The organism is Aeromonas sp. 604282 (assembly GCF_049170575.1).
Taxonomy (GTDB): domain Bacteria; phylum Pseudomonadota; class Gammaproteobacteria; order Enterobacterales; family Aeromonadaceae; genus Aeromonas; species Aeromonas veronii_A.
On record NZ_JAAKMV010000011.1, the window covers coordinates 57,672 to 114,427 of the forward strand.

Genomic DNA, 56,756 nt, shown 5'->3' on the forward strand with positions numbered 1-56,756 from the left:
AGGCAGGTGCTCGATGATGGCCGCTGCCAGCTCACGGGGATTCTTGCGGGCCGGTTTGGCCAGCAGCATGGCCAGGTTGGTAGCCAGGTCGCCGTGAGCTTTTTCCTTGCATCGGTCTACTTGCACGCGGGCTTCCAGGTCTGCCGGCAGGACGCCTGCTGACTTGAGATTGGTTACCGTTTGTTCAAGTAGATGATGAATATGCTCTTTCATAACTGACCACCAAGGTTGCGCGTCGAAAAATGACTGATATATAAGGGCGTGAATTTTACCCGCATCGGCCCGAGAAAACTATAGGGATGACCCGCCGCTCGCTGTCGGACGGATATTTCACTGCGTTTGGCGCCATATTCCAGAATATTGGGCGGAAATTACGGTGCTTATCCATTTCTACTGCATATCGAAGCGGCTTGTCCAGGCTATTTTCCCCTGATTGTTAAGGGTTTTTCCTTTCCCGATGACGGGAATGATCTCCTCCCTCTGGCCCGGCGTATCAACAGAGGTTCCCAACCGAGGAGTTTGCGATGCGACTGGCGCTGTTTCCCCTATCTGCCCACCTGCTGCCCGGCGGTGTCATGCCGCTGCGGATCTTCGAACCGAGATACCAGCGGATGATCGCCGAGGCGGGGGAGTCCGGCTTTGCCCTCTGCATGGTGGACCCTCGCCAGCCCGACGCCCTGCGCAACATGCTGCCCATCGCCACCCGGGTCACCATCATCGATTTCGACCGGCTGCCGGACGGCATGCTGGGGATCACGGTGCAGGGGGTGGAGCGGGTGCAGATAGAGGATCTGTGGCAGGAGCAGGATGGCCTGCGTATCGGCGAGGTGACGCCGCTGACGGCCTGGCCGCCCCGCCGGCTCCATCCTGATCAGCAACCACTGGTTGATGCGCTGCGGGAGGTGTTTGCCGATTATCCCGACTATGCCGCCCTCTATCCCGCGCCCCGCTGGGATGATGGCAACTGGGTGGCCCAGCGCTGGCTGGAGGTGCTGCCTATCCCCCCTGAACAGAAACAACTGCTGCTGGCCGCCGCCGACAATCAGCCCGCCATCGCCCTGCTCAAGGGGGTGCTGGTGGCCAGCCACTGATTTTTTCCTGACCCGCTGATCCGCCACTGCCGCAGCGCCGTATAAGTCATCACCACAGCATGTTCGACAGCACACCAAAGGGATGGCGCAATGGCATATACTGGCCAACCACACTCGACCATACGCAGGACCTCGCCCGTGATGGATAACCCGGATGGCGACCTCAAATCTCTGCTGATCAGGGTGGCTGAGCAGGCCGACAAGGCTGCTTTTGCCCGCCTGTTCAAACACTTTGCGCCGCGCATTCGCAGCTATGGCCTGCGCCACCTCGGCAACGAGGCCAACGCCATGGAGCTGGTGCAGGAGACCATGCTGCTGGTGTGGCAGAAAGCGCGCCTCTATCACCCCGAGAAGGGGGCGCCGACCACCTGGATCTACACAGTGATGCGCAACCAGTGCTTCGATCTGCTGCGCCGACGCCGTGCCAGCAAGGAGGATCTCTGCGCCGAGGAGCTGTGGCCGGTGCTGGAGTTTCAAGCCGAAGAGGAGCATCTGAGCGGAGGCGAGGATGCCGTGCTGACCCGCCAGATGGCCCACTATCTGGGCACCCTGCCGGAGCCGCAACAGCAGGTGGTGCGTGGCATCTATCTGCAGGAGTTCTCCCAGCAGGAGCTGGCGGAGCGCCTTGGCGTGCCGCTCGGTACTATCAAGTCCCGCCTCAGACTGGCGCTACAGAAACTGAAAGAGCAAGTGGAGCAAGGCCATGATTAAAGCCCATCCAACCGACCCTATGCTGCGCGCCTTCGCCGCCGACGAGCTCCCTCTGCCGCTGGCAGTCGGGCTATCCGCCCACTGCGAACTCTGCCCCGAGTGTGCTGCCCGACTGAAGACATTCGAAGAGGAGCTGGCGCAGCAATATCTTGCCTCGCCAGCAGAGCCCGAGCTGGCCTCCCGCGATGACGTGGCGCTGGACGCAGGGTTTGATGCCATGCTGGCGGATATTCTGGCCCAGCCGCTGGCAGAGCCCCTCTCCGAGCCAACACATGACCAACCCCGAGCACAGCCCGGCGAGCTGGAGGTGGCCGGTCAGGCCTACCGTTTGCCACGGGTGCTGGCCCGCTACCGTTCGCCCAAGTGGCGCCATATCGGGGTCATTCGTCAGCAGAGTCTGCCGCTGGACGAGATGGGGGCGCGCGCCAGCCTGCTCCATATCGAAGCGGGCGGTCGCATCCCCGAGCACACCCATCAGGGCTATGAGCTGACTTTGCTGCTGGCTGGCAACATTCAGGATGGCGATACTCTTTACAAGGCGGGAGATTTCATCTGGCGCGATGCCAGCCACTCTCACAGCCCGCATACGCCGGACGGTTGCCTCTGCTACACGGTGCAGGATGCGCCGGTGCAGTTCACCAAGGGGTTGTCGCGGCTGCTGAATGGCATCAGCCAGCACCTCTACTGAGCACTATGACGCCATAGAAAAAGGGACCAGATTGGTCCCTTTTTTCATTTGATTGCTGGTTGCCGGTCAGGCGACAAACACCAGATAGACGGCGAATGCCACGATAAAGCGGTAGATGGCGAACGGGATAAAGTCGATGCGGCGGATCAATGTCAGGAAGGTCTTGATCGCAAACATCGCTACCACGAAGGCGGTGATAAAGCCCACTGCAAACATCGGGAAGTCGGCCATCGAGAGGAAATCGCGGCTCTTGTAGAGATCAAGCCCGCTGGCCGCCACCATCATGGGCACCGCCATGATGAAGGAGAACTCGGCGGCTGCGTGACGACTGATCCCCATCAGCATGCCACCACTGATGGTGGCGCCGGAGCGGGAGAAGCCGGGCCACAGGGCCAGACACTGGAACAGACCGATGCCGAACGCCTGCTTGTAGCTGATGTCATCCAGGGTTTCTGCTGTGACGGCCGGGCGGAACTTCTCGGCGATGATCAGCAGGATGCCCCCCGCGACCAGCGCGTACATGACGGTCTGCGGACCAAACAGGTTGGCCTTGATCCAGCTGTGGATGGCCAGACCGACCACGATGGCGGGCATCATGCCGAGGATGACGTGGATCAGCGACAGGGTGGCGTGATCCCGGGACTGCTTCTGGCCGAAGTGGATGCCAATCAGGCCAAACAGGCGGCGCCAGAAGACGGCGACCACGGCGAGGATGGAGCCAAGCTGGATCACCACTTCGAAAGTGGCAGCTTTGGGCCCTTCAAAGCCCAGCAGATGGCCGACGATAATCATGTGGCCGGTGGAGGAGACGGGGAGGAACTCGGTCAGCCCCTCGACGACGCCCAGAATAAAGGCGACCAGCAGGCTATAGGTGTCAGTCATCGAACAAACAATCCTTAACTTCGTTGATGTAAAAACGCCCCGGGAGGGTCTCGGGGCGGCTTATCTTGCTCGAATGTTGCTGGCGCTGCTACGGAAAAATTGTGAAACCTTTAAGTCAGTCGCGGATAAAACGGTAGCGGGTCTGATGGTGATAGCGCTCGCCCGGCAGCAGCCAGGGGTTGCCCAGCTCGGGGCGATTGGGGCTGTCCGGCAGCTGTTGTGCCTCAAGACAGAAGCCGTCGTGATCCCGGTGCGCCAAACCCTGGCGATTCGGGGTATTGGCCAGCCAGTTGCCGGTATAGAGCTGCAGCGAGGGCTGGTTGGTGTAGACCTCCATTGCCAGCTGTCTGTCATCCGATACCACGCGAGCAGCCCACTCCTGCGCCGGGCCGTTTAGCACAAAGGCGTGGTCGTATCCCTTGGCCTGTTGCTGCTGGGGATGGCTCAGCCAATCCAGCCCGACAAGGCGCTCTTGGCGCAGATCGAATGGCCCCTCCACCGGGGTGATGGCGATCGGCAAACCGCTCGGGTCGGTCGGCAGGAAGTGGTCGGCATTGATGCTGATGAGGTGGTCACGCACATCGCCGCCGTCGGGGTTGTCATCGAGATTGAAGTAGGCGTGGCTGGTGAGGCTGACCGGCGTAGCGGCATCCGTGCTGGCGATGAAATCCACCACCAGATCGCTCTGCTCCAGCCGGTACTCCAGGGTTACCCGCAGATTGCCGGGAAAGCCCTGATCCCCCGCCCGGGAGAGCAGCACCAGCTTGACCCGATCCGCTTCCAGCTCTTTGATTTGCCACCGCTGGCGATGAAAGCCCGCCTGCCCGCCATGCAGGCAGTTGGGTGCCTGATTGGCATCCAGCGGCCAGCGCTGGCCATCGCGTAGCAGTTCGGCGCCGCCGATGCGGTTGGCAAAACGTCCCGCCACCGCGCCCAGCCACACCTGTTGGGCTGGATAGGCGTTGTCGGCACAACCCAGCAGCACTTCGCGCCGTTTGCCCGCCACCGGCAGGGTGAGGGATGTGAGGGTGGCGCCGAAGTCGAGGCCGCGCAGGCGCAGCCCCTCCTCGTTTTCCAGTTCGAATGGTGTCATGGCGCTGCTCATAGCTTGCCTGCACCGGCGTTGGCAGAGCAGACGTAGCAGTCAGCCTTGAGGCCGAAGCGGGTCGGATACTCGGCCTCAACCGCGGCGATCACCTCGGCCACCTTCTCCGGGCGCAGCAGGGCGACCACGCAGCCGCCGAAGCCGCCGCCGGTCATCCGCACGCCGCCATTTGTGCCGATCTTGGCCTTGATGATCTCCACCAGACCGTCGATGGCGGGCACTGTGATCTCGAAGTCATCGCGCATGGCGGCGTGCGACTGGGCCATCAGCTCGCCGAGGCGGGTCAGATCGTGGCTCGCCAGTGCATCGGCGGCGGCCAGGGTGCGGGCATTTTCACCGACGATATGGCGGGCACGGCGATAGCAAGCATCATCCAGCCCGGCCTTGCCCGCTTCCAGTCCGGCCAGATCGAGGTCGCGCAGCGCCTTGACCCCGTAGTGACGGGCGGCGGCCTCGCACTGCTGGCGACGGGTGTTGTATTCGCTGTCTACCAGACCGCGGCGCACGTTGGAGTTGACGATCAGCACCGCCAGATCGCTGGGCATTGGGATGAGACGGGTCTCCAGCGAGCGGCAGTCGAGCAGCAGGGCGTGGTCAGTTTTGCCGCTGGCGGAGATCATCTGATCCATGATGCCGCAGTTGCAGCCGACGAACTTGTTCTCCGCCTGCTGGCCGTTGAGGGCGATCTCGGCCTGAGTGATGGCGAGCCCCAGTGCCTCCTTGAAGGCCTGACCGATGGCCACTTCCAGTGAGGCGGAGGAGGAGAGCCCCGCCCCCTGCGGCACGTTGCCGGAGACCACCAGATCGAGGCCGCGCAGGGCATAGCCGCGCTCCTGCAGATATTTCACCACGCCGCGGATGTAGTCGCTCCAGCGCTGGCTGGGGTGGTGCTCGATGGGCTGGTCGAGGTCGAACTGGTCGCGCTGGTTGTCGTAGTCGGCGGCGATCACCTGTACTTGCCGGTCATCGCGCAGGCCGATGGCGACGCAGGTCTCGTAGTCGATGGCGCAGGGCAGCACGAAGCCGTCGTTGTAGTCGGTATGTTCACCGATGAGGTTGACGCGGCCGGGGGCGCGCACCAGCAGATCGGGCGCTTTGGCAAATTGCTCGGCAAAAACGGTGCTGACGCGTTGGCTCGGGGTCATAGGGCCTCCTCATTGGTTTGATTGGTCTGGTTGTAGTGAATGGGGCTCAGCGCTCGCAGCCGCTCGGCGGCCTGCTCGGGGGTAAGGTCGCGCTGGGTTTCGGCCAGCATCTCGAAGCCGACCATGAATTTGCGCACGGTGGCGGAGCGCAGCAGGGGCGGATAGAAGTGGGCATGTAGTTGCCACGCCTCGGGGCAATCCGACTTGGGCGGTGCAAAGTGCCAACCCATGGAGTAGGGGAAGCTGCACTCGAACAGGTTGTCGTAGCGGCTGGTGAGCTCCTTGAGCGCCACCGCCAGATCCTGTTGCTGGGCCTGGGTCAGGTTGAGCATGGAGGGGACGTGCGCCTTGGGCAGCAGCAGGGTTTCGAACGGCCAGGCGGCCCAGAAGGGGACGACGGCGAGCCAGTGCTCGGTCTCCACCACGATGCGCGAGCGATCCGCCAGCTCCCGCTCCACATACTCCAGCAGCATGGGGCGGCCATGCTCGGCCAGCCAGTCGCGCTGGTGCTGCTCTTCGCGGGCGATCTCGTTGGGCAGGAAGTCGCTGCCCCAGATCTGGCCGTGGGGGTGCGGGTTGGAGCAGCCCATGACGGCCCCTTTGTTTTCAAATACCTGCACCCACTCCCACTGGGCTGACAGCTCGGCGACCTGATCCATCCAGGTGGTGATCACCCCTTCGATGGCGGGCAGCGGCAGCTCGGGCAGGGTCTTGCCGTGATCCGGCGAGAAGCAGATCACCCGGCTGGTGCCGCGGGCGGCCTCCAGTTTCAGCAGGGGATCGCTGGCGCTATCGGCGGCCGGGGTATCCTGCATCAGAGCGGCGAAGTCGTTGGTAAAGACGAAGGTGCCTTTGTAGTCGGGGTTGATGTCGCCGGTGACCCGGGTGTTGCCCGCGCAGAGGAAACAGTCGGGATCGTGGGCCTGTTTGGGGGCCTGACTCACCTTCTCCACCTGTCCCTGCCAGGGGCGTTTGGCCCGGTGGGGGGAGACCAGCACATACTGGCCGGTCAGCGGGTTGAAGCGGCGATGGGGATGATCGACGGGGTTGAACATCATCTCTCCTGAATAAGGTATTGAAAAATAGAGTCGTTTATTACCGGGGAGCAGGCAGACCTACTCCTCGTAACCGTTCGGATTGGCGAATTGCCAGCGCCAGCTGTCGGCGCACATGGCGTCGATGTTGCGGGTCGTCTGCCAGCTCAGCTCACGCTGCGCCTTGGCCGGATCGGCCCAGCAGGCGGCGATGTCGCCCGGGCGGCGCGGTTCGATGCGAAATGGCAGCGGCTTGCCACAGGCGGCAGAGAAAGCGGCGACCAGCTGCAACACGCTCTGGCCCTGACCTGTGCCCAGGTTGTAGGTGTGCACGCCACCCTTGCCTACGCAGTGTTGCAGCGCCTTGACGTGTCCTTCGGCAAGATCCATTACATGGATGTAGTCGCGCACGCCGGTGCCGTCCGGGGTGGGGTAATCGTTTCCAAAGACAGACAAGCAGTCGCGACGGCCGATGGCCACCTGGGTGATATAGGGCATCAGATTGTTGGGGATCCCTTGCGGGTCTTCACCCATAGTGCCCGATTCGTGGGCGCCGACCGGGTTGAAGTAGCGCAGCAGGGTCATGCTCCAGTGGGGTTCGGCCAGTTGCAGATCTTCGAGGATCTCCTCGATGATCAGCTTGGAGCGCCCGTAGGGGTTGGTGGCGCTGCGGGGGAAATCCTCGCGGATCGGCAGGCTGGCGGGATCGCCGTAGACGGTGGCCGAGGAGCTGAACACCAGATTGTGCACCCCGGCCCGTTTCATCGCCTGCAGCAGGGTGAGGGTGCCGCCGAGGTTGTTCTCGTAGTAATCCAGTGGAATGCGGGTCGACTCGCCGACCGCCTTGAGGGCGGCAAAGTGGATCACCGCATCGATCTGCTGTTCGGCGAAGATCCGGTCCAGCAGGGCGGCATCGCGAATATCTCCTTGATAGAACATGGGTTGCTGGCCGCTGATAGCCGCGACTCGAGTCAATACGCTGCGCTTGCTGTTGCAGAGGTTGTCGACCACCACGGGATTCATACCTGCCGCTTGCAGGGCCAGACAGGTGTGGCTGCCGATATATCCGCAACCGCCGGTGACCAGAACGTTCATCTTGCTCTCCACTGAAAAGTGTCTGGAAGCAGTCTAGCCGAGGGTGTGGCGACCAAACTGTGAGCTTGCTTGCAAAATAGTGTAAACGATTACACTGTTTTTGTGATCATCCTGATGGCAGATATGCGTTTCACCTCTGTTTTCAAAGGGTTTGCTGGGTATAATGGCGCTCTATTGCACAGTGAAAGAAGTGAAAACAGCATGAGCACCATCAAGGATGTCGCCCGTTTGGCCAATGTGTCGGTGGCAACGGTTTCACGGGTGATGAACAACTCCCCCAAGGCCAGCGCTGCGTCTCGTGAAGTGGTGCAGAAGGCAATGGTCGAACTGGGCTACACCCCCAACGCCAACGCGCGGGCCCTGGTCAGCCAGACTTGCGACACCATGGGGGTAGTGGTGGGTGACGTGGCCGATCCCTTCTTCGGTGCACTGGTGAAGGGTGTCTCCGGCATCGCCGTCGAGCAGAATCTCCACCTGTTGATGGGTAACGGTTTTCACAAGGCGCGTCAGGAGCGTGAAGCGATCGAGCTGCTGATCGGCAAGCGTTGCGAGGCGCTGGTGGTGCACAGCAAGGCGCTGAGCGACGAGGAACTTTACGATTACGCCATGCGAGTGCCCGGCATGGTGCTGATCAACCGCGATATTCCGGCCCTCAAGGGACGCTGCATCGCCCTCAACAACCGGCTGGGGGCCGCTACGGCGACTCGCCACCTGATCGAACTGGGCCACCGCCATATCGCCTTTATCAGCTCGGATCACGCCATCGAGGATGCCACCTTGCGTCTGCAGGGCTATCAGGATGGACTGATGGAAGCCGGTCTGGCAGCCGATCCCGAGCTTATCGAGAGCGGCACGCCGAACGAGGAGGGGGGGGAGCGTGCCATGCTCAACCTGCTGGCCAAGGGGCTCAAGGTGACCGCCGTGGTGGCCTATAACGATGCCATGGCGGCGGGCGCCATCTCCGTGCTGGCCGACAACGGCCTGCGAGTGCCGGAGGAGGTTTCGGTAGTGGGCTTCGATGACATCATCTATGCCAGATACCTGAGGCCCAAGCTCTCCACCATGCGCTATCCCATCGAGTTGATGGCGGCCCAGGCGGCCAAGCTTGCCATTCAGCTGGCGGCGGGGGAGAGTGACGCGACCCAGAGCCGGATCTATACCCCCACCCTGATCAATCGCCACTCGGTGGCACCGGTTCGGGCCGGATAGCCCCCTTTTACGGCCCTGTTCGGGGCCGTTTCTTGCACAGTTATTGTTTTACCTGTTTTTAATCATTTTTACTCCGCTTTACTTAACAAAATCAGTGTAATCGTTTACATCTGTGTGAGCGAGATCGCCGTTCCCTGCGTCATACTTCTCTAGACTAAATACGTTTTCCAATCAGCAGGGAGAGAGTGAATGCTCAGGGAGATAGTGGCGCGTCAGGATTGGCAGACTCAGGCCATTACGTCGGTAAACCGTCTGGCTGCCCATACCCCCATGTTCAGCTGGCGCAGCGAAACGGATGCCAGGGGGGATCTGGCCTCTTCCTCCCGTCTCTTGCTCGATGGCGAGTGGCGCTTCTCCTTCTTTGCCGCTCCCGAATTGGTGCCCGAGAGCTGGCTGGCGCAGGATCTGGTTGATGCTTGCCCCATTACAGTGCCGGGCAACTGGCAGCTGGATGCCGCCTATCCGGTTGCGCGGCCGCTCACCGATGGCCCCATCTACACCAATATCAAGTACCCCTTTCCCTGCGATCCACCGCGAGTACCGGCAGATAACCCCACCGGTTGCTACTCCCGCGAGTTCGAACTCTCGGCTGAGTGGCTGGCCAGCGGCCAGAGCCGGATCATCTTTGACGGGGTGAGCAGCGCCTTCTATCTCTTCTGCAACGGCCGCTGGGTCGGTTACTCCCAGGACAGCCGCCTGCCCGCCGAGTTCGATCTGACCTCGTACCTGCAGGCCGGTCGCAACCGGCTGGCGGTGCTGGTGTTGCGCTGGTCCGATGGCTCCTATCTGGAAGATCAGGATATGTGGTGGCTGTCTGGGATCTTCCGCTCCGTCAGCCTGTTGCACAAACCGGCCCGTCATCTGATGGATATCCGGGTCACCCCCGAGCTGGACGCCTGTTATCGGGATGGCCGCCTCAAGATTGCACTGCAGGCGGCCAATGCGGCCGGTCTGTCGGTGGAGGCCAATCTCTATGACGGTGGCGAGCGGGTTGCGACCCTGTGCCAGCCGATCGGCACCCAAGCCATTGATGAAAAAGGGGCGTATGACGATCGCGCCGAGTTCTGGCTCGACGTGGCTGCGCCGCGCAAGTGGAGCGCCGAGACGCCCCATCTCTATCGCCTGACCCTGACCCTGCTGGACGAGCTGGGCCAGGCTATCGAGAGCGAGGCGTGCGATGTAGGCTTTCGGGTGGTGGAGATCCGTGGCGGCCTGCTGCGGGTCAACGGTCAGCCGCTGCTTGTTCGCGGTGCCAACCGTCACGAGCATCACCCCGCCAAAGGCTATGCCATTGATCGCGCCACCATGGAGCGGGATCTGCTGCTGATGAAGCGCCACAACTTCAATGCGGTGCGCTGCTCCCACTATCCCAACCACCCCGACTTCTATCGCCTCTGCGATCGGCTCGGTCTCTATGTGGTGGACGAGGCGAATCTGGAGACCCACGGCATGACTCCGATGGGGCGGCTGGCGCGGGATCCCGCCTGGAGCAATGCCTTTCTGGAGCGGGCGACCCGCATGGTGGCGCGGGATTTCAACCACCCCTCCATCATCATCTGGTCGCTGGGCAACGAGTCGGGTTACGGCCCGGCCCACGATGCCATGTATGGCTGGATCAAGCGCAGCGATCCGAGCCGTCCGGTGCAGTACGAGGGGGGCGGGGCCGATACCCCGGCCACCGACATCATCTGCCCCATGTATGCCAGAACCCATCAGGATCAGCCCTTCCCGGCGGTGCCCAAGTGGGCGCTGGCCAAGTGGATCGGCCTGCCCGGCGAGCACCGGCCGCTGATCCTCTGCGAATATGCCCACGCCATGGGCAACAGTCTCGGGGGCTACGCCCACTACTGGCAGGCGTTTCGCGATCATCCACGTCTGCAAGGCGGGTTTGTCTGGGATTGGGTCGATCAGGGGCTCGACAAATACACCATCGATGGTCGCCACTACTGGGGCTATGGCGGCGACTTTGGTGATGTGCAAAATGATCGCCAGTTCTGCTGCAACGGCCTGCTGTTCCCGGATCGCACCCCCCATCCCGCCCTGTGCGAGGCTAAGCGCGCCCAACAGCCGTTCCGTTTTGCCCTGCTCGAGCACACCCCGCTGCGGGTGCGGATCGAGAGCGAATACCTGTTTCGGGAAACCGACAACGAGCGGCTTTGCTGGCAGTTGTGTGAGAACGGCCATGTGCAGCAGCAGGGGGAGTTCTCCCTTGAGCTGGCGCCACAGGGGGTGGTCGAGTTGACCCTGAGCGAGACACTGCCCGCCTTTGCGGCAGGCTCACTGGCCTGGCTCGATCTGGCCATCGTTCAGCCGCAGGCCACCCCCTGGTCGCAGGCGGATCACAAGGTCGCCCGTCAGCAGTTCACCCTGCCGACCCCCCTTGCTCTGCCTGCTCCCGCCGCTGCCGCCACCCTGAGCGAGCAGCCGGATGGCTGGCGGATCACCGCCGCAAACAGCCAGTGGTGGCTCGACAAGCAGAGCGGCCGTATCACCAGTTGGCAAAAATCGGGGCAGGAGCAGCTGCTGGCGCCGATCATGGATCACTTCTATCGGGCGCCGCTCGACAACGACATCGGCACCAGCGAAGCGGATCACGCCGACCCCAACTCCTGGATTGCTCGCTGGCAGGGCTGTGGCCTCGGTCAGTGGCAGCACCGCTGTCTGGGGATCGCGGTCGTCGGAGGGGATATCCGGGTCAGCCATGGTTACTTCCACCACGATGAGCTGCTGCTGGTGAGTCACTGGCATCATCGCTTTACCGACGATGGCGCCATGAGCCTTGAGATAGAGACCGAGCTGGCGCAGGTGCTGCCTTCGCTGCCGCGGATCGGTCTGCTGCTTCATCTGGCCGAGTTACCGGCGCGAGCAGAATGGCTGGGGCGTGGGCCGCACGAGAACTATCCGGATCGCCTGCTGGGCGCCGATCTCGGTCGCTGGAGCCTGCCGCTGGAGGCCATGCATACCCCTTACATCTTCCCGAGCGACAACGGCTTGCGCTGCGATACCCGCCAGTTGCAGTTGGGCAGCACGACGGTGAGCGGCAGCTTCCATTTCAGTGCCAGCCGCTTCAGTCAGCAACAGCTGGCCGCTGCTCGTCACCAGAGCGATCTGGTGGCAGAGGAGGGGCTGTGGGTCTGTCTCGATGGTGCTCACATGGGAGTGGGCGGAGATGACTCCTGGAGCCAGAGCGTGCGTCCCGAGTATCAACTGCTCGAGCATCGTTACCGTTGGGGCTGCACCCTTCGTTGAGCCATTTTGACAACAGGCCAGTAACGACTAGCCTCAATGCTGTGGAAATGATTGAGTCTCAAAACTGATTTTTATTCATATGCATTTGAAAAATAAAAACAAAGTTTCAATGTAACAGAGTGTAATCGTTTTCATTTTGTCGTCATGATCACAGAAGAAATGACAACAAACTGATTACATTGATTGGCGCTTGCTCAATTGCTCGCCACCCTACAACACAGATAGACACATCGGAGCACACATAATGAAAAAACTGACGACCGTTGCTGCCCTGCTGATGGGCATGATGGCTGGAGCCAATGCCCAGGCTGATACCCGTATCGGGGTGACCGTTTACAAATATGACGACAACTTCATGGCGGTCGTGCGCAAGGCCATCGAAAAGGAGGCTGCAGCCACTCCGGGGGTGGAGCTGCTGATGAACGACTCCCAGAACGACCAGTCCAAGCAGAACGACCAGATCGATGTGCTGCTGGCCAAAGGGGTGAAGGCGCTGGCCATCAACCTGGTTGACCCGGCGGCGGCGCCGGTGGTGATTGAGAAAGCCCGTGGTGAAGATATCCCGGTTGTCTTCTACAACAAGGAGCCGAGCGCTACCGATCTGGCCAGCTACGACAAGGCCTACTACGTGGGCACCGACTCCAAGGAGTCAGGGATCATCCAGGGTCAACTGATTGCCAAACACTGGAAAGCCCATCCGGAGTGGGATCTGAACAAGGATGGCGTGATCCAGTTTGTGTTGCTGAAAGGGGAGCCGGGCCATCCAGATGCCGAAGCACGTACCTCCTACGTGATCAAGACCCTGAACGACGGTGGCGTCAAGACTGAGCAGCTGCACATGGATACCGGTATGTGGGATACCGCCATGGCGAAAGACAAGATGGACGCCTGGATCTCCGGCCCCAACGCCAACAAGATCGAAGTGGTCATCGCCAACAACGACGGTATGGCAATGGGCGCAGTCGAATCACTGAAAGCCCAGGGCAAGACCGCCATTCCGGTGTTCGGCGTCGATGCGCTGCCGGAAGCGCTGGCCATGGTCAAGAGTGGTGCCATGGCGGGTACCGTGCTGAACGATGCGGCCAACCAGGCCAAAGCTACCTTCGAGCTGACCAAGAACCTGGCTGAAGGCAAACCGGCCGGTGAAGGCACCAAGTGGAATATCGTCGACAAGGTCGTACGTGTTGCCTACGTCGGTGTGGATAAAGACAACCTGTCCCAATTCGAGTAATTCCCCCCTCCAGGGCAAGGGAGATCCCCTTGCCCTTTTTTCAACCAGATGTGATGGCTGATATGACAACACAGCAACAATCAGAATGGCTGTTGGAGATGATTGACGTCAGTAAGAGCTTTCCCGGCGTCAAGGCACTCGATAATGTCAATTTACGGGTCCGTCCTCATTCTGTGCATGCGTTGATGGGCGAGAACGGAGCGGGAAAATCCACACTGCTCAAGTGCCTGTTCGGCATTTACGAGAAGGATCAGGGCAAGATCTTCTTCAAGGGGCAGGAGATCAACTTCACCTCCTCCAAAGAGGCGCTGGAGAATGGCGTCTCCATGGTGCATCAGGAGCTCAACCTGGTGCTGCAGCGTACCGTGATGGACAACATGTGGCTCGGCCGCTACCCCACCAAGGGGTGGTTTATCGACCACGGCAAGATGTATGACGACACCAAGCGCATCTTCGATGAGCTGGATATCGACATCGACCCCAAGGTCAAGGTCGCGACCCTGTCGGTCTCCCAGATGCAGATGATCGAGATCGCCAAGGCGTTCTCCTACGATGCCAAGATCGTCATCATGGACGAACCCACCTCCTCGCTGACCGAGAAAGAGGTGAATCACCTCTTCAAGATCATCAACAAGTTGAAGGATAAGGGGTGCGGCATCGTCTACATCTCTCACAAGATGGAGGAGATCTTCCAGCTCTGTGACGAGATCACCATATTGCGGGATGGCCAGTGGGTGGCAACCCAGCCGCTCAAGGGCATGACCATGGATCAGATCATCGGCATGATGGTCGGCCGTGAACTGACCCAGCGCTTCCCTGAAAAAACCAACCAGCCGAAAGAGGTGATCCTCGAGATCGAACACCTGACGGCGAAGAACCAGCCCTCCATTCAGGATGTGACCTTCAACCTGCACAAGGGAGAGATCCTCGGCATTGCCGGACTGGTGGGGGCCAAGCGCACCGACATCGTCGAGACCCTGTTCGGTATTCGCGATCGCAGTCAGGGCAGCATCAAGCTGCACGGCAAAGAGGTAGCCAATCACAACGCCCACGAAGCGATCCGCAACGGCTTTGCGCTGGTGACGGAAGAGCGCCGCTCCACCGGTATCTACTCCCGGCTCGATATCGCCTTCAACTCCCTGATCGCCAACATGGACAGCTACAAGGGCTCCATGGGGCTGCTCAGCGACAACAAGATGAAGAGCGATACCCAGTGGGTGATCGACTCCATGCGGGTCAAGACGCCGACCCAGCAGACCCAGATCGGTTCCCTCTCCGGGGGCAACCAGCAGAAGGTGATTATCGGCCGCTGGCTGCTGACCCAGCCGGAGATCCTGATGCTCGACGAGCCCACCCGCGGCATCGACGTCGGGGCCAAGTTCGAGATCTATCAGCTCATTCTGGAGCTGGCGAAGAAGGACAAGGGGATCATCATCATCTCGTCAGAGATGCCGGAATTGCTGGGGATCACCGACCGCATCATGGTGATGAGCAACGGCCGGGTCGCCGGGATCGTCAATACCAAAGAAACTGACCAGAGCGAGATACTGCGCCTGGCATCTCTGTACCTCTAGAGACAGGAAGACATTTATGGAGTCGGCTAAAAATTTCAATCTGATGCAGGCGCTCAAGGAAAACGCCATCTATCTGGTGCTGCTGGTGCTGCTCATGGTCATCGTGATCCAGGAGCCCTCCTTCCTGAGCCTCACCAACTTCAGCAACATCCTGACCCAGTCCTCGGTGCGGGTCATCATCGCGCTGGGGGTGGCGGGCATCATCATCACCCAGGGGACGGATCTCTCGGCCGGTCGTCAGGTCGGTCTGGCGGCACTCATAGCAGCAACCATGTTGCAGGCGCTGACCAACGTCAACAAGGTGTTCCCGACGCTGGGGGAGGTGCCCATTCCTGTGGTGATCCTGCTGGTGTGTGTGGTGGGGGCGCTGATCGGTCTGGTCAACGGTCTGATCGTGGCCTACCTGAACGTCACTCCGTTCATTACTACCCTGGGCACCATGATCATCGTCTACGGTATCAACTCCCTCTACTTTGACTCGGTAGGAGCGTCGCCGGTGGCCGGGTTTGATCCCCGCTTCTCCAGTTTCGCGCAGGGGTTTATCCGGATAGGAGGCTTCAAGCTCTCGTATCTCACCTTCTATGCGGCCATCGCCAGCGTGTTCGTCTGGGTGCTGTGGAACAAGACCCGCTTTGGCAAGAACATCTTCGCCATCGGCGGCAACCCGGAAGCGGCCAAGGTCTCCGGCGTCAATGTGGCGGTCAATCTGGTAATGATCTATGCGCTGGCAGGGGTCTTCTACGCCTTCGGCGGTATGCTGGAAGCGGGCCGGATCGGTAGCGCCACCAACAACCTCGGCTTCATGTACGAGCTGGATGCCATCGCGGCGTGCGTGGTGGGCGGGGTGTCGTTTGCTGGCGGGGTGGGAACGGTCGCGGGTGTGATTACCGGCGTACTTATCTTCACCCTGATCAACTATGGTTTGACCTATATCGGGGTCAGCCCTTACTGGCAGTTCATCATCAAGGGCGGCATCATCATTCTGGCGGTGGCATTGGATTCCATGAAGTACGCCAAGAAGAAATAACGATTGGCAGAGAGGGTTGGCGTTGCCAGCCCTCTCTTCTGGAGGGAACCCATGCCATTCAAGGTCAAGATTTACCTCTTGCTGCTACTGGCCATTCTGGTCACCATCGGCACTGCCGGGCTTAGCGTCAACCACTTCATCAGTGGCTATATTCGCACTCAGGCCATCCACAACATCAACGAGCAGATCACTCTGGTCAAAGAGAAGCTGGCCAGCGACATCAATCAGAAGATTCTGTTGGCCGCCAACCTCAACTTCGGGGTGACCAACGTCAAGAAGACCCTGCAAGAGACCGGCTTTCACAACATCGTCAAGGTGATCGGCGACATGGCCTTCGACGTGAGCGGTGTCATCAACGACAGCGCCAAAGTGGATGCCCTGCGCAAGTTGATCCCCGCCGCCAACAACCAGATCACCGTCAGCCCGCTGCAACAGGTGGATGGCAAGCCGGTCATCACCATTCTGGTGCCACGCGGTGCCGATTCCGCCTATCTCTACTACCTCGACATGAGCGAGTTCAAAAGCCTGCTGGAGAAGATGAGTGGCGATGGCCGCTACTTCTCGCTGGCCGACAGTCAGGGCAACAGCCTCTATGACAGCAAGCCGCAGGGGGAGAGCGAAGCGCGCCCCAACCAGCTGGATATTCGCGGCAGCAGCTGGACGCTGACCGGCTACATCGATCTTGACTACATCAGGGCCATGACCCGGGCTCTCAACGGCCAGATCATCATGGCGCTGTGCGGCGTGGCGATCGTGGTGATGGTGCTGGCGATGTTGGCGCTCAATGTGGCATATCGCCCCATCCTCTCGCTGCGGGATCTTGTGCTGGAGCTCTCTCGCGGCAGTGGCGATCTCACCCGCCGACTGGCGGTGACCAGCAAGGATGACCTTGGCCAGATCTCGGCCGGGATCAACCGCTTTATCGAGCGGTTGCAGGAGATGATGGGGGAGGTGCGGCAGGCGAGCGGCCAGCTCAACAGCGGCATCGAGGGGTTGGCCAACCAGACCGGCGCCGCCCAGTCCCTGCTGGCGGACCACGTGCGCGAGACCGAGCAGGTGGTGACCGCCATCAACGAGATGAGCCGCACCGCGGTCTCCGTCTCCGAGAGTGCGGCCAGCACCGCCCAGCTCACCGGCCAGAGTCAGCAGCTGGCGAGCCAGTCCCGTCAGGTGGTGGATCAGGCGATGGCCAGCGTGATGGCGCTGGTAGACGAAGTGGAAGCCACTGCCCGCTCCATCGAGGTGATGCAGCAGGATGTGCAGCAGATTGGCTCAGTGCTCGGGGTGATCGGCAGCATTGCCGAACAGACCAACCTGCTGGCGCTCAATGCCGCCATCGAGGCGGCCCGCGCCGGTGAACAGGGGCGCGGTTTTGCGGTGGTGGCAGACGAGGTGCGCTCCCTCGCTGCCCGCACCCAGCAGAGCACAGCCGAGATCCAGACCATGCTGGCCAGTCTGCAGCGGGGCACCCGAACTGTGGTGGAGGCCATGGGCAACACCAAGCAGAGCTGTCAGGGCGCTGCCGAGAACACCACCAGGGTCAACGAGTCGCTGGATCTAATGGCGGGGGAAGTAGTGGAGATCAACGATCTCATCAGCCATATCGCCACGGCGGCGGAACAGCAGAGCGCGGTGGCCGAAGAGATCAATCGCAACATGAGCGCCATTGCCGAAGTGATCCGCCAGCTGACCCACAATGGCGAAGCGACGGTCGCCAGCTCTGCGGCGATGCAGCAGACCTACGACCGGCTGCGGGAGATCGTGGGCCACTTCCGGTTGGAGTGAGGCCGGTGTTCAGTCAATAACAAAACAGGGCCATCCGGCCCTGTTGTTGTTTTCCTGTCTGCCTGAATCAACCGGCCTTGCGGCGCAGATAGACCCCGGCTTCCATATGATGGGTCCAGGGGAACTGGTCGAACAGGGCGAAACGGGCGATTTCGTGGGTTTCCCCCAGCACGGCCATGTTGGCCTGCAGTGTCTCGGGGTTGCAGGAGATGTAGAGGATGTTGTCGTACTCCTGCACCAGCTTGACGGTGGCATCGTCGAGACCGGCGCGGGGCGGGTCGACGAAGATGGTGTTGCACTGGTAGCTCTTGAGGTCGACCCCCTTGAGGCGGTTGAACTCCCGTTCACCACGCATCGCCATGGTGAACTCCTCGGCCGACATACGCAGGATGATCAGGTTGTCGACGCCGTTGGCGGCGATGTTGAACTGGGCGGAGTCGACGCTCGGCTTGGCGATTTCGGTGGCCAGCACCTTGCGGAAGTTCTGCGCCAGCGCGATGGAGAAGTTGCCATTGCCGCAATAGAGCTCCAGCAGATCCCCTTCGCTCCCCTTGGTCACATCCAGCGCCCAGGCCAGCATCTGCTCGTTGATGGCGGCGTTGGGCTGGGTGAAGCTGTTCTCCACCTGCTTGTAGATGAGCTGGCGACCCGCCACGTTGAGCTGTTCGATGACGAAGTCATCCCCCAGACAGATCTTCTGCTTGTGGGCGCGGCCAATCAGCTGTAGCTCGAACCCCTTGGCGCGCAGATCTGCCTGCAGCGCTTCGGCGGCTTGTCGCCATTCGGCCTCCAGCTTGCGGTGATAGAGCAGGCTGACAATGATCTGGCCGGACTGGGTGGAGAGGTAGTCAATCTGGAACAGTTTGCGGCGCAGCACCGGATGTGGGCGCAGCCCCTCCAGCAGCAGCGGCATCAACTGGTTGATGAGGCGGCTGGCGGTGGGGAAGTGGTCTATCTTGATGATCTCTTTAGTCGCCGGGGCATACATGCAGTGGAAGAGGTCATCCCCTTCGTGCCAGATGCGAAATTCGGCGCGCATCCGGTAGTACTCCGCCGGTGAGCTGTGCACTTCCAGCGCCGGGAGGGTGAAGCCGGCAAACAGCTCGGTGAGGCGAGCGCGCTTTTCGTCGAGTTGGGCCTGATAGTCGGCCGCGGTTCTAGGCGCCGGAGCGTTCGCGGAAGGCTGTTGGGATTGGGTCATAAATACCTCACATGCACACCGGCCGGGCCGGGTCGAAATCGGGGGAAGGCAACAGGCCACCCAAAGGGGCCCGATTTTAAAAGCCAGCCGCAGATTGTCCAGCATTTTGTGGTTAAGAAGTGTTCAGTCAGGCCGATAGCTGATCTACAGGCATGGTGGGAGGACACATTATGCAGATCGAAGGCGTGGGCGCAGCCCAACCCAAGGGAGTGGGTGTTTCTCCCAAATCGCCCCAACAGGCGGAGCCGAAACAGGTCAAGAGCGAGGAAGAGGTCTCCTTGCACAAGCCGCCCAAGTGGGCGCAGGTGCTGATCCAGCAGGCGCTGCAGTTTTCGCTGGAGATTAACGGCCAGGGCTATCAGGCTCCCAAAATGAAGGAGCCCGAAGAGATCACTCCGGAGACCCTGTTCGACTTCCAGTCGGTGGCGGACAACGTGTTGCAGTTCGTGACCGGGCGGCTTGGTGCCGCGCGGGCCGATGGTAAATCCGATGACGACCTGACCGGGATGATGGAACAGGCCCGCAAGGGGATCGAAAATGGTTTTGGCGAGGCAAAAAAACAGCTCGGCAAGTGGGCGACCGACAACGAGGATATCAAGACCGGTATCGATCAGAGCTACAAGCTGATCCAGAAGGGGCTCGAGGAGTTCGAGAAGGAGTTCTTCGGCAAGGTCTCCCCGACCGACATGGGGCAGGCCGAGATGGCCAGCCGCCAGCAGGGCTATCTGGAAATCCAGACCAAGGATGGCGACAAGGTGGTGCTGCGCTTCAACGACAGCTGGCAGACCAAGTCCCAGAAGGATGAGAGCGGCAGTCAGTTCAGCCTCAAATCGAGTCAGAGCTTCAGCTTCTCACTGGAGGGGGATCTCAACAGCGACGAGATGGAGTCCATCGGCAAGCTGGTCAAGGGGATCGACGAGCTGGCGGGGAACTTCTTCTCCGGCAACTTCGAGGATCTGCTGGATAAGGCGAATGAACTGAAGCTGGACGACAGTCAGCTGGCCTCCTATTCCCTCAAACTCAAGCAGAGCGTCAAGTTGAGCCAGACCTATCAGGGGGCCAGCTCCCTGCAGGATCTGCTCAAGCCGTTTGCCGACTATCTGCCCAAGCTGGATCAGGTACAGAAGCAGGCAGATACCCTGCTGCCGGAGTCCCAGCAACAGGCGCTGACCCCGGCAGTGCTGGCCGCTCGCGGTCAGAGCGATCCGGCACAGATCAGCAGCTTCACCAACTTCAACCAGCGCATGCTGGAGGCGCTGCGGATGATCGGCCAGTTCCAGCCGTCCACCGAGCCCGCCAGTAAGAACGCCTGAGCCACAGCGCGTAACGCAAGTAATGAGCTGCCGTTTGCCAGCCCTTCCCGGGGCTGGCAAACTGGCCTTTTCTCCAATCCGGTTGCCCCATGAACCCCAAGAAGCCAAGAGACAAGCGCGAGCTCTGCTACCCCTTTATCTTTGAAAGCTCGCTCAAATGTGATTTTGAAATCGCCACCGACGAGCTCTGTTGTCAGGTTGGGGCCGTGCTGTCACACCTTGCGCCGGATGCGGATACCCGGCCCGTGATGGCGGATCTCGCGGCGTTGCAGCGGCTTATCTACAACCTCAACGGCTCGGTACGCGGCAAGCTGGGGATCTTCGACGCAGATCTTGAGTGGCTCAAGGCCCGTTACGACCACTACAACGAGGCAAGTCGCGGTAGCGTCACCGGTTTTGTGCTGCCACAGGGGCCGCAGCCCATTCCAACCCTCCATCTTTGCCGCTGTGGCAGCAAGAAGGTGGTGCGGCTGCTGGTGCGGCTGGAAGAGAGCGAGGTGGCCTTCGATCCCATTCTCTATCGCTTCGCTAACCTGCTGGCCAACTTCTTCTTCGTGCTCACCGTCTACCTCAAGCAGCGCTGGCAGGTGCCGGAAGTACCCTACGTCAGCATCAATTACTGATGTCGGCAGGCAAAGAGCCGAACGCCATGGTGGATTGAACGGAATAAAAAACCGGAGCCTTGGACTCCGGTTTTGTTTTTCAGCGCGTAAGTTGTTCGCTCAGCTGGAGATCAGTACCCGGGCCGAGTTGGCCGGGATGGTGAGCTGCAATTCGCCTTGTACTACTTCGAACTTTTCGCCGTTGAAGACGTCTGTGAAGCGGCTGGCCGGGCTCGCGGTCTGCCACAGGGGCAGGCTGATGGTGCGCGGCTCGCTCGGGTGACGGTTGCAGGCCACCACCACCTGATCGCTTTGCAGGGTACGGGCGAACACATAGCTGTGGGGCCCGGCGTAGAGGGTCTGGATATCGCCACGGCGCAGGGAGGGGCGCTGGCGGCGGATCTGGATCAGCCGACGATAGTGGTCGTGCAGCACGTGATCCCAATCAGTGGTATCCCACGGGAAGCAGCGGCGGCAGTCCGGATCGTTGCCGCCGGAGAGCCCTACTTCATCGCCGTAGTAGATGGAGGGCACACCGATATAGGTGAGCAGCAGGGTGGCGGCCAGCTGCATCCGCTGCTTGTCTTCACCCAGCAGGTGGAGGAAGCGGGCGGTATCGTGGCTGTCCAGCAGGTTGAACTGGGCCAGCTGGTTCTTGAACGGGATATGGGCCCGCGCCAGCTTGAGCCAGCGATCCAGCTCTTCGGCGCTGATCTTGATGGGATGGTAGGCGATATCCTGCCCCGCAAGGAAGGCGCGGATCGGGTGAGCGAAGCCGTAGTAGTTCATGGCGCCGTCCTCCTGATCCCCTTGCAGCCACTGGCTCGCCTCGAAGAAGTGTTCGCCGAGCACATAGGCATCCGGGTTCTCCTGCTTCACTGCCCCGCGAATGGCGCGCACGTGACTGCGGTTACCCTCGGCGGTGCCGCGCTCCCCCAGCATGTGGATGACGTCAAAGCGCCAGCCGTCGATCTGGTAGGGGGCGCGCATCCAGTAACGGAGGATGGCGTCGTCGGCCCGATAGACGGCGTCCTGTACCTTCTCGCAGGAGAAGTCGAGCTTGGGCAGGCTGCGAATGCCCTTCCAGCTGACGTAATCCCCTTCTTTGTCAAAGGTGTAGAAGCTGCGCCACGGGGAGTCCGGGTTGCTCTGGGCTCCCAGTGGCGGGCAGAACCAGGGGTGTTCGGTAGAGGTGTGGTTGACCACCGCATCGAGGATGATCTTCATGCCGCGCTGGTGCAGGTTGCGGGTCAGCTCGGCGAACTGCTCGTTGCTGCCGAGATGGGCATCCACCTTGAAGTAGTTCTGGGTGTCGTACTTGTGGTTGCTCGGTGAATCGAAGATTGGGTTGAGGTAGAGCGCCGTCACCCCGAGGGATTGCAGGTAGTGCAGCTTGGCATCGATCCCCGCCAGATCCCCACCATAGAATTCGCAGGCGCCGTGGCCCTCTTCGTGACGGCTGACCGGCTCGCCCCACGCCTTGCTGATCACAGCCTTGCCACGGTACTCGTACTCGTGATGCTTGACGCTGAGGGACGGATCACCGTTGCAGAAGCGGTCGGGAAAGATCTGGTAGAACACCTGATCCTGCACCCAGGCCGGTGGCTGGTGCAGGCTGTTGAAGCGAAAATGCTGCTCCCGTGGCGGCATGGACGCGCTGACACCCGCCCCGTGCAGCCACCACTGTTCCTCGTCGGTGAGGCACTTGAAGCTGTAGAGGTGGATATCCTGTCCTTTGCTGAGCGGCAGTGTCCCTTGCCACACCTGTAGCCGGTCGCGAGTCGAGATCGCCGTCATCGGGATCAGGTACTCCTCGTTATCCGGCTCGTGGCGCAGCCACACCTCGCGGATTGGCGAATCCAGCTCGCTAAAGAGGGTCAATTGCAGTGCGTCGGCGCTCTCTTTGAACCAGGGCGCCACCTGGGGATGAAACAGAAACGGATGGGTCATGATGCTTATTGAGTCAGAAGATCGGCAAGGGCATTACCCTGTTCATGCAGTGTTTCGAGCTGGCCTGCCAGCGACTTGGGATCCAGTCCCAACTGGTCGGCGAGCGGTTTCGGGAAGCGGGCGATGATGGCCTGGGCAGGCACGCCCGCGTTCCAGGCGAAGGAGATAAAGACCGCCAGACGGATCAGCACCGCCTCCTTGCTGACCGGATCGTGGGAGAGCGGGTCAAGCTGCTGGGAGATGGCATCGACGAAGGCCTCGGAGAGGTTCCAGCGCCGCGCCAGCTCGGCACCAAGCTGGGCATAGTCATAGCCCAGCATCTCGCGCTGGGCCTCGACCCGGCTGCTACCGTTCTGGATCGCCATGTTGATGAGCTCGGCCTCTTCCGGCAATGTGCTCTGGATAAGCAGCTCGCCGATGTTGTGGATCAACGCGCAGGTGAAGGCGGTCTCGGGGTCGAGCACCTTGGCCTCTTGGGCCAGGGTTCGGGCTATGGTGGCGACCTGGAAGGTCTCGGTCCAGAACTTGTTCTTGTCGAAGCTGGGCGGGGCCTTGAAGGTGCCGATGATGCCGGAGGCGACCACCACGGAGCGAAGCCGGTTGAAGCCGAGCCGGATCACCGCCTGTTCGATGGAGGTCACTTCGTTGCCCCGGCGCAGGGCAGCCGAGTTGGCCATCCGCAGCACCTTGACGCTGATCACCTGATCCATGGCGATCTTGGCCGCAATCTCGTCGATGCGGGCATTTTCGTCGTTGAAGCTCTGCATCAACTCGTGCAGCAGCTTGGGAATAGTGGGAAGTTGTTTGATCTTGTCAAACAGGCGATCCATCGACATGGCTGAGGCAGCCTCCATTGCGAACTCTGCCTCATATTGTGCCACAGCCGGACAACATGTTCCTGTTTGTGATGCGGCTTTGTGAGCGTTAGAACACCCAGTCGCGCAAGGTGTATTCCAAACGGTGCTGTTTGCCTTGCAGGATCAGGCTCTGGCTGGTGCCGCTCAAGGTCGCCCCCTCGGTAAGGGTGGTCAGTACGGCCTGTTCTATGGTGTCCAGCGGCGGCATACAGGCCATTTCAGTACTGCCCAGACTGGTGACCCACAGCTTGTCATCTTCCAGATGGCCCTGACCGAAATAGCGGTTGCAGCCAGCGATGCCGTTGACGGTGAAGTGTTCGCCGATCTCGAAATCGGGGGGATTATCGCGGGGGGCCTCGATCGGTTCGCCATCCAGTTTGCTCAGAACCCAGTGGTGGTGTTGCAGATCTTGCTGAACAAAGGCGGTCGAGCTGCAGCCAGCGAGTAGTAACAGGGGGATCAGCAACAAAAAGGGCAATCTGGGCATGAGGGGGGCTCCGGTTGGGGGAGCGTCAAGAATACCCTTTTTGGGCAGTCGGGAGCAGGGCGGGAGAGGGGGCGACCGACCGCTTTTGTCGTCCCTTGTCCCGCACGACTGTCGCTTAATGGCAACACACGGGTGATGTTGCCATCAATTTACGCTATCTCAGGGATCAGTTGGTGAATAGGCGCTCGGCATAACGGGCGAGACCGGCGGCCACCGAGCCGAAGTCATCGCCACCCTCAAGCGGGATGGACGGGAGCTTCTGGCGGATAAAGCTGGCGATCAGCGGCGAGCGGGCGCTACCACCGGTGACGAAGATGCGATCCGGCTGCACACTGGCGGCGGCAATTGCTTCGTCCATCAGCTCGCCAATCTTCTCCAGCAGCAGGGCCGAGGCGTTGGCCAGCTGTTCGCGGGTCAGTTCCGCTTCCAGCCCTTTTTCCAGCTCGGCCAGCGACTGGCGATTGAGTTCCTGCTCCGAGAGGGCGATCTTGCCCTGCTCGGCACGCCATACCAGCTGGTGGCTCAGCTTGTGGGCCCGCAGGCTGGCCAGACGCCCCAGCTTGCTGCCGGGCTGGCTGTCGAGCTGCAGATCCTGCAGCTGGCGGGCGGTGTCGAGGCTGTAGAAGCGGCTCTGGGCGCTGACGTCGTTGATGGCGGCCGCATCCCAGAACAGCGGGTGGGGCAGCGGCTTGCCGGTCTTGAGGGTCTCGTGCATGCCGAGCAGCGGCATCATCCCCTCCACCGTCAGGCGGATATCGAAGTCGTTGCCGCCGATCCGCTGGCCGCTGTGGCCGAGCAGATCGCCGCTGCGATCCAGCTGATCGCGGTAACTCGGGCCCATCCGCAGCATGGAGCAGTCGGTGGTACCGCCGCCGATATCCACCACCAGTACCACGGCGTCTTCTGTGAGGCGCGCCTCGAATTCAAACCCGGCGGCCACCGGCTCATAGAGGAACTCCACCTGCTCGAAACCGGCCAGACGGGCCGCCTCGGTCAGGATGGCGATAGCTTGCTGGTTGCTCTCTTCCCCCGCCAGACCCTGGAAGTTGACCGGTCGGCCGATCACCGCCTGGCGGATCGGGGCGCCGAGCTGCTGCTCCGCCTGCTGGCGAACGTGGAGCATCATGGCGCAGACGATATCTTCGAACAGGGCGATCTGGGGGGCTTTGAGACCATAGGCGCCGAGGAAGGATTTTGGCGACTTGATGTAGTAGCCGTCGTCCGGCTCTTCCAGATAGCGCTCCAGCGCGGCAGCACCAAAGCTCAGCTCGTCGATCAGTCCCTCTTCGCGCATCTGGCGGCGAACCATCTGGGCGCGGGTGACCACGGGGCCACGCAGCTTGAGGTACTCCGCCTGCTGGGCGGGGGCCAGCCCTTCGGCCAACAGACCGGCGATAGCATCCCGGTGGGGCGCATGCAGGGTGGAGGGGAGATAGCGGGATGCGCCAAGATTCAGCAGCCTGGGGCTACCTTGTTCCATCACGGCCACGGCACAGTTGGAGGTGCCGTAATCAAATCCGATAAACATGGGCGCCAGACTCCTGAATAAAAAGGGGGGCTAGCCTACCCGAAGGCGCCGGGTCTCACAACCCGGCGCGTGACGAAGAGAGGGCGAGCCCTTATTCCACTTCGTTGTCGCAGCGGCCCTGGCTCTCGATGGCGCGGATATTGCCGAGGGTGGTATCGGCGATGGCGTGCAGCGCCTCGCGGGTCAGGAACGCCTGATGGCCGGTGAACAGCACGTTGTGGCAGGCAGACAGGCGGCGGAACACGTCATCGGTGATCACCTCGTTGGACTTGTCGGAAAAGAAGAGATCCTCTTCCTCCTCGTAGACGTCCAGCCCCAGTGCGCCGATACGGGAGGTCTTGAGTGCCTCGATGGCCGCGTTGGAGTCGAGCAGGCCGCCACGACTGGTGTTTATGATCATCACCCCGTCCTTCATCTTGGCGAACGCCTCCTTGTTCAACAGGTGGTAGTTCTCTTTGAACAGCGGGCAGTGCAGGCTGATGATATCGGATTGGCGGAACAGGGTATCGAGATCCACATACTCGGCTCCCAGCTCGATGGCTGCCGGATTCTGGTAAGGATCGTTGACCAGCAGGCGAACCCCGAACCCCTTGAGGATGCGCAGGGCGGCCAGACCGATCTTGCCGGTGCCGATGACGCCGACCGTCTTGCCATGCATGTTGAAGCCGACCAGCCCTTCCAGCGAGAAGTTGGCGTCGCGGGTGCGCTGATAAGCCTTATGGATGCGGCGGTTGAGGCACATCATCATGCCGACAGCATGCTCGGCGGTCGCCTCGGGGGAGTAGGCGGGCACTCGTACCACTTTCAGCCCCAGCTCTTTGGCGGCGGCCAGATCCACGTTGTTGTAACCGGCGCAGCGCAGGGCGATCACCTCGGTGCCGTTGGCAGCCAGTTCGGTCAATACCTCGCGGTCGGCATCGTCATTGACGAACAGACACACCACTGGGAAGCCGTGAGCCAGTCGGGCAGTTTTGGCCTCCAGCCGCACATCGAAAAACTCCAGGTCGAAGCCGTACTGGCTGTTGGCCTGGTTGAAATGCTCTTTGTCATAGCTCTTGGTACTGAATACGGCGACTTTCATGGTATGTGCTCCGCAGCGTGTGTGTCGTCAAATTACAACAAAATGGGTCAGCTATCACCGGACAAACCGGCTGGTTATTGTCCCCACGGCATAATGGGAACGGCGCTGACTGCACTCTTGTACGAACCATCCACCAGTTTGGTGCTGTAGGTCAGGTAAACCAGTGCATTACGTTTCTTGTCGTAAAAACGCACCACTTTCTGCTCCTTGAACACCAGCGAGGTGCTGACATCGAACACCTCTTCTCCCGCCTTCAGCTTTTCGGGCAGGGTGATGGGGCCGATCTGGTGGCACGACAGGGAGGCGTGGGAGGGATCTTCCGCCAGTCCCAGCCCGCCTTTTACACCACCTGTCTTGGGGCGCGCCAGATAGCAGGCGACGCCGTCGATGCGCGGGTCGTCGAACGCCTCCACCAGGATCTTGTGGTTGGGGCCAAACAGCTTGAAGGCGGTGCTCACTTCACCGACTGGGTCGGCCTTGTCGGCCAGTGCCGGGCCGGCAAACAGGGCCCCCAGCAGCAGGGGCAGGGCGCGGCGAAGGGCATTATGTCGCGTGTGGTTATGTGTCATGGTCTCTCCTGTTGGCCCGGCACTCCTCAATAGGGAATGCCCAGGCGACGATAGAGGCTGGCAAGCACCCAGGCGGGGCCTATCAGCAGAAATTGCAGGTCGGCGAGGAAGGAGGGGCGCTTGCCCTCGATCTTGTGGCCGACAAACTGGGCTATCCAGAGAATTACGAACGCCGCTACCGCGGGCCACAGCAGCGGCCCCTGCCATTGGTGGCAGATCCACAATCCCAGCGCGGTCAGCCCGGCCATCCCCGCGAACAGCGAAAACGACAGTTGCAGATAGAACAGCTGCACCGGAATGGCTGCCACTGCCGCCCAGTTGAGGGGCTCTGGCAAGGGCCCGTGTGGCAGACACCAGAGCAGCGCCAGCGAGCAGAGATAGGTGCCCGGCACTGCCAGCTTGTGGATGGCGACGTTTATCGGATGGCGATGGCTCTGGCCGTACTCCGCAAACCACTCCTGGATTCCCTTCATGGCACCTCCCTGGCGCACTGTGTTCTCGCTGCCTGACCTTCGTGGTCAGGCGCTCGGGATGCTTATCCCTGCGGTGGATACTCCCAATATTGGGCCGGAATGGATTTTAGCAACGGGGTCATATCCGGATTGGGCAGGGCGATGGTGACCCGTTGATCGAGGTTGGCGCTGGCAAGCGCTTCACGGATCTTGGGGTTTTCATGGAAGAACTTCATAAAGCTACCATCGGCATAGGCCCGCTCCAGCCCGGTCTGAATCGCTTTGGCCAGCTTGGGGTATTCGGGGCTGACGAAGAAGAACTGGGCGAAGGGGTAGCGGATCAGCAGGTGCTGCTCGATGGCGAGGTTGGGATACTGCGCCACCAGCTCGCTGCGCTCCGCGAAGATCTCCACCATGGCGCGCGGGAAAAAGTCCAGCTTGTCGCCGTCGTTGATGAGGCGAAACAGATTGCTGTAGCGACCGGAGTAGGTCGGGATGCCAGCATTTTCGAGCACCTTGTTGTCGGCCCAGCCGACCCCTTGCGCCGCTTTCATTTGTTTCAGGTCAGCCAGGGTATTGATTTGGTTGAATTTCTCCTGAGCATCGGCGTGGATGAACGACAGCCGCAATCCTTCCAGCCCGCGAAACAGCGGAATGGGGATGGCAATCAGGGAGGATTCGAGTGCGCTGGAGGTGCCCATCCAGAAGACGTTGATGGTCTTGCCCTTGCTCAGCTGTTGCTGGAGGGTGAACTGGTTGAGGTCGAGTTCGACAGGCTGGATGCGAAAGGGTTGTCCGGAGCGGGTCAGCGCCAGTTCCAGCAGTTTGAGCTGGTACTCCTGATCAAGATTGTTGACGGGACGACTGGGAACCTTGACCGTCAGAACCTGTGCTTGTGCCAGCAGTGGCAGGCACAAACACAGTTTGATGAGCCATTTCACTCTCTATTCTCCTGTAGATTCCGGAAGGTGTCCGGAGTCTAACAGAACTTGTCACCATCTTGCTGCGAGGCGTTGTGCAAGGTTTGAGCGCAGGCCCTGCCTTGGTGGCGTCTGTTGCACCAGAATGGTGACGGTTCTTCGAAGAATCAGGCGACGCGGCGGAACACGTGGGTATCGTTAAATTCCTTGGTGCTCTGGCATTCGACGCAGAAACGGGACTCGGGACGAGCTTGCAGCCGCTTGAGAGAGATCTCGTCACCGCAAGATTCACAGTAACCGAAATCTCCATCGTTCATTCGCTTCAATGCACCCCTCAGCTTGCGCAGGTGCAGCTTGTCGTGCTCGATGCGGTTCAGCTCCAGACGGCGGGCTTCCTCGATACTGGCACGGTCAATTTCATCGGCCATCTCGTTGGTGTCGGTGGCGATGGCCTGGCTGGCCTGGGAGTTCAGGCGCTCTTCGAGCTCGGCGATCTGCCGCTCGATCTGCCCCTTGTAAAAGGCCAGTTGGTCTTCAGTCATGAAATCACACATACGATTTACTACCAGTCAGTTTACTAACCCAATTATCCCTGTTTATGGGGGCTGTCTGCCTGCAGACCAAGCCCTTCTCGTCTGATTTGCACCGTTTTCATGCAAGAGAGTGCAAATCAGGGCGGGCCTTGTACCAAAAAAAAGCAGCCAAGCAAAGCAAATAGGACAGGGATTGTGCGCCTTTGCAAAAAAATGGCCCCTTTAGCGGCTGATCTGACGGGATCTGACATCTGGTTTTGGCCGGTTGGCACCGGCTTTGCACTGGGGAGAGGCGAGGCCACGAGTGTTTAGTATTTGGTGCCGACTTGGTCATTATATGCGCCGTTATTTATAGTTTTTTAAACACCACTGCTTGACATTACCCCTGATAGCGGGCTTTTATGGTGGTGTTGATTACAATTTGATAACAAGGGTGTTCCATATATTAGACACCCTTGCCAATGGCAACCGTAGAGTCGGGGTTTAACATGGACAGTATCAAGGGCTGGATGGAGAGCAATCGCATCACGGAAGTGGAGTGTCTCTTCCCTGATTTCACCGGCAACGCCCGGGGCAAGATCATCCCAGCCAACAAGTTTTTGCGAGAAGGGGGCATGCGTCTGCCCGAGGTGATCTTCACCCAGACAGTGACCGGCGAATATCCGGATGACGACAGCATGATCGATCCGCTGGAGCGGGACATGCAGCTCTATCCTGACCCCAACACCATCCGTTTCGTCCCTTGGGCGCTGGAACCTACCGCTCAGGTTATCCATGACTGTTACGACGTCAACGGCAAGCTGATCGACATCGCGCCGCGCTCCGTGCTGCGTCGGGTTCTGTCATTTTACGAGGCGCAGGGCTGGAAGCCGGTGGTGGCGCCCGAGCTGGAGTTTTATCTGGTTACCCGCAACGAAGACCCCGACTATCCGCTGATGCCGCCGGTAGGGCGCAACGGCCGTCCCGAGACAGCTCGCCAGTCCTTCAGTATCGATGCGGTCAACGAGTTCGATCCCATCTTCGAAGACATGTATGACTACTGCGAAGCGCAGGAGCTGGAGGTGGATACCCTGATCCACGAGTCCGGTGCCGCCCAGATGGAGATCAACTTCCTGCACGGGGATGCCATCGATCTGGCGGATCAGGTGTTCCTTTTCAAGCGCACCATGCGTGAGGCGGCCCATCGCCACGGCATCTACGCCACCTTTATGGCCAAGCCGATGAGCAACGAGCCGGGCTCCGCCATGCACATCCACCAGAGTCTGGAGGATATGAACGGTCGAAATCTGTTCGGTACCCCGGATGGCGGCAACTCCGAACTCTTCATGCATTTCATCGCAGGTCTGCAGAAGTACACCCCGGCGGTGACAGCCCTGCTGGCTCCCAATGTCAACTCCTACCGCCGCCTCACCTTCGGTGAGAGCGCGCCACGCAACGTCCAGTGGGGTGTCGAGAACCGCACCTGTGGTCTGCGGGTACCCTTCTCCGACCCGAGTGCCCGCCGGGTGGAGAACCGCTTCGCCGGTGCCGATGCCAACCCCTATCTGGCGCTGGCCGCCACCCTGGCGTGCGGCTATCTCGGCATGATGGAGAAGCTGGAGCCCATGCAGGAGATGAAATCCAGCGCCTACGACCTGCCCTACAGTCTGCCCCGCTCGCTGGAGGAGGCGCTCAGCCATCTCGAACAGTGCGATCCCATCAAGGAGATGTTGGGGGAGCGCTTTACACGCGCCTTTGTCGCGGTCAAACGCAAAGAGTACGAGACCTACTTCGGGGTGATCAGCCGCTGGGAGCGAGAGTTCCTGCTGCTGAACGTCTGACCCGGATGCGTGCCGGCCACGCATCGTCCGAATCGGGGAGGCAGGCTGCCTCCCCTGCCTGTAACCGGTAATACGGGATGGAGGAGTGCCTCCGCCTGCGGATGGTTGTGAGCGGAAGTTGGCTCGCCACCGCTCTGGTTGCATGGTTGATAACAGTTTTTGGCTCGAATTGAAGGATGTGAGGAGCAGGCCATGCCGCAGTCCACGCGAAAGTGGCGGTGATTGCGGGAGTGGCAGCCTTCCTGATGATTGACGAACAGAACCAGCTAAATCGAAGGAACCGAGGAGCTAACAATGCAACAGACTACCCGTGAGTGGCAGCAGCAGGATGCCAGCCACCACCTGCACCCCTTTACCGACTTTCAGGCTCTGAACAAGAAGGGCAGCCGTATCATCACCAAAGCCAGTGGCGTCTATCTGGAAGACTCCGAAGGCAAGCGCATTCTGGACGGCATGGCGGGGCTCTGGTGCGTCAATATGGGCTATGGTCGGCAGGAGCTGGTGGATGCCGCCACCCGTCAGATGCAGCAGTTGCCCTACTACAACCTCTTCTTCCAGACCACGCACCCGCCGGTGATCGAGCTGGCCACCTTGCTGGCCGAAGTGACGCCATCCCATCTCAACCATGTATTCTTTACCGGCTCCGGCTCCGAGTGCAACGACACCGTGCTGCGGATGGTGCGCCACTACTGGGCCAGCAAGGGGCAACCGGAAAAACAGGTGATCATCAGCCGCCACAACGCCTATCACGGCTCCACAGTGGCGGGGGCGAGTCTGGGTGGCATGAAAGGGATGCATGCCCAGGGTGGTCTGCCCATTCCCGGCATAGTGCACATCGACCAGCCTTATCACTTCGGTGAGGGGCAGGGGATGAGTGCCCACGAGTTCGGGCTGGAGCGGGCCCGTCAACTGGAGCAGAAGATTCTGGAGCTGGGGGTGGAGAAGGTGGCCGCCTTTATCGGCGAGCCGATCCAGGGGGCGGGCGGTGTCATCATTCCGCCTGACAGCTACTGGCCGGAGATCCAGCGCATCTGCGATCACTACGGCATTTTGCTGATAGCCGACGAGGTGATCTGCGGCTTTGGCCGTACCGGCCACTGGTTTGCCAGCGAAGGGTTTGGCATCAAGCCGGATCTGATGTGTCTGGCCAAGGGGATTACCTCCGGTTATATGCCGCTCGGCGCTGTGATGGTGAGTGACCGGGTTGCCAAGGGGCTGGTGGAAGAGGGGGGCGAGTTCAACCACGGCTTCACCTACTCTGGCCATCCGGTCTCTTGCGCGGTGGCGGTGGCCAATATCCAGCTTATGCAAAAGGAGAGCATAGTTAAGCGAGTGCATGATACCATCGGCCCCTATTTGCAGCGCCGCTGGGCAGAGCTGGCTGACCACCCGCTGGTGGGTGAAACCCGTGGCCGCGGGCTGGTCGCCGCCCTGGAAATCGTCCAGGACAAGCAGACCAACCGGCGTTTCCCGGCCCATGCCAATGCCGGGATGACTTGCCGGGAATTCTGTTTTAACAATGGCTTGGTGATGAGGGCGGTAGGCGATACCATGATCATATCGCCCCCCTTGGTGATCACCGAGGAACAGGTTGATGAATTGGTCAAGCTAGCCAGGCTCAGTCTGGATCTGACGGCTGCAAAGCTGAAGGGATAGCTGCCGCCAGGCAGGTTGGCATGCGCATACAATTTGCTTAGGAGACAAGGATGATGTCTTTCAAAACGGGAGTGATCGCTGCCTCTGTGGCTCTGGTCATGGCAAGTGCCGGAGCAATGGCTGAAGAGAAGGTGTTGCACGTCTACAACTGGAGCGACTATATCGCCCCGGATACCCTGGAAAACTTCCAGAAGGAGACGGGCATCAAGGTGGTTTATGACGTGTTTGACAGCAACGAGGTACTGGAAGCCAAGTTGCTGGCTGGTAAATCCGGCTACGACATCGTGGTGCCGTCCAACCCCTTCCTGGCCAAACAGATCAGGGCTGGCGTGTTCCAGAAGCTGGACAAGTCCAAGCTCTCCAACTGGCAAAATATGGATACCGACCTGCTCAAGGCGCTCGACCCGAGCGATCCGGGCAACCAGTACTCCATCCCCTATCTGTGGGGCACCATCGGTTATGCCTACAATGCCGAGAAGGTGAAGGCCGTACTGGGGGCCGATGCGCCGCTCAACTCCTGGGATCTGGTGTTCAAGCCGGAGAACATGGCCAAGCTGAAGGAGTGCGGCGTCTCCTTCCTCGACTCGCCGACCGAAATGTTACCGGCCGCCCTGCAATATCTGGGCTTCAAACCGGATAGCCAGAAGCCGGACGAGCTGAAGAAGGCCGAGGAGCTGTTCCTCTCCATCCGTCCCTATACCGCCTATTTCCACTCCTCCAAGTACATCTCGGATCTGGCCAACGGCAACTTGTGTGTTGCTGTCGGTTACTCCATGGATTTGCAGCAGTCCAAGGCGCGGGCGGCGGAAGCCAAAAATGGCGTGGCACTGACCTACACCATTCCGAAAGAGGGGGCTGGCAGCTTCTTTGACATGATCGCCATCCCGGCGGATGCCAAGAACGTCGAGGCGGCCCACACCTTCATCAACTATCTGATGAAGCCCGACGTGATCGCCAACATTACCAATCAGGTGCAGGCGCCTAACGGCAACAAGGCGGCGACCCCGCTGGTTGACGAGGCGATCCGTACCGATCCGGGGGTTTATCCGGACTCTGCAACCTTGCAGAAGATCTACACCTTCCCGGATCTGCCGGCCAAGGTGCAGCGTCTGATGACCCGCAGCTGGACCAAGATCAAGTCCGGTAAGTAAGTAACGAATACCCCTCCCGGTCCGCAGTTCGGCCGGGAGGGTAGTGATGCCATCCATCCGGATGGGCCGCGCGAATGGATGCGCAGACGGTCAACCACTGAACAGGAGAACTGACACCGTGAATACAACCAGATTGCTAACCATAGCGCTGACCATGGGATTGGCGAATGCAGTCCAGGCAGCCCCTGTGCTCCATTTCTACAACTGGTCTGACTATATCGGCGAGACCACCCTCAGCGATTTCCAGCAGGAGACCGGGATCAAGACCGTCTATGACGTGTTTGACTCCAACGAGACCCTGGAAGGCAAGTTGCTGACGGGGCGGACTGGTTACGATTTGGTGGTGCCCTCCAATAATTTCCTGGCCAAGCAGATCAAGGCGGGAGCCTTCCAGAAACTGGATAAATCCCTGCTGCCCAATCTGGCCAACCTGGATCCCGTGCTGCTCAAGCAGCTCGACAAGGTGGATCCGGGTCATCAGTACGCGGTGCCCTATCTGTGGGGGACCAACGGCATCGGCTACAACGTCGACAAAATCAAGGCGGTGCTGGGAGTCGACAAGATTGACTCCTGGGCCACCATCTTCGAACCGGAAAATATGGAGAAGCTCTCCCGTTGCGGCGTCGCCTTCCTCGACTCTGCCGATGAGATGATCCCTGCAGCCCTCAACTACCTCGGGCTCGATCCCAACAGTCATGCGACGGGGGATATCAAGCAGGCCGAGGCGCTGCTGCTCAAGGTGCGCCCCTATGTGGCCTACTTCCACTCCTCCAAATACATCGGCGATCTCGCCAATGGCGACATCTGCGTGGCGGCCGGTTTTTCCGGCGACATCCTGCAAGCCGCTGCCCGCGCCGATGAAGCTGGCAAGGGGGTGAAAATTGCCTACAGCATTCCGAAAGAGGGGGGAAATCTCTGGTTCGACATGATGGCGATTCCGTCCGATGCCACCAATGTCAAAGAGGCGCACGCTCTCATCAACTATGTCCTGCAGCCCGAAGTGATCGCCAAGGTCAGCGACTATGTGGGCTACGCGAATCCCAACTCAAGGGCGGGCGAGTTTATGGATGAGGCGGTGCGCAACAATGAGGAGGTTTATCCCCCTCAGGCCGTGCTGGAGCGACTCTATGTGCAGGAAGCACATCCCCGCTCGGTACAGCGTCTAATCACCCGGAGTTGGACCAAGATCAAGTCCGGTACCTAACCTTGGTGCCCGTTCGGGGGCGCCAAATCGCTTTTATGGATCGGCCGCAAGGCTGGTATCACGTTGGGGAGTTTGGTAATGGCGATAGCCTCCAGTGCCTACAAGAAAGCCCTCGAGGGCAGTCAGCAGCGCAAAGAAGTGCTGGTGAAAATTGATCGGGTAAGCAAGCAGTTCGACGAAACGCTGGCGGTCGATAACGTATCTCTCAATATTCACAAGGGGGAGATCTTCGCCCTGCTCGGCGGGTCCGGTTCCGGCAAATCGACCCTGCTGCGGATGCTGGCCGGTTTCGAGCGCCCGACCGAGGGGCGGCTGTTCCTCGACGGGGTCGATATCACCGACATGCCTCCCTATGAACGCCCCATCAACATGATGTTCCAGTCCTACGCCCTGTTCCCCCATATGACGGTGGCCCAGAACATCGCCTTTGGCCTCAAGCAGGATGGCCTGCCCAAGGCCGAGATCGATGCCCGGGTGGAGGAGATGCTCAAGCTTGTGCAGATGACCCAGTATGCCCGTCGCAAACCGCATCAACTCTCCGGTGGCCAGCGCCAGCGGGTGGCGTTGGCTCGCTCGCTAGCCAAGCGTCCCAAGTTGCTGCTGCTGGATGAACCCATGGGGGCGCTCGACAAGAAGCTGCGTTCCAAGATGCAGCTGGAGCTGGTAGAGATCATCGAGCGGGTCGGGGTTACCTGCGTCATGGTGACCCACGATCAGGAAGAGGCCATGACCATGGCGGAGCGGATCGCCATCATGCACCTCGGCTGCATCGAGCAGATCGGCAGCCCGATGGATATCTACGAGACCCCAGCCAGTCGGCTGGTGTGCGAGTTCATCGGTAACGTCAACCTGTTTGACGGCCTGCTGGTGGAGGATGAGCAGGACCACGCCACCATCGCCTGCGCCGACTTGGAACAGCCCATCTATGTGGGCCACGGCATCAGCTCCCGCGCCGAGAACAAGAAGGTGACCTATGCCCTGCGGCCGGAAAAACTGCTGATGAGTCTGCAAAAACCGGAGGAGATCGAGCACCCGGACTTCAACTGGACCAAGGGTGAGGTCTATGACATCGCCTATCTGGGCGGTCACTCGGTTTATCACATCCAGCTGCCCTCGGGCAAAATCGTTCAGGCTTTCATCGCCAATGCCGAACGCCACGGCAAGCGGCCAACCTGGGATGACCAGGTATTCCTCTACTGGGAAGATGACAGCGGCGTGGTGCTGCAATCATGAAGTTCTTGCAACGACTGAAGCGGGTCGGGGGGCGCCGACTGGTGATTGGCATCCCCTTCTTCTGGCTGTTCCTCTTCTTCCTGCTGCCCTTCGTCATCGTGGTGAAGATCAGTTTTGCGGAAGCGGATGTGGCGATCCCGCCCTACACCGACGTGGTGAGCTGGGCCGACAATCAGCTCACCATCCTGCTCAATATGGGCAACTACCTGCTGCTGCAGGAGGATGAGCTCTATATCGCGGCCTATCTGGGCTCCCTCAAGATGGCCTTCGTCAGCACTTTGCTCTGCCTGCTGATTGGCTATCCGATGGCCTACTCCATCGCCCGGGCCAACAAGGAGACCCAGACCGTTCTGCTGCTGCTGATCATGATGCCGACCTGGACCGCCATTCTGATCCGGGTCTATGCGTGGATGGGGATCCTCAGCAACAACGGCCTGCTCAACAGCGTCTTGCTGGGGATCGGGGTGATCGACGAGCCGCTGCAGATCCTCAACACCAACCTGGCGGTCTATATCGGCATCGTTTACTCCTATCTGCCCTTCATGGTGCTGCCGCTCTACGCCAATCTGGTCAAACACGATCAGAGCCTGCTGGAGGCGGCCTCCGACCTGGGGGCCCGCAACCTGACCCGTTTCTGGCAGATCACGGTGCCGCTCTCCAAAAACGGCATTATCGCCGGCTGCATGCTGGTGTTCATTCCGGTGGTGGGGGAGTTCGTTATCCCGGAAATGCTGGGCGGCCCGGAGACCCTGATGATCGGCAAGGTGCTGTGGCAGGAGTTCTTCAACAACCGCGACTGGCCGGTTGCCTCTGCGTTGGCGGTAGTGATGCTGGCGGTGCTGATTATTCCGATCATCCTCTTCAACCGTAACCAGGCCAAAGAGCTGGAGGGCAAGGCATGATGAGACGTTTCGGTTTTGCCAAGCTGATGCTCTGGCTTGGGCTGCTGTTTATCTACCTGCCCATGATCATCATGGTGATCTACTCCTTCAACGCCTCCAAGCTGGTGACGGTGTGGGGCGGGTGGTCGCTCAAGTGGTATTTCGGCCTGCTTGATAACAAGCAGCTGATCGGGTCTGTGTTCCGCTCGCTGGAGATCGCCTTCTACACCGCGATCGCCGCGGTGGCGCTGGGGACGGTGGCGGCCTTCGTGCTGACCCGAATTCCCCACTTCCGTGGTCGCACCCTGTTCGGCGGCATGGTGACGGCGCCGCTGGTGATGCCCGAGGTGATCACCGGTTTGTCGCTGCTGCTGCTGTTCGTGGCGATGGCCCAGCTGGTGGGCTGGCCCGCCGAGCGGGGCATGTTGACCATCTGGATCGCCCACACTACCTTCTGTACCGCCTACGTGGCGATCGTGGTGTCGGCGCGGTTGCGGGAGCTGGATCTCTCCATCGAGGAGGCGGCGATGGATCTTGGCGCCAAGCCGTGGAAGGTGTTCTTCCTGATCACCATCCCGATGATTGCCCCCTCGCTGGCGGCAGGCGGCATGATGTCGTTTGCCCTGTCGCTGGATGATCTGGTGCTGGCGAGCTTCGTCTCCGGCCCGGGCTCCACTACCTTGCCGATGGAGGTCTTCTCGGCGGTACGGCTCGGGGTGAAACCCGAGATCAACGCTGTAGCCAGCCTGATCCTGCTGTCGGTATCGCTCTTTACCTTCGGCAGCTGGTATCTGATGGCCAGGGCGGAGAAGCGCCGTCGCGCCGAGATAGCCATGACCACCCAGATGCAGGCCGTCGTCTGACGCCATGATAAGATCCGCCTACTCTCGTCAACCTGGAGGATGAGTATGCGGATCTCCCTTTTTAGCGGTCGTGGCACCGAGCTGGTGCCCGGCCTCACCAGTGCCATTCACAAGCAACCGATCTCTGCACCAGTTCGCTGTACCTTTGCCGGTCTGGAAGGGGATGAGCAGTGTGACCTGCGCCACCACGGTGGCCCGGATCGGGCGCTCCACTACTATCCGGTCGATCACTATCTCTGGTGGCAGACCTGGCAAACCGCGCTGAGCTTGCCTGCGCCACGTACAGCCTGGCAACCTGCCGCCTTTGGCGAGAACCTCTCCGGTCTCGGGCTGACCGAGGCGCAAGCCTGCATTGGCGATGTCTATCGACTCGGCGACGCGCTGATCCAGATAAGTCAGCCAAGATCCCCCTGCTTCAAGCTCAACCAGCGCTTTGGCTATGGCCAGATGTCCCAGGTGATGCAGCTAAATGGCCGTTGTGGCTGGCTGCTGCGGGTGCTGGAGGAGGGCATGATCGCGCCTGACAGGGCCATGGAGCTGGTAGACAGACCCTATCCCGAACTGACGGTGAAGCGCACGGCGGATATCCTGTTCAATCAGGTGCGCAATGAAGCTGATCTGCTGATGTTGCTGGAGAATCCGGCCCTCTCCCCCAACTGGCGCCAGCATGCAGCCGACTGGCTGGAGCATGGCACTGTGGCTGACTGGCAGCGCCGTCTGCTGGGGCCGGCATCCCTGCGCCTGGCCTGACGGCCGGTTGCCGGAATGTCACCAGCTGGCTGCAGTCCGGTAAACGGGTGAAAAGAGTGCTGAATAGTTGAGCGAACAGCACTTTTTTTCCTGCAAAATGCAAAAAAGGCTTGTGTCAGGTCTGGGCTTTCGGTAAATTCCCGTCCCGCAGACATCGGTGTGTAGCGCAGCTTGGTAGCGCACTTCGTTCGGGACGAAGGGGTCGGAGGTTCGAATCCTCTCACACCGACCAAATTTGAAAAGGCCGCTCAATAGAGCGGCCTTTTTGCATTTTCCTTCCAGTTACTCGGTTTTTCATTAGCTGCTGACCTGTTACCTGGCCAAGTGATCTGACTTGATGTATGCAGGGTCGAAGCAAGCCCACAGACATTAAAAGGGCCACCGCTCGGTGGCCCATCGGTGGAGTCTGATCCTGACTCCGGCACTCTAGATTGTGGCAATCTCGCTATGGGTCTTGTCTATGGTGCCCTCCTTGCGCGCCAGGCGCTTACTCAGATATGCCAGTGCTGATGCCGCAAAGCCTTGAAACTGTGTTGAGGCAGCAAGGCCGCGTGCTTGGGGTACTCACTAATGAAATGTTCTATTCCCTCCATCAGTTGTGCACGTAATGAAATAACGGGCTCATGCCAGGCTTGCAGGCATAGATGGCCGGGGATCAACTGCTCCTGATAATCTTCCAGCAGCTGTTCTGGCCAGGGTTCAATACCGGAATTGCGTTGCAGCAAATAGTGGGCGGCGGGTTCACGGGCATAAATGAACTGAATTTGGGCCAGATCGCGTTGGCATAGCGTTTGACTGTTGATATGACAGGTCAAATATTTTCCCGTTTTCAGATCCAGAAAGTGACCGCGTTGCCGACAGGGAACGATGCGATACCAAGGCAGGGGTGAGGAGAGAGAATACCCCTCAAGCTCCTGTTCCAACCAGTGGCGACACTCGGGTGTCTGCACCTCGTCGAGCATGGACTCGAGCTGTGTCAACAAGGCTCTGGATGGTTTGATGGCCAGTTTCGCACTCATCGCCTGCAATCCTCCCTCTGCACACAATCCCGACTATCAGTATGGACCTTGTTCGGCCAGAGGGGGTAAGGAATCTAATGATTAAAAGTAGATTAGCCGCGTGGTTTTTATGCACTAACTTGGTTCAACCCACCAGATAGGTACCAGTGCCGAAGGCGATGTGGGTGCCCTCTTCGTTGTGCAGCTCCATCCGGGCGACGGCCACCTTGCTGCCAGCCCGGATGATGTGGGCGGTGGCGATAAACTCGTTGCCGCGTCCCGGGCGCAGGTAATCCACCCGCAGATCGATAGTGCCTAGGCGGGCGAAGCGCTCCTTGAGATAGCTGGGGGAGAACTCCTCCAGCTCGTCGATGCAGGAGGCGGCGACGATCATGCCACCCGCCACATCCAGCAGCGTGGCGGTGACGCCGCCGTGCAGGATGTTGTGGAAAGGGTTGCCGATCAGCTTCTCATCCATCTTGATGCGCAGCTCCACCTTGTCGAAGTCGTAGTGGGTCACCTGCATGCCGATCAGCTTGTTGAAGGGCATCTTCTCGGCAAACAGGTTGGCAATGCCACTGAGCGCCATCTTCTTGAGCATCTGTTTCATTCTCTGATCCCAATCCTTGTCATCAAAGCCGAGTAAAAACTCCAGCCAGTCTGCAACAGTTCCTTAACAGTCGCAATGGCAGGTTTATTGTGGGCGGCGGCTGCTTTAGAATGTCGACCCCAAAGGAGAGCCCATGACTGCGATTGCCGAAACCCTGCCAGATCCTCAGCCAGAGAGTCCGCTTGCCCTGCTGCAGGCGGTCTTCGGCTATCAGCAGTTTCGGCCGGGTCAGCTCGAAATCATCGAGCAGATCGTCGCGGGGCGCGATGCGCTGGTGCTCAAGCCCACTGGCGGCGGCAAGTCGCTCTGCTACCAGATCCCGGCACTGCTGCGGCCCGGGCTCGGCGTGGTGGTCTCTCCCCTTATTTCGCTGATGAAGGATCAGGTCGACAGTCTGCGCGCCAACGGCGTGGCGGCGGTCTACATCAACTCGGCCCTGAGCCGGGAGGAGATGATCCAGAACTTCGCCGCCATGCGCCGTGGCGAGATCAAGCTGGTCTATGTCTCCCCCGAGCGCTTGCTGCAGCACGAGTTTATGGACCGGCTGGCCGAGCTGCCGCTCGGGCTGTTCGCCATCGACGAGGCGCACTGCGTTTCCCAGTGGGGCCACGACTTCCGGCCTGAGTATGCGGCGCTGGGGCGGCTAAAACAGTGGTTCCCGCAGGTGCCTGTGGTGGCGCTCACCGCCACCGCCGATGAGGCGACCCGCAGCGACATGCTGCACCGTTTGGAGCTCAACGATCCCTTCATCCACACCGCCAGCTTCGATCGCCCCAATATCCGCTACAGCCTGGTGGAGAAGTTCAAGGCGGCCGAGCAGCTGCTGCGTTACGTGCAGAGCCAGAAGGGCAACTGCGGCATCGTCTACTGCTCCAGTCGCAACCGTGTGGAGGAGGTGGCCGAGCGGTTATCCCGCCACGGCTGCAAGGCCGCGCCCTATCATGCGGGGCTACCGCTCGAGCAGCGTCAGCAGACCCAGGATGCCTTCCTCAAGGACGACATCGAGATAGTGGTGGCGACGGTGGCGTTCGGTATGGGCATCGACAAACCCAATGTGCGCTTCGTGGTGCACTACGACATCCCGAAGAACATCGAATCCTATTATCAGGAGACCGGCCGGGCCGGTCGCGATGGCACTCCCGCCGAGGCGCTGCTGCTCTACGATCCTGCCGATATCGGCCGGGTGCGCCGCTTGCTCGATAACATCGAGAATCCGCAGCAGTTGCAGGTGGAGCAGTACAAGCTCAACGTGATGGCGGCCTTTGCCGAGGCGCAAACCTGCCGCCGTCAGGTGCTGCTCAACTATTTCGGCGAGTACAACGACAAGCCCTGTGGCAACTGCGATATCTGTCTCGATCCGCCCAAGAGCTATGACGGCACCGAAGATGCCCAGAAGGCGCTCTCCTGCGTCTGGCGGGTGGGGCAGAATTTCGGGGTGGGTTATGTAGTGGAAGTGCTGCGCGGGTCGCTGAACCAGCGCATCAAGGATCACGGCCACGACAAGCTCTCGACCTACGGCATCGGCAAGGATCAGAGCCACGAATACTGGATGAGCGTGATCCGCCAGCTGATCCACAAGGGACTGCTGACCCAGAACATCACCCGCAATCTGGTGCTGCAGCTGACCGAAGCGGCCCGCCCCGTGCTGCGTGGAGAGGTGAAGCTGGAGCTGGCGGTGCCCCGCCTGCAGCCTATCTCCAGCCGCAAGGAGAAGCGCAATGGCCTGCTCGACAACGCCAACTACGACAAACGGTTGTTCAAGGAGCTGCGCGGCCTGCGCAAGCAGATTGCCGAGGATGAAGAGGTGCCGCCCTACGTGGTGTTCAACGATGCGACCCTGGTTGAGATGGCTCAGCTGATGCCGATGACCGAAGACGAGATGCTGGCTATCAACGGTGTCGGGCACCGCAAGCTGGAGCGCTTTGGCGAAGCCTTTATGGACCTGATCATCGATTACTGCCGCCGGTAGGGTCGATTAGGCAGCCTAATCGACCACGGCAAGCACGGCTCGGAAGAACCTGGGTCAGACGCGAGGTTATTTCAGGCTGGCGTAGAAGGCCGCCAGATTGTCGATATCCGCATCGGTCAGCGGCGCCATGAAGGGGTCCATCAAGGGCTCTTTGCGAGTGCCATCCTTGAACGCTTTCAACTGTTTCACCAGATAGGCGGCATTCTGACCCGCCAGATGGGGATAGTTGGGGATCATCGCCTTGCCTTCCACGCCGTGACAGGCGGCACAGACCGCCGCCTTGGCTTTGCCGGCTTCAATATCGGCAGCCTTGGCCTGATGACCCCACGCCAGTGCCAGCAAGGGCAGGGCATATACCCATTTTTGCATCTTCTTCTCCTTGAATTGAAAAATGATGGTTGCCAGTGAGCACAAGCATGGCTGACGGCAGTATAAAGAGTGACACGAGCATACGCAGGGACGAATGGTACAACCATGAAGTTGATCAACACTTTTGCGACCGAGTTGCCCTGGGCCTGTGAACCCGTGGTCCCTCAGCCTCTGCAGCAGCCCCGGTTGCTTCATCTCAACCGGGCTTTGCTGGATGAGCTGGGATTGGGAGGCATCAGCGAGGCTGACTGGATCGCCTGTTGTGGCGAGGGAAAAGTACTGCCCGGTATGCAGCCGGTAGCTCAGGTCTATGCGGGCCATCAGTTCGGGGGTTATAGCCCCCGGCTTGGGGATGGTCGCGCGCTGCTGCTGGGTGAGCAGCTGGCGCCGGATGGGCAGCGCTGGGATTTGCACCTGAAGGGGGCGGGTAAAACCCCGTTCTCCCGTTTTGGTGACGGCCGCGCCGTGCTGCGCTCCAGCATCCGCGAATATCTCGCCTCAGAAGCGCTCCATGCTCTCGGCATCCCGACCACGCGAGCACTGGTGCTGGTGGGCAGTCAGGAGCCTGTTTATCGCGAGCAGGTGGAGACCGGGGCGACCGTGCTGCGTACCGCCCCCAGCCATCTGCGCTTCGGCCATATCGAGTATTTCGCCTGGAGCGGGCAGGGAGAGAAGATCCCGCCACTCATCGACTATCTGCTGCGCCACCACTTCCCCGAACTGGAGAGTGGTGCCGAACTGTTTGCCGAGGTAGTGCGCCGCACCGCGCGGTTGATTGCCAAATGGCAGGCGGCGGGCTTCTGTCACGGGGTAATGAATACCGACAACATGTCGCTGTTCGGCCTGACGCTGGATTACGGCCCCTACGGCTTTATCGATGCCTACGTGCCGGACTTTGTCTGCAACCACTCGGATCCGGCGGGTCGTTACGCGCTGGATCAGCAGCCCGCGGTCGGTTACTGGAATCTGCAAAAGCTGGCGCAGGCGCTGGCTGGCCATGTAGACGGTGATGCATTGACTGCGGCGTTGGCCCAGTACGAGCAGCAGCTGATGCTGCACTACTCCGAGCTGATGCGGGCCAAACTCGGGCTGGCGGTGTGGGAGGAGGATGACCCAGCGCTGTTCCGCGAGTTGTTCCGGTTGCTGGCGGCTAACAAAGTGGATTACCACCTGTTCCTGCGCCGTCTCGGTGAGGTGACGCAAGAGGGGGCGTGGCCTGCGTCTCTGCTGGCCCTGTTGTCTGGACCAGGTGTTTGGCTGGCGTGGCTGGAGCGCTATCGGGCGCGGCTGATGCGCGAAGGCAGCGAGGATGCCGTGCGCAAGGCGCAGATGGATGCCATCAATCCCAAGTATGTGCTGCGTAATGCGCTGGCCCAGCAGGTGATCGACGCCGCCGACGCAGGGGATATGCAGCCGTTCGAGCGGCTGTTCGCCGCCTTGCAGCACCCCTATGATGAACAACCGGAATATGAGGATCTCGCCACCCCGACTCCGGCATGGTATTGCGGTGGTGAGCTCTCCTGCAGCAGCTGAGAGACAGGGAATGAGTTGGCAAATCAAACAGGTAGATAGCGAAGCTGGCGTGGTGACGCTGGATTGTCCGGCGCTCGAGTGGGACTCGTTTCCGCTGTTGGCGCAGGCCTTGCTGCGAGAGTGGGAGCTTCAGCCGCTCGAGCAGGATGCGGGGGCCGACCGCCATAGCTGGTTGCTGGAGTTTGAAGGGAGCCAGTTTCGGCTGGAGTATGAACACTACAGCGGCTGCTGGCTGGAGACGGTGCGCCCGGCGGATCGGGAGGCACTGCTCTGGCTCGCCAGACAGCACAAGGCGTGACTATCGCCCACAAGGCCAGCTCTGCCGCTGGCCAACCTGGACAAGCGTAATCGCATAAAGATTGAACTATCGGTTTGGGGGCGTATAATCTCGCCCCTCGATTATCGCCAATGGTGGCGATATGGGTTCCCTAACCCCATTAACCAAAAAGGTCACAAGATGAATCTGACCCCTGCGCAGTACCAAACGGCGCTCTTTCGCCTGTCGTTGTTCCACATCCTGATCATTGCCAGCAGCAACTATCTGGTGCAGCTGCCGATCACCGTGTTTGGCTTCCACACCACTTGGGGTGCGTTCAGCTTCCCGTTTATCTTCCTCGCCACTGACCTGACGGTGCGGATCTTCGGTGCCGGTCTGGCACGCAAGATTATCCAGACCGTGATGCTTCCTGCGCTGGCGGTCTCCTATGTGCTCTCCGTGCTCTTCTTCGAAGGGAGTTTCCAGGGCGTTGGTCATCTGGCCGAGTTCAACCTGTTCGTAGCGCGTATCGCGCTGGCCAGCTTTATGGCCTATCTGGTAGGGCAGTTCATGGATGTGGTGGTGTTCAACCGCCTGCGTCTGCTCAAGCAGTGGTGGATTGCACCTGCGGCCTCCACCCTGTTCGGTAATCTGGTTGATACCATCGCTTTCTTCAGTGTGGCCTTCTGGCGCACCACAGATCCTTTCATGGCAGAGCACTGGGTCGAGATCGCAACCGTCGATTACGTATTCAAGTTGCTGATAAGCCTTGGTTTGTTCGTGCCGCTCTACGGTGTCTTGTTGCGCTACCTCAGCCGCAAGCTGGTGGGCGAGGCCGGATTATCCAGCCTGCAAACGGCCACCCGGCAAGCCTGACCAGATTGACCACCCTTCGCGGTGGTCAATTTTTTTGCACTTTCTGCAAATAGCGCTTGCTTAGTTAAATGAGAATGATTATTGTTAACTTGTTTTCCGGGAAAGACTTCATTCGTTCCAACGTGATGGACTTCTTGTGAAGGCACGACATTGCTCACATTGCTTCCAGTTAAGGGCCAGTTTATCTGGCCCTCTTTTTTTGTCATTTTTCAGCAAGTTGCAGGCATAAAAAACGGGAGCCAAGGCTCCCGTCGTCACTCTGCCTGCGGCTTACTCGATATCGAGTGCCTCGGGGGAGAGGATCACCCCTGTGGTATCGGCGTAGAGGTGGTCGTCAGGCAGGAAGGTCACGCCACCGAAGTTGACCGGCAGATCGGTCTCCCCTACATCCTTGCTGTCGGCACCGACCGGAATGGCTGCCAGTGCCTGAATGCCGATATCCAGATCTTCCAGAATATCGACTTCGCGGACGCAGCCGTAGCAGACAATCCCTTCCCAATCGTTCTCTGCTGCTGTTGTGGCGATGTCGCTGTCGATCAGAGCTCGGCGCATGGAGCCACCGCCATCGATCAGCAAGACGCGTCCCAGTCCGTTCTCTTTGACGAGTTCACGTATAAGACCATTCGATTCGAAGCATTTGACGGTGGTGATGACGCCGCCGAAAGAGGCGCGGCCGCCGAAGGAGCAGAGCATGGGTTCAAGCACATCCACCATGTCCTGATAGATGTCGCACAGTTCAGAAGTATTGTATTCCATAGTGTCAAATCCACGGCTGGAAACAGGTGCAACCAGTATAAGGAGTGGGTGTGGCATTTCAATGAATATTCCTTGCACAGATCACCTGTCGCCGCTTTTCTGCATAAGCTCAATGCAGTTCACTGCCTGTTTGCGAGAGGTCCATCGTGCTTATCCGTCATAAGTTGATCCTGAATACCGTGCTGGTTGCCGTTGCCATGCTGGTACTGAGCGGCCTGTTTATCTACTCCAGCCAGGTGCACCGTCACCTGACCGAAGCCCAGCGCAATATCGACCAGCTGGAGATCGCCATGCTCAACCTGCGGCGGGCCGAGAAGGATTTTCTGATCCGTAAGGATGTGACCTTCGTCGAGCGCTTCAATCAGGGGCTGTCAGATTTTCACCAGCACAATCGGGAGCTGGTGACCGATGACAATCTGGCGGCTGTCGAGGGGGAGCTGACCAGACTGGATCAGCAGATCAGCGGTTATGGCAAAGCCTTCAACGATCTGGTGGCCCAGCAGCAGAAGATTGGTCTGGGGCCGGAGGAGGGGCTCTATGGCAAGCTGAGGGCGGCGGTGCATGAGGTGGAGAATGGACTCAAGCAGCTGGATCAGCAGGGGCTGCTCATCACCATGTTGCAGCTGAGACGAGCGGAGAAAGACTTCATGCTGCGCTCCGATATCCAGTATCTGGAGCGTTTCGAGACCTTGCACAAGAGTTTTCAGGATAGCCTTGCCACTTTGCCGGAGGCGGATCGCGGCAAGCTGGAGCAGGCCAGCAAGCAGTACCGGCAGGACTTTGTGGCGCTGGTGCAGGGGATGCAGGTACTGGGGCTGAAAGAGGATGAAGGGCTGCGTAACCAGATGCGGGATCTGGTGCATCAGACCGAACAGGGGTTTGCCGCCGTCGATCAGCACATTGTCGCTGAGCTGGAGCGGCAGAGCGCTCGCCTCAACAGCCTGATGCTGGTCTGTGGCGGGGTGATTGTTGTGCTGATCGGCATCATGAGCGTGTTGCTGGGGCGCAGCATCGACCGTCCCATTACTCAGGTGAATGACACCGTCAACCGCATTCGTCAGGATAATGACCTGCGCTTGAAGATAGAACTGCGCGGGGCAGATGAAATGGCCCAGCTGGCAGGCAATCTCGACGTGATGCTGGGCGGGTTTCGCGATCTGATCGGCGATGTGAAGCAGAGCGTGCACACCCTGACCGAAGCGGCGGATCACCTTTCGGCCAACGTCAAGCGCACCAGTGAAGGGGCGGCGCGTCAGCTGCAGGAGACCGATATGGTGGCGACCGCGTCCACCGAGATGGGCTCCACCATCGAAGAGATCGCCCGCAACACAGAGCAGGCGGCCAACAATGCGCAGGCGACCAACAACAAGGCGATGGAGGGGCGGGCTGCGGTCGAGAATACTGTCGAGCAGATCCGCTCGCTGGCGGGTAATCTGGAGAGTTCATCCCGCGAGGTGAGCCAGCTGCAAAAAGAGAGCGAGACCATCGGCTCCGTGCTCGACGTGATCCGCGGCATTGCCGAGCAGACCAACCTGCTGGCCCTCAACGCAGCCATCGAAGCAGCTCGGGCAGGGGATCAGGGGCGCGGCTTTGCGGTAGTGGCCGATGAGGTGCGCAATCTGGCCATCCGTACCCAGAAATCGACCCAGGAGATTGCCGGCATCATCAGCTCGCTGCAGAAACAGACCGGCAGCATCGTCGAGGTGATGGCAACCTGCCGCGAGCAGGGCAACCGCAGCTCGGATCAGGCCAGTACCGCAGGGGAGTTGCTGGGGCAGATCACTCAGGATGTTACCCACATCATGGACATGAGCACCCAGATTGCGGCAGCCATCGAGCAACAGAGTCTGGTGGCCAACGAGGTGAACCGCAACGTCAACAACATCCGCGACATCGCCCAGGAGTCGAGCATCATGGCAGAGGAAAATGCGAGATCCAGCGAGGGCCTCAACGAGCAGGCCCAGCTGCTCAACAAGGCGGTGGCAAAATATCGGGTTTAGTGAGCGGACTGGCATCCTTGTGAGGTTTTTACACCAGAGTGGCAATGATTTGATCGTAATGGCTGTTATTGGGGAAATTCGCTCATATAATCGCCGCCACTATGATGATTCGGAAGGATTCGATGGCAAAGTTGCTGGTGGCCGCATTCGGGCTGCTCTGTTCCTGTCTGGTGTTGGCAGGGCCGGCGCCTCAGGCTACCCCACTCAAGCCCGGTATGGAGCCGCTACTCAGCTGGTTCAACGGGGCCTTTACGAGCCGGGAGCAGGCCAGTTACGACAGCCGCTTTACCAGTGCCGAGCTGCGCCTGATGGAGATCTGGCCCGGCTATCAGGGCTATCGCTGGGTCTATGCCGAGCAGTACCTGAGTCTGCGCTCCGTCCGTCCCTTCCGCCAGCGCATCTATCGCTTCTCCCCCGCCCCTGACGGGCGGATCCTGATGGCAGAGCTGACCATGCCCCGTGCCACCGATTTTGCCGGTGCCTGGCATGATCCCGCCCTGCTCGACAGTCTGACCCCGCAGCAGCTCTCCTTGCGCCACGGTTGCGAGATCTGGCTGACACGCACTCCCTCCGGCGAATATGCCGGTCACACCCGGGTGGGCCATTGCTCCACCGATTTTGGCGGTGCCACGACGCTGGTGCAGCATATCTGGATTGGCCCCGATAGCGTCAGATTGCTGGATCGAGCCTATGACAACGCAGGGAGCCCGCGCTGGGGCAGCCCTGGTGAGGGGTATGTCTATTTGCGTCGTTCCAAAGGATTTGGCCAGTAGGGGAGAGTGCGTCTGGCTGCGGGAACATGAAGGATGAAAAATAGGGATCGTAAAAAAGGCGCCCGATGGGCGCCTTTTTCAGAATTCTTCAGAAGTAAAATTACTTCTTGGTGGTCATCGCACCGAAACGCTTGTTGAACTTGTCTACGCGGCCGCCGCTAGAAACTTCTTTCTGCTTGCCGGTGTAGAACGGGTGGCACTCGGAGCACACGTCCAGGTTCAGATCTTTACCGATGGTAGAGAAAGTGTTGATGACGTTACCGCAAGAGCACTTGGCGGTGATGGCTACGTAGTCAGGATGGATACCAGCTTTCATGGACAACCTCAATTAATAGGCCGTGTCGCCATCCGATCTCTTGTCGGACACCACACGATTGTTGAACACAGTTTCAAAGGCTGCGAATAATATAGGAAATGCCTGAGATCAGGCAAGTGGCTTCGCAGAAAAAATAGGCAACCCCTGGTGAATTCTTCCCAAACGCTGGATCTGGTTCGTGTCGCTGTCCCGGTACCGTTACGCCGTCACTTCGACTATCTCTCTCCCCTGCCGTTACCTGCCCCTGGTTGCCGGGTCGAGATCCCTTTCGGTCCCCAGACCCTGGTCGGGCTGGTGGTGGATCATCCGGTTGACAGCCAGGTGCCCCGCAACAAGCTCAAGCCCATCAAACGGGTATTGGACACGGCTCCGGTGCTGGGGCCGGATATTCTGGCGCTGATGAACTGGAGCGCCAGCTACTACCAGCATCCGCTGGGGGAAGTGCTGCCCCACGCCCTGCCGGTGCTGGTGCGCAAGGGGGAGCCTGCCGCTTATCGTGAACTGGAGTTCTGGTTTGCCACCGAGGCGGGCATGGCCATCGACCTTAACGAGCTCAAGCGGGCGGCCAAGCAGCAGCAAGTGCTCGCCCTGCTGCGCAAAGGGCCGCAGACCCCCTCTGCCCTCAAGCAGGAGGAGATCCAGAGCTCCGCTCTCACTGCGCTGGAGAAGAAGGGATTGCTGGAGAAGCGTTCGCTGGAGCCGAGCCACGATGGCGACTGGGCTGCCCGCTTTGAGCCGGGGGAGGGGCTGCGCCTCAACGGCGAACAGGCGCTGGCCGTCTCTGCCGTTACCAGCCAGAGCGACAAGTTCGGTGCCTTCCTGCTGGATGGCATCACAGGTTCCGGCAAGACCGAGGTCTACCTGAGCATCCTCGAGCCGTTGCTCAAGGCGGGCAAGCAGGCACTGGTGATGGTGCCGGAGATCGGCCTCACCCCGCAGACCATCAACCGCTTCCGGCGCCGCTTCAACGTGCCGGTGGTGGCGATGAACTCCGCCATGAACGATCGGGAACGGCTCGACGCCTGGCTCGCCTGCCGCGACGGCGCCGCCGCCATCCTGATCGGCACCCGCTCGGCGGTGTTCACCCCGTTTCACAACCTCGGCATCATCATCATCGACGAAGAGCACGACGGCTCCTTCAAGCAGCAGGACGGTTTTCGCTACCACGCGCGGGATCTGGCGGTGATGCGGGCCCATCGTGCCGGTATTCCGATCCTGCTTGGCTCGGCTACCCCATCGCTGGAGACATTGCACAACGCCCGCACCGGCAAGTATCACCATCTCACCCTGACTCGCCGTGCCGGTAACGCCCAGACCGCCCGTCAGGTGATCCTGGATATCAAGAGCGTGCGGCTGCAGGCCGGGCTCTCCCCCCAGTTGGAGCAGCTGATGGCAGAGCATCTAGCGGCGGGCAATCAGGTGATGCTGTTCCTCAACCGCCGTGGCTATGCCCCGGCTCTGATCTGCCACCAGTGCGGCTGGAGCGCTGCTTGTGAGCGGTGTGATGCCTGGTACACCTGGCATCAGGCCGGGCGACGACTGCATTGTCACCACTGCGACAGCGTACGCCCGCTGCCCCACAACTGCCCCGAGTGTGGCAGCAACGAGCTGATCGGATCGGGAGTGGGCACCGAGCAGCTGGAGCAGTTGCTCACGACGGTTTTCCCGCAATATCCCGTAGTGCGCATCGATCGGGACAACACCCGCCGCAAGGGGGAGCTGGAGACCCATCTCGGCGACATCAAGGCGGGCAAGTACAAGATCCTCATCGGCACCCAGATGCTGGCCAAGGGCCACCACTTCCCGGATGTGACCTTGGTGGGGCTGCTGGATGTGGATGGCGCCCTGTTCAGCGCTGATTTTCGCGCCGCCGAGAAGCTGGCCCAGCTCTACACCCAGGTGGCGGGCCGTGCCGGTCGCGCCAGCAAACCCGGGTTGGTGGTGCTGCAGAGCCATCATCCGGAGCACGCCCTGCTGCAGGATCTGACCCAGAATGGTTACGGCCACTTCGCCGATACGGCGCTGAAAGAGCGCCGCCTGCTGGGGCTGCCGCCCTTCAGCTATCAGGGGCTGTTTAGGGCCGAGGCCAACGGCCGCGACGAGGTGCAGCTGTTCCTCGCCCGCCTCGCCGATACCCTGCGCAGCGCCCGCTATCCCAACGTTCAGGTGCTGGGGCCCATCAGCGGCTTTATGGAGCGCAAGGCGGGCAAATTTCGCATGCAGTTGCTGCTGCAGGGGCCGAACCGAGCACCGCTGGCCCAACTGCTGGACTGGGTGGTGAAGGAGCTGGAAGGCTGGCCCGAGACCAAAAAGGTGCGCTGGAGTCTGGATATCGACCCCACCGAGCTGAGTTGATGGTGGCACCGGAGCCGGTCGCTGGCAGTTATCGTCAGCGACCGATGGGTGATTTCATTTCAAAGCTCAGACCCGCAGATCGATCTGCTGCACCCAGCCTCCTTTACCCTGTTCGGTGAGATAGAGGCCGGATTGGCGCAGCACCCCCTGATTGCCGCTCTCCCCCAGATGGTTGAAGGGGGTGTCGAGGGGGCGCAGCAGGATGGCGCCGATCCCCAGCTCCACCAGAGCGATGGGGGCGTGATCCGGATGCCAGAACTGCAGGGCTGAAAACTGGCTATCCCCCTCATCCAGCACCCCGTTGCCATCCTCATCCAGGGTGGCCAGCTCGCCGAAGCCATTGCCGGAGCGAGCACCAAACAGCTCGCCCCCATCGTCTATGGTGCCGTTGCCATTGCGATCCAGCGCCACAAAGCCGCTGCCTTCACTCAAGCCCGGCAGGCTATCCTCCTTGCCATCCTGATCGATATCGAAAGTGACCCGTGCCTCGGTCAGATCGGCAATCTTGCCATCCAGACTCAGCACCAGCGGATCTTTGAGGGCATTGAGGGTGGTGCGCCGCTGGCTTACCTCCAGCTGGCGCCAGTCGAGCACAAAGCCGAGATCGAGCTGAATAGTCTGACCATCCCGAGTCGCTACGCTGGCCGATGCCACCACGTTGAGCTGCTCCTGTTGCAGCAGGGTGTCAGTCACCTCCACCAGTTGATCCGGCTCGGCGGCTTGAGCAGCGGCATCTCCTTGGGTCACTCCATCGCCTCCCTCTTCGGAGGGGGTGATCGGCTTGGGCAGCTCGATTTCGTGGCCCAGCATCGCCTCGATCATCAGCTTGATCAGCCGCTGGCGGTTATCCAGTCCATCGTCGGGAATACCATCCTGCTCTTTGCCGACGTCCGCTGCGGGCGGGGCGGGAGGTGTTGTCGCTTGCTGGCTGGCGGCCGATTGCCTCGCGGTTTGCAGCGTCAGGGCGCTGGTGAGGGTCAGGGTGCTGCTGCGTTCGCCGGCCACTGCCGCGTTGTTGCCTTCCGGTGGATTGACGACGGGTGGCACGGGCCCGAGGTTGCGCACCTTGCGGCTCTGGGCCTGCTGTTGCCGGTATTGCACCTCCCCCTGGAGGTCGTAGTGATCGATGCGCATACATTCGCCCTCGGCGCTATACATCTGGTCAGTTATCGACCTGTTAGTGAGCAGGGCTTAACACCAAATAGGACTAATCAGGGAGGTGGTTAGTACTAGGTTGCAAGGTGGTGGCGTGGCAGGATGGCAAGAGACTGGATGGTGGCGCTCTAGTTGAACATTTTCAGGTAACGCGGCGCACTCTGGCTGACAAGCGGCATCGGTGAGGATAGGGAGAATTACATGGGAAATTGTCTGGTGATGGACGTGGCGGGCTATGGTGGATTCCTGTCTGGCGCCCCTTGCATCAATGATGTTGAGGGCTTCACTCATGCGTAACTGTCTGGTGATGGGAGCGGCAGGATACATCGGTTCCTATCTGGTGCCCCACCTGCAAACGCTGGGCTACAGGGTGATTGCCGGGGCGCGCCGTCCCTGCCGCTTGCCTGAGGGGGTCGAGTTTCGCCTCGCCGATAGCCTCAAGCCGATCACCTTGCTGCCTGCGCTGGCGGGCATCGATACCGTCTTCTATCTGGTGCATGCCATGGGGGCGGGGGCCGATTTTCACCGGCTGGAGCAGCAGGGGGTAAAGAACTTCGCTGCCGCCGCTCGTGCTGCCGGGGTGCGCCGCATCATCTATCTCGGGGCGATCCAGCCGGAGCAGTGCAACAGCCGTCATCTCAACTCCCGCCGCCACTGTGGCGAGTTGTTTCGTGACTCCGGCGTGCCGACGGTGGAGCTGCGCGCCGGTATCATTGTCGGGCCCGGTTCGGCGGCGTTCGAGGTGATGCGGGATCTGGTGTTCAACCTGCCGATGATGGTGACGCCCAAATGGGTGCGCTCGCGCACGCCGCCGATTGCGCTGTCCAACCTGCTTCACTATCTGGGCGGGCTGGTGGAGGCCGACGAGGTGGATGGCCGCATTTTCAATGCGGTCGGCCCAGAACTGCTCAGCTATCAGCAGCAGTTGCAGAAGTTCGCCGCCCATATCGGCAAGCGCTGCCCCATCATTCCCATCCCGTTTCTGAGCCCGCGCCTCTCTGCCTGGTGGCTGCAGTTTGTCACCTCGGTGCCGCAGCCGGTGGCCAAGGCGCTGGTGGGGGGTCTCAAGCACGATATCCCGGCCGATGACGGCCCGCTGCGCACCTTGCTGCCGCAGACCCTGCTCAGCTTCGACGAGGCGCTGGCGGAGAGTCTGGCGCTGGAGCAGAAGCTGGGTGCCGAACAGCAGGGGCAGGAGACGCCGCTCGGCCTGCGCTGGCGCCATCCCGAATATGGTTTCTATGACCGTACCGCCAGCGGTGAAGCCATCTGCCTCGCCTCTCCCGAGGTGGTGTGGCAGGTGTTGCAGCAGCTGGGGGGGGAGCAGCGCTACTTCTACATGAACCAGCTGTGGGTGGTGCGCGAATGGATGGATCATCTGATCGGCGGCCCGGCCCGCACCCGTGGCCGCACCAATCCGGATCGTTTCGTGAAGGGGGACATGCTCGACTCCTGGCAGATCCTCGGGGTGGATGAGGGGCGCAGGCTCGATCTCTTGTTCAACATGAAGGCCCCGGGCGTCGGGCGGCTGGAGTTCAACATCCTGCCGGAGGAGTCCGGGTTGACCCGCGTCCGGGTCACCGCTCACTGGCACCCGCAGGGCGCCTGGGGGCTGGCCTACTGGCTCGCCATGCTGCCGTTCCACCTCTTTATCTTTCAGGGCATGACCGAGGCCATCGCCCGTCAGGCCGAGGTGAGTGCAGGTATCCCGGTGATGGATTAACCCTCTTCACATCATTCCCGCTGATAGAGTGCCCCGTTCGGGGCACTTTTTATGCGGCGGCCATGCCCGGTTATGGCAGATAGTGGTAGTCGTCTCATGGCAAAGGCTGGCATCATGCCGCGGTCTTGTTTACCGCGGATAGATAATCAGTCAGAAAAAGAAGGAATTATGAAGAAAAAACCGTCAATTTTGGGGGGCGCCTGCATCATTGCCAGCGTCTGCGTGGGAGCCGGCATGCTCGGTCTGCCGAGTTCGGGGGCGGGGGCCTGGACCCTCTGGTCGGTGCTGGCGCTGACCGTCACTATGGTGATGATGACCCTCTCCGGCTGGATGTTGCTGGAATCCTTCCAGCACCACGATATGCGGGTCTCCTTCAATACCGTGACTCGCGAGCTGCTGGGGGAGAAGCTCAATCTCCTCAACAACCTCTCGGTCTACTTTGTTGGCGGCATTCTGCTTTACGCCTATATCACCTCCTCCGGCGCCATCCTGCAGGGCATTCTGGGGATCGACAGCAAGCTCGCGTCCGTGCTGTTCGTGGCGCTCTTCTCTGCGGTGGTGTGGCACTCGACTCGCGCCGTTGACCGCATCTCTGTGGTGCTGATCGCCTTCATGATCCTCAGTTTCGCCCTCGGTGTGGCCGGGCTGCTCGGCAGTATCAAGCTGCCGACCCTGCTCGATCTGGCGGGCAGCGAGAGTCGCTACGCCCCCTATGCCATGGCGATGCTGCCGGTGGCGCTCACCTCGTTCGGCTATCACCACTCGGTGGCCTCTCTGCGTGCCTACTACCAGAACGAGCAGCAGGCCAGATGGGCCATTCTGGGGGGAACCCTGATCGCGCTGGCGCTCTACGTGCTCTGGTTGCTGGGGATCTTCGGCAACCTGCCCCGTCAGGATTTTGCCCCCGTGATTGCCAAGGGAGGGGACGTGAGCGTGCTGCTCTCCGCCCTCTCCGGGGTCATTGAATCGGAGAAGGTGGCCAGCGCCATCAACGGTTTCTCCATGGCGGCCATCCTCTCCTCCTTTATCGGGGTAGGGCTCGGGGTGTTCGACTATCTGGCTGATCTGTTCAAGTTCGATAACAGCCGCGCCGGTCGCTGCAAGACCTGGGCGGTCACCTTCCTGCCGCCGCTGGTGCTCTCCCTGCTCTTCCCGTTCGGCTTCCTGCTGGCTATCGGTTATGCCGGTGCCGCCGCCACCATCTGGACCTGCATCATCCCGGCACTGCTGGTGCTGCGCACCCGGGCGCGGGCCGAGCGGGGCGAAGTGACACCCCACTTCGTTACCCCCGGTGGCAAGCTGATGGCCTGGTTGCTGATCCTGTTCGGATTGGCGACCGCGCTGTTCCACTTCCTGTCGATGGCAAATCTGTTGCCGGTCTATCTGGGCAACTGAGTCAGGTCTACAGCTCTGACAGAAAGGGCGGCAAGGCCAACTTGCCGCCCTTTTTGCGCCATTTTTACCCCACGCAGCAGGATCTATAACTAAAGTGGTAGGTGTGGGTGGGGTAAGGTGCTGAAATAACTGGTCTGATCTGGCTGGCGGTAGCATGATCTGCTGGGCATGCTCAACGCTTTCTTTTATGATCCCCGCCCTTCTGTGTGCCCCCTGTCGGCACCTCATTTGCACCAACCACATCGGGGTCCCCCATGTCCGATCTGCGTCAAGAAGCACTCGATTACCACGCCCAGCCCGTACCGGGCAAAATTGCCATCGCCCTGACCAAGCCTGCCGAAACCGCCCGCGATCTGGCGCTGGCCTACAGCCCGGGTGTTGCCGAGCCGGTGCGCGAGATCGCCGCCAACCCGGCCGATGCCTACCGCTATACCGGCAAGGGCAATCTGGTGGCCGTCATCTCCAACGGCACCGCCATTCTGGGGCTGGGCAATCTGGGGCCGCTCGCCTCCAAGCCGGTGATGGAAGGCAAGGCTCTGCTGTTCAAGCGCTTCGCCGGCATCGACGCCATCGACATCGAGGTGAAGCACGAGACCAGCCAGCAGTTCATCGACACGGTGGCGGCCATCGCCGATACCTTCGGTGGCATCAATCTGGAAGATATCAAGGCGCCTGAGTGTTTCGAGATTGAAGAGGCGCTGATCGCGCGCTGCGACATTCCGGTGTTCCACGATGACCAGCACGGTACCGCTATCGTCACCGCCGCCGGTCTGCTCAACGCGCTGGAGATCCAGG

Annotated in this window: 51 protein-coding genes and 1 tRNA gene (2 of these 52 cut by a window edge); 30 read left to right on the forward strand and 22 right to left on the reverse strand. The window is 60.4% G+C overall.

What is annotated here, in order from left to right; translation table 11 throughout:
* Positions 1-213: the start of an arginine--tRNA ligase gene (gene argS, locus G5367_RS13755; protein WP_421244457.1), read on the reverse strand. Its footprint begins 1,533 nt before the window's first position; 213 of the gene's 1,746 nt are visible here — the first part of the coding sequence; the start codon lies at positions 211-213; its stop codon lies beyond the left edge, outside the window.
* A 311-nt stretch (positions 214-524) separates the two neighbouring features.
* On the opposite strand from argS, the gene G5367_RS13760 reads away from it, so the two are divergent.
* The 3 genes from G5367_RS13760 (at position 525) to G5367_RS13770 (ending at position 2,490) form a co-directional block, all read left to right on the forward strand.
* A complete protein-coding gene (locus G5367_RS13760; protein WP_263085137.1) occupies positions 525-1,091 on the forward strand; it encodes an LON peptidase substrate-binding domain-containing protein in 567 nt (188 codons plus the stop codon).
* Between the two features lie 141 nt (positions 1,092-1,232).
* Complete coding sequence (locus G5367_RS13765) at positions 1,233-1,802, forward strand: sigma-70 family RNA polymerase sigma factor (RefSeq protein WP_421244488.1); 570 nt, start codon at positions 1,233-1,235, stop codon at positions 1,800-1,802.
* Positions 1,795-2,490: a ChrR family anti-sigma-E factor gene (locus G5367_RS13770; protein ID WP_337073690.1), complete on the forward strand. Its 696-nt coding sequence runs from the start codon at positions 1,795-1,797 to the stop codon at positions 2,488-2,490. The genes G5367_RS13765 and G5367_RS13770 overlap by 8 nt, the downstream gene beginning before the upstream one ends.
* Before the next feature lie 66 nt (positions 2,491-2,556).
* On the opposite strand, the gene bacA is transcribed toward G5367_RS13770, so the two are convergent.
* From bacA to galE, 5 genes are all read right to left on the reverse strand, one after another.
* Positions 2,557-3,372, reverse strand: a complete 816-nt coding sequence (gene bacA, locus G5367_RS13775; protein WP_421244458.1) for an undecaprenyl-diphosphate phosphatase — start codon at positions 3,370-3,372, stop codon at positions 2,557-2,559.
* Positions 3,373-3,487: 115 nt separating this feature from the next.
* Positions 3,488-4,477, reverse strand: a complete 990-nt coding sequence (gene galM, locus G5367_RS13780) for a galactose-1-epimerase (RefSeq protein ID WP_421244459.1) — start codon at positions 4,475-4,477, stop codon at positions 3,488-3,490.
* Positions 4,474-5,622 (reverse strand): galactokinase, encoded by a 1,149-nt coding sequence (galK, locus tag G5367_RS13785; protein ID WP_421244460.1) that lies wholly within the window; start codon positions 5,620-5,622, stop codon positions 4,474-4,476. The genes galM and galK overlap by 4 nt, the downstream gene beginning before the upstream one ends.
* Entirely contained in the window at positions 5,619-6,677 is a 1,059-nt protein-coding gene (locus G5367_RS13790) for a UDP-glucose--hexose-1-phosphate uridylyltransferase (protein WP_421244461.1), read from the reverse strand. The genes galK and G5367_RS13790 overlap by 4 nt, the downstream gene beginning before the upstream one ends.
* 60 nt (positions 6,678-6,737) lie before the next feature.
* Positions 6,738-7,751 carry a UDP-glucose 4-epimerase GalE gene (gene galE, locus G5367_RS13795; protein WP_421244462.1) on the reverse strand — a complete coding sequence of 338 codons (1,014 nt, stop codon included), beginning with the start codon at positions 7,749-7,751 and terminating at the stop codon, positions 6,738-6,740.
* A gap of 201 nt (positions 7,752-7,952) precedes the next feature.
* Between galE and G5367_RS13800 the strand changes: the two genes are divergently transcribed.
* The 6 genes from G5367_RS13800 to G5367_RS13825 all read left to right on the forward strand — a co-directional run bounded on the left by G5367_RS13800 (position 7,953) and on the right by G5367_RS13825 (position 17,826).
* Entirely contained in the window at positions 7,953-8,960 is a 1,008-nt protein-coding gene (locus G5367_RS13800) for a substrate-binding domain-containing protein (RefSeq protein WP_317114277.1), read from the forward strand.
* A 189-nt stretch (positions 8,961-9,149) separates the two neighbouring features.
* Positions 9,150-12,209, forward strand: coding sequence for a beta-galactosidase (locus G5367_RS13805; RefSeq protein ID WP_421244463.1), 3,060 nt, complete (start codon positions 9,150-9,152; stop codon positions 12,207-12,209).
* Between the two features lie 244 nt (positions 12,210-12,453).
* Positions 12,454-13,440, forward strand: a complete 987-nt coding sequence (gene mglB, locus G5367_RS13810; RefSeq protein ID WP_139473043.1) for a galactose/glucose ABC transporter substrate-binding protein MglB — start codon at positions 12,454-12,456, stop codon at positions 13,438-13,440.
* 53 nt (positions 13,441-13,493) lie between these two features.
* Complete coding sequence (gene mglA / locus G5367_RS13815) at positions 13,494-15,014, forward strand: galactose/methyl galactoside ABC transporter ATP-binding protein MglA (protein WP_033136359.1); 1,521 nt, start codon at positions 13,494-13,496, stop codon at positions 15,012-15,014.
* Positions 15,015-15,030: 16 nt separating this feature from the next.
* Positions 15,031-16,041, forward strand: coding sequence for a galactose/methyl galactoside ABC transporter permease MglC (gene mglC / locus G5367_RS13820; protein WP_033136342.1), 1,011 nt, complete (start codon positions 15,031-15,033; stop codon positions 16,039-16,041).
* Between the two features lie 51 nt (positions 16,042-16,092).
* Positions 16,093-17,826 carry a methyl-accepting chemotaxis protein gene (locus G5367_RS13825; protein WP_421244464.1) on the forward strand — a complete coding sequence of 578 codons (1,734 nt, stop codon included), beginning with the start codon at positions 16,093-16,095 and terminating at the stop codon, positions 17,824-17,826.
* Positions 17,827-17,893: 67 nt separating this feature from the next.
* On the opposite strand, the gene trmA is transcribed toward G5367_RS13825, so the two are convergent.
* Entirely contained in the window at positions 17,894-19,027 is a 1,134-nt protein-coding gene (gene trmA, locus G5367_RS13830; RefSeq protein ID WP_421244465.1) for a tRNA (uridine(54)-C5)-methyltransferase TrmA, read from the reverse strand.
* A 170-nt stretch (positions 19,028-19,197) separates the two neighbouring features.
* Here trmA and G5367_RS13835 point away from each other — a divergent pair, with 170 nt between their 5' ends.
* Positions 19,198-20,340, forward strand: coding sequence for a DUF5610 domain-containing protein (locus G5367_RS13835; RefSeq protein ID WP_421244466.1), 1,143 nt, complete (start codon positions 19,198-19,200; stop codon positions 20,338-20,340).
* Between the two features lie 89 nt (positions 20,341-20,429).
* Positions 20,430-20,963, forward strand: coding sequence for an ATP--cob(I)alamin adenosyltransferase (locus G5367_RS13840; protein ID WP_421244467.1), 534 nt, complete (start codon positions 20,430-20,432; stop codon positions 20,961-20,963).
* Positions 20,964-21,062: 99 nt separating this feature from the next.
* Here G5367_RS13840 and malZ read toward each other — a convergent pair whose 3' ends face one another.
* The 9 genes from malZ to G5367_RS13885 form a co-directional block, all read right to left on the reverse strand.
* Positions 21,063-22,892 (reverse strand): maltodextrin glucosidase, encoded by a 1,830-nt coding sequence (gene malZ / locus G5367_RS13845; RefSeq protein WP_421244468.1) that lies wholly within the window; start codon positions 22,890-22,892, stop codon positions 21,063-21,065.
* A 5-nt stretch (positions 22,893-22,897) separates the two neighbouring features.
* Positions 22,898-23,746: an HDOD domain-containing protein gene (locus tag G5367_RS13850; RefSeq protein ID WP_005342597.1), complete on the reverse strand. Its 849-nt coding sequence runs from the start codon at positions 23,744-23,746 to the stop codon at positions 22,898-22,900.
* A 70-nt stretch (positions 23,747-23,816) separates the two neighbouring features.
* Positions 23,817-24,236 (reverse strand): META domain-containing protein, encoded by a 420-nt coding sequence (locus G5367_RS13855; RefSeq protein WP_421244469.1) that lies wholly within the window; start codon positions 24,234-24,236, stop codon positions 23,817-23,819.
* A gap of 166 nt (positions 24,237-24,402) precedes the next feature.
* Positions 24,403-25,764, reverse strand: coding sequence for a molecular chaperone (yegD, locus tag G5367_RS13860; RefSeq protein ID WP_421244470.1), 1,362 nt, complete (start codon positions 25,762-25,764; stop codon positions 24,403-24,405).
* 91 nt (positions 25,765-25,855) lie between these two features.
* The gene (locus G5367_RS13865; RefSeq protein WP_139739739.1) at positions 25,856-26,845 is read right to left on the reverse strand and encodes a 2-hydroxyacid dehydrogenase; all 990 of its coding nucleotides are present in this window, start codon (positions 26,843-26,845) and stop codon (positions 25,856-25,858) included.
* Positions 26,846-26,919: 74 nt separating this feature from the next.
* Positions 26,920-27,414, reverse strand: coding sequence for a CreA family protein (locus G5367_RS13870; protein WP_005355485.1), 495 nt, complete (start codon positions 27,412-27,414; stop codon positions 26,920-26,922).
* A gap of 26 nt (positions 27,415-27,440) precedes the next feature.
* Positions 27,441-27,887, reverse strand: coding sequence for a DUF962 domain-containing protein (locus tag G5367_RS13875; RefSeq protein ID WP_421294510.1), 447 nt, complete (start codon positions 27,885-27,887; stop codon positions 27,441-27,443).
* A 62-nt stretch (positions 27,888-27,949) separates the two neighbouring features.
* A complete protein-coding gene (locus G5367_RS13880; RefSeq protein WP_421244472.1) occupies positions 27,950-28,807 on the reverse strand; it encodes a hypothetical protein in 858 nt (285 codons plus the stop codon).
* A gap of 146 nt (positions 28,808-28,953) precedes the next feature.
* The gene (locus G5367_RS13885) at positions 28,954-29,340 is read right to left on the reverse strand and encodes a TraR/DksA family transcriptional regulator (RefSeq protein WP_216952650.1); all 387 of its coding nucleotides are present in this window, start codon (positions 29,338-29,340) and stop codon (positions 28,954-28,956) included.
* Between the two features lie 467 nt (positions 29,341-29,807).
* Here G5367_RS13885 and G5367_RS13890 point away from each other — a divergent pair, with 467 nt between their 5' ends.
* The 9 genes from G5367_RS13890 to G5367_RS13930 all read left to right on the forward strand — a co-directional run bounded on the left by G5367_RS13890 (position 29,808) and on the right by G5367_RS13930 (position 39,109).
* A complete protein-coding gene (locus tag G5367_RS13890; RefSeq protein WP_337073699.1) occupies positions 29,808-31,139 on the forward strand; it encodes a glutamine synthetase family protein in 1,332 nt (443 codons plus the stop codon).
* A 294-nt stretch (positions 31,140-31,433) separates the two neighbouring features.
* Positions 31,434-32,795 carry an aspartate aminotransferase family protein gene (locus G5367_RS13895; RefSeq protein WP_421231145.1) on the forward strand — a complete coding sequence of 454 codons (1,362 nt, stop codon included), beginning with the start codon at positions 31,434-31,436 and terminating at the stop codon, positions 32,793-32,795.
* 53 nt (positions 32,796-32,848) lie between these two features.
* Positions 32,849-33,946: an extracellular solute-binding protein gene (locus tag G5367_RS13900; RefSeq protein ID WP_201937706.1), complete on the forward strand. Its 1,098-nt coding sequence runs from the start codon at positions 32,849-32,851 to the stop codon at positions 33,944-33,946.
* A 118-nt stretch (positions 33,947-34,064) separates the two neighbouring features.
* Positions 34,065-35,150 (forward strand): polyamine ABC transporter substrate-binding protein, encoded by a 1,086-nt coding sequence (locus G5367_RS13905; RefSeq protein WP_421244473.1) that lies wholly within the window; start codon positions 34,065-34,067, stop codon positions 35,148-35,150.
* A gap of 78 nt (positions 35,151-35,228) precedes the next feature.
* On the forward strand, positions 35,229-36,383 hold the full coding sequence (potA, locus tag G5367_RS13910; RefSeq protein ID WP_005340704.1) for a polyamine ABC transporter ATP-binding protein: 1,155 nt from the start codon (positions 35,229-35,231) through the stop codon (positions 36,381-36,383).
* On the forward strand, positions 36,380-37,285 hold the full coding sequence (locus G5367_RS13915; protein ID WP_005340703.1) for an ABC transporter permease subunit: 906 nt from the start codon (positions 36,380-36,382) through the stop codon (positions 37,283-37,285). The genes potA and G5367_RS13915 overlap by 4 nt, the downstream gene beginning before the upstream one ends.
* A complete protein-coding gene (locus G5367_RS13920; protein WP_005340701.1) occupies positions 37,282-38,127 on the forward strand; it encodes an ABC transporter permease subunit in 846 nt (281 codons plus the stop codon). Before G5367_RS13915 ends, G5367_RS13920 begins: the two co-directional genes overlap by 4 nt.
* 45 nt (positions 38,128-38,172) lie before the next feature.
* Positions 38,173-38,877: an MOSC domain-containing protein gene (locus G5367_RS13925; protein ID WP_421244474.1), complete on the forward strand. Its 705-nt coding sequence runs from the start codon at positions 38,173-38,175 to the stop codon at positions 38,875-38,877.
* 155 nt (positions 38,878-39,032) lie between these two features.
* Positions 39,033-39,109 (forward strand) — tRNA-Pro (locus G5367_RS13930).
* 259 nt (positions 39,110-39,368) lie between these two features.
* Here the strand turns inward: G5367_RS13930 and G5367_RS13935 are convergent.
* Both G5367_RS13935 and G5367_RS13940 read right to left on the reverse strand, forming a co-directional pair.
* Positions 39,369-39,896, reverse strand: a complete 528-nt coding sequence (locus tag G5367_RS13935) for a hypothetical protein (RefSeq protein ID WP_005356927.1) — start codon at positions 39,894-39,896, stop codon at positions 39,369-39,371.
* A gap of 124 nt (positions 39,897-40,020) precedes the next feature.
* A complete protein-coding gene (locus tag G5367_RS13940; protein WP_005355465.1) occupies positions 40,021-40,485 on the reverse strand; it encodes a thioesterase family protein in 465 nt (154 codons plus the stop codon).
* A 133-nt stretch (positions 40,486-40,618) separates the two neighbouring features.
* Here G5367_RS13940 and recQ point away from each other — a divergent pair, with 133 nt between their 5' ends.
* Positions 40,619-42,454 (forward strand): ATP-dependent DNA helicase RecQ, encoded by a 1,836-nt coding sequence (recQ, locus tag G5367_RS13945; RefSeq protein ID WP_042081697.1) that lies wholly within the window; start codon positions 40,619-40,621, stop codon positions 42,452-42,454.
* Positions 42,455-42,520: 66 nt separating this feature from the next.
* Here the strand turns inward: recQ and G5367_RS13950 are convergent, their stop codons facing one another.
* Entirely contained in the window at positions 42,521-42,823 is a 303-nt protein-coding gene (locus G5367_RS13950) for a c-type cytochrome (protein ID WP_005340687.1), read from the reverse strand.
* Between the two features lie 105 nt (positions 42,824-42,928).
* Between G5367_RS13950 and G5367_RS13955 the strand changes: the two genes are divergently transcribed.
* The 3 genes from G5367_RS13955 (at position 42,929) to G5367_RS13965 (ending at position 45,488) form a co-directional block, all read left to right on the forward strand.
* A complete protein-coding gene (locus G5367_RS13955) occupies positions 42,929-44,356 on the forward strand; it encodes a protein adenylyltransferase SelO (protein WP_421244475.1) in 1,428 nt (475 codons plus the stop codon).
* Positions 44,357-44,366: 10 nt separating this feature from the next.
* On the forward strand, positions 44,367-44,654 hold the full coding sequence (locus G5367_RS13960; RefSeq protein ID WP_164535815.1) for a DUF3630 family protein: 288 nt from the start codon (positions 44,367-44,369) through the stop codon (positions 44,652-44,654).
* Between the two features lie 159 nt (positions 44,655-44,813).
* The gene (locus G5367_RS13965) at positions 44,814-45,488 is read left to right on the forward strand and encodes a 7-cyano-7-deazaguanine/7-aminomethyl-7-deazaguanine transporter (protein WP_164535816.1); all 675 of its coding nucleotides are present in this window, start codon (positions 44,814-44,816) and stop codon (positions 45,486-45,488) included.
* Positions 45,489-45,758: 270 nt separating this feature from the next.
* Here the strand turns inward: G5367_RS13965 and rraA are convergent, their stop codons facing one another.
* Complete coding sequence (gene rraA, locus G5367_RS13970) at positions 45,759-46,244, reverse strand: ribonuclease E activity regulator RraA (protein ID WP_005340678.1); 486 nt, start codon at positions 46,242-46,244, stop codon at positions 45,759-45,761.
* Positions 46,245-46,390: 146 nt separating this feature from the next.
* On the opposite strand from rraA, the gene G5367_RS13975 reads away from it, so the two are divergent.
* Entirely contained in the window at positions 46,391-48,244 is a 1,854-nt protein-coding gene (locus G5367_RS13975; RefSeq protein ID WP_421244476.1) for a methyl-accepting chemotaxis protein, read from the forward strand.
* A gap of 122 nt (positions 48,245-48,366) precedes the next feature.
* Complete coding sequence (locus tag G5367_RS13980; RefSeq protein WP_005355447.1) at positions 48,367-49,017, forward strand: chromophore lyase CpcT/CpeT; 651 nt, start codon at positions 48,367-48,369, stop codon at positions 49,015-49,017.
* 100 nt (positions 49,018-49,117) lie between these two features.
* Here G5367_RS13980 and rpmE read toward each other — a convergent pair whose 3' ends face one another.
* Positions 49,118-49,333, reverse strand: coding sequence for a 50S ribosomal protein L31 (gene rpmE, locus G5367_RS13985; protein WP_005340673.1), 216 nt, complete (start codon positions 49,331-49,333; stop codon positions 49,118-49,120).
* A gap of 147 nt (positions 49,334-49,480) precedes the next feature.
* On the opposite strand from rpmE, the gene priA reads away from it, so the two are divergent.
* Positions 49,481-51,688: a primosomal protein N' gene (gene priA, locus G5367_RS13990; protein WP_421294517.1), complete on the forward strand. Its 2,208-nt coding sequence runs from the start codon at positions 49,481-49,483 to the stop codon at positions 51,686-51,688.
* 66 nt (positions 51,689-51,754) lie between these two features.
* Here priA and G5367_RS13995 read toward each other — a convergent pair whose 3' ends face one another.
* Positions 51,755-52,846 carry a hypothetical protein gene (locus G5367_RS13995; RefSeq protein WP_421294519.1) on the reverse strand — a complete coding sequence of 364 codons (1,092 nt, stop codon included), beginning with the start codon at positions 52,844-52,846 and terminating at the stop codon, positions 51,755-51,757.
* 286 nt (positions 52,847-53,132) lie between these two features.
* Between G5367_RS13995 and G5367_RS14000 the strand changes: the two genes are divergently transcribed.
* The 3 genes from G5367_RS14000 to G5367_RS14010 form a co-directional block, all read left to right on the forward strand.
* The gene (locus tag G5367_RS14000) at positions 53,133-54,566 is read left to right on the forward strand and encodes a DUF2867 domain-containing protein (protein WP_421244478.1); all 1,434 of its coding nucleotides are present in this window, start codon (positions 53,133-53,135) and stop codon (positions 54,564-54,566) included.
* Positions 54,567-54,734: 168 nt separating this feature from the next.
* Positions 54,735-55,961 (forward strand): aromatic amino acid transporter, encoded by a 1,227-nt coding sequence (locus tag G5367_RS14005; RefSeq protein WP_005355439.1) that lies wholly within the window; start codon positions 54,735-54,737, stop codon positions 55,959-55,961.
* A gap of 254 nt (positions 55,962-56,215) precedes the next feature.
* Positions 56,216-56,756, forward strand: partial view of a malic enzyme-like NAD(P)-binding protein gene (locus G5367_RS14010; protein ID WP_287869894.1) — the 5' end (the start) only. 701 nt of this gene lie beyond the right edge of the window; the window shows 541 of its 1,242 coding nt (coding positions 1-541); it begins with the start codon at positions 56,216-56,218; its stop codon lies beyond the right edge, outside the window.

Bases quoted from the DNA above. Each gene is read 5' to 3' on its own strand.
- G5367_RS13835 (WP_421244466.1), top strand. From the start codon at position 19,198: ATGCAGATCGAAGGCGTGGGCGCAGCCCAACCCAAGGGAGTGGGTGTT.
- G5367_RS13865 (WP_139739739.1), bottom strand. From the start codon at position 26,845: ATGAAAGTCGCCGTATTCAGTACCAAGAGCTATGACAAAGAGCATTTC.
- G5367_RS13800 (WP_317114277.1), top strand. From the start codon at position 7,953: ATGAGCACCATCAAGGATGTCGCCCGTTTGGCCAATGTGTCGGTGGCA.
- G5367_RS13895 (WP_421231145.1), top strand. From the start codon at position 31,434: ATGCAACAGACTACCCGTGAGTGGCAGCAGCAGGATGCCAGCCACCAC.
- rpmE (WP_005340673.1), bottom strand. From the start codon at position 49,333: ATGAAAGCTGGTATCCATCCTGACTACGTAGCCATCACCGCCAAGTGC.
- G5367_RS13920 (WP_005340701.1), top strand. From the start codon at position 37,282: ATGATGAGACGTTTCGGTTTTGCCAAGCTGATGCTCTGGCTTGGGCTG.
- G5367_RS13790 (WP_421244461.1), bottom strand. From the start codon at position 6,677: ATGTTCAACCCCGTCGATCATCCCCATCGCCGCTTCAACCCGCTGACC.
- G5367_RS13960 (WP_164535815.1), top strand. From the start codon at position 44,367: ATGAGTTGGCAAATCAAACAGGTAGATAGCGAAGCTGGCGTGGTGACG.
- G5367_RS13825 (WP_421244464.1), top strand. From the start codon at position 16,093: ATGCCATTCAAGGTCAAGATTTACCTCTTGCTGCTACTGGCCATTCTG.
- G5367_RS13850 (WP_005342597.1), bottom strand. From the start codon at position 23,746: ATGGAGGCTGCCTCAGCCATGTCGATGGATCGCCTGTTTGACAAGATC.
- G5367_RS13995 (WP_421294519.1), bottom strand. From the start codon at position 52,846: ATGTATAGCGCCGAGGGCGAATGTATGCGCATCGATCACTACGACCTC.
- G5367_RS13840 (WP_421244467.1), top strand. From the start codon at position 20,430: ATGAACCCCAAGAAGCCAAGAGACAAGCGCGAGCTCTGCTACCCCTTT.
- recQ (WP_042081697.1), top strand. From the start codon at position 40,619: ATGACTGCGATTGCCGAAACCCTGCCAGATCCTCAGCCAGAGAGTCCG.
- bacA (WP_421244458.1), bottom strand. From the start codon at position 3,372: ATGACTGACACCTATAGCCTGCTGGTCGCCTTTATTCTGGGCGTCGTC.
- potA (WP_005340704.1), top strand. From the start codon at position 35,229: ATGGCGATAGCCTCCAGTGCCTACAAGAAAGCCCTCGAGGGCAGTCAG.
- G5367_RS13915 (WP_005340703.1), top strand. From the start codon at position 36,380: ATGAAGTTCTTGCAACGACTGAAGCGGGTCGGGGGGCGCCGACTGGTG.
- G5367_RS13925 (WP_421244474.1), top strand. From the start codon at position 38,173: ATGCGGATCTCCCTTTTTAGCGGTCGTGGCACCGAGCTGGTGCCCGGC.
- galK (WP_421244460.1), bottom strand. From the start codon at position 5,622: ATGACCCCGAGCCAACGCGTCAGCACCGTTTTTGCCGAGCAATTTGCC.
- G5367_RS14005 (WP_005355439.1), top strand. From the start codon at position 54,735: ATGAAGAAAAAACCGTCAATTTTGGGGGGCGCCTGCATCATTGCCAGC.
- G5367_RS13935 (WP_005356927.1), bottom strand. From the start codon at position 39,896: ATGAGTGCGAAACTGGCCATCAAACCATCCAGAGCCTTGTTGACACAG.
- G5367_RS13875 (WP_421294510.1), bottom strand. From the start codon at position 27,887: ATGAAGGGAATCCAGGAGTGGTTTGCGGAGTACGGCCAGAGCCATCGC.
- G5367_RS13760 (WP_263085137.1), top strand. From the start codon at position 525: ATGCGACTGGCGCTGTTTCCCCTATCTGCCCACCTGCTGCCCGGCGGT.
- mglC (WP_033136342.1), top strand. From the start codon at position 15,031: ATGGAGTCGGCTAAAAATTTCAATCTGATGCAGGCGCTCAAGGAAAAC.
- G5367_RS13770 (WP_337073690.1), top strand. From the start codon at position 1,795: ATGATTAAAGCCCATCCAACCGACCCTATGCTGCGCGCCTTCGCCGCC.
- trmA (WP_421244465.1), bottom strand. From the start codon at position 19,027: ATGACCCAATCCCAACAGCCTTCCGCGAACGCTCCGGCGCCTAGAACC.
- G5367_RS13890 (WP_337073699.1), top strand. From the start codon at position 29,808: ATGGACAGTATCAAGGGCTGGATGGAGAGCAATCGCATCACGGAAGTG.
- rraA (WP_005340678.1), bottom strand. From the start codon at position 46,244: ATGGAATACAATACTTCTGAACTGTGCGACATCTATCAGGACATGGTG.
- G5367_RS13805 (WP_421244463.1), top strand. From the start codon at position 9,150: ATGCTCAGGGAGATAGTGGCGCGTCAGGATTGGCAGACTCAGGCCATT.
- G5367_RS13885 (WP_216952650.1), bottom strand. From the start codon at position 29,340: ATGTGTGATTTCATGACTGAAGACCAACTGGCCTTTTACAAGGGGCAG.
- G5367_RS13765 (WP_421244488.1), top strand. From the start codon at position 1,233: ATGGATAACCCGGATGGCGACCTCAAATCTCTGCTGATCAGGGTGGCT.
- galE (WP_421244462.1), bottom strand. From the start codon at position 7,751: ATGAACGTTCTGGTCACCGGCGGTTGCGGATATATCGGCAGCCACACC.
- G5367_RS14000 (WP_421244478.1), top strand. From the start codon at position 53,133: ATGCGTAACTGTCTGGTGATGGGAGCGGCAGGATACATCGGTTCCTAT.
- yegD (WP_421244470.1), bottom strand. From the start codon at position 25,764: ATGTTTATCGGATTTGATTACGGCACCTCCAACTGTGCCGTGGCCGTG.
- mglA (WP_033136359.1), top strand. From the start codon at position 13,494: ATGGCTGATATGACAACACAGCAACAATCAGAATGGCTGTTGGAGATG.
- galM (WP_421244459.1), bottom strand. From the start codon at position 4,477: ATGAGCAGCGCCATGACACCATTCGAACTGGAAAACGAGGAGGGGCTG.
- G5367_RS13980 (WP_005355447.1), top strand. From the start codon at position 48,367: ATGGCAAAGTTGCTGGTGGCCGCATTCGGGCTGCTCTGTTCCTGTCTG.
- G5367_RS13870 (WP_005355485.1), bottom strand. From the start codon at position 27,414: ATGACACATAACCACACGCGACATAATGCCCTTCGCCGCGCCCTGCCC.
- mglB (WP_139473043.1), top strand. From the start codon at position 12,454: ATGAAAAAACTGACGACCGTTGCTGCCCTGCTGATGGGCATGATGGCT.
- G5367_RS13940 (WP_005355465.1), bottom strand. From the start codon at position 40,485: ATGAAACAGATGCTCAAGAAGATGGCGCTCAGTGGCATTGCCAACCTG.
- G5367_RS13900 (WP_201937706.1), top strand. From the start codon at position 32,849: ATGTCTTTCAAAACGGGAGTGATCGCTGCCTCTGTGGCTCTGGTCATG.
- G5367_RS13965 (WP_164535816.1), top strand. From the start codon at position 44,814: ATGAATCTGACCCCTGCGCAGTACCAAACGGCGCTCTTTCGCCTGTCG.
- G5367_RS13950 (WP_005340687.1), bottom strand. From the start codon at position 42,823: ATGCAAAAATGGGTATATGCCCTGCCCTTGCTGGCACTGGCGTGGGGT.
- malZ (WP_421244468.1), bottom strand. From the start codon at position 22,892: ATGACCCATCCGTTTCTGTTTCATCCCCAGGTGGCGCCCTGGTTCAAA.
- G5367_RS13855 (WP_421244469.1), bottom strand. From the start codon at position 24,236: ATGCCCAGATTGCCCTTTTTGTTGCTGATCCCCCTGTTACTACTCGCT.
- G5367_RS13955 (WP_421244475.1), top strand. From the start codon at position 42,929: ATGAAGTTGATCAACACTTTTGCGACCGAGTTGCCCTGGGCCTGTGAA.